This is a genomic window from Streptomyces sp. BPTC-684 (genome assembly GCF_030028635.1).
GTDB classification, from domain to species: Bacteria; Actinomycetota; Actinomycetes; order Streptomycetales; family Streptomycetaceae; genus Streptomyces; species Streptomyces noboritoensis.
In genome coordinates this window covers 4,482,302-4,539,405 of the sequence record NZ_CP124863.1, presented here as the reverse complement: position 1 = coordinate 4,539,405, position 57,104 = coordinate 4,482,302, and the positions used below count along the sequence as shown (strand labels likewise).

Annotated in this window: 42 protein-coding genes, 1 tRNA gene, 14 pseudogenes and 1 riboswitch (2 of these 58 running past the window's edge); of the genes and pseudogenes, 31 read left to right on the top strand and 26 right to left on the bottom strand. The window is 72.4% G+C overall.

Annotated elements, in window-relative coordinates; all coding sequences use genetic code 11:
* Positions 1-443: the end of an LLM class F420-dependent oxidoreductase gene (locus tag QIY60_RS20050; protein WP_283143651.1), read on the top strand. The gene continues 568 nt to the left of window position 1, outside the view; 443 of the gene's 1,011 nt are visible here — the last part of the coding sequence; the start codon falls outside the window, past its left edge; it ends in the stop codon at positions 441-443.
* Between the two features lie 18 nt (positions 444-461).
* Here QIY60_RS20050 and QIY60_RS20045 read toward each other — a convergent pair whose 3' ends face one another.
* The 4 genes from QIY60_RS20045 to QIY60_RS20030 form a co-directional block, all read right to left on the bottom strand.
* A complete protein-coding gene (locus tag QIY60_RS20045) occupies positions 462-1,034 on the bottom strand; it encodes a hypothetical protein (protein ID WP_283143650.1) in 573 nt (190 codons plus the stop codon).
* A 171-nt stretch (positions 1,035-1,205) separates the two neighbouring features.
* The gene (locus QIY60_RS20040) at positions 1,206-2,279 is read right to left on the bottom strand and encodes a prenyltransferase (RefSeq protein ID WP_283143649.1); all 1,074 of its coding nucleotides are present in this window, start codon (positions 2,277-2,279) and stop codon (positions 1,206-1,208) included.
* A complete protein-coding gene (locus tag QIY60_RS20035) occupies positions 2,276-3,019 on the bottom strand; it encodes a class I SAM-dependent methyltransferase (RefSeq protein WP_283143648.1) in 744 nt (247 codons plus the stop codon). The genes QIY60_RS20040 and QIY60_RS20035 overlap by 4 nt, the downstream gene beginning before the upstream one ends.
* Before the next feature lie 91 nt (positions 3,020-3,110).
* A complete protein-coding gene (locus tag QIY60_RS20030; protein WP_283143647.1) occupies positions 3,111-4,421 on the bottom strand; it encodes a glycosyltransferase family 4 protein in 1,311 nt (436 codons plus the stop codon).
* A gap of 274 nt (positions 4,422-4,695) precedes the next feature.
* Here QIY60_RS20030 and QIY60_RS20025 point away from each other — a divergent pair, with 274 nt between their 5' ends.
* Together QIY60_RS20025 and QIY60_RS20020 are read left to right on the top strand one after the other, a co-directional pair.
* Positions 4,696-5,313, top strand: a complete 618-nt coding sequence (locus QIY60_RS20025; RefSeq protein ID WP_283143646.1) for a TetR family transcriptional regulator — start codon at positions 4,696-4,698, stop codon at positions 5,311-5,313.
* A gap of 290 nt (positions 5,314-5,603) precedes the next feature.
* Positions 5,604-6,128, top strand: a pseudogene (locus QIY60_RS20020) (response regulator transcription factor); the annotation flags it as partial.
* Here QIY60_RS20020 and QIY60_RS20015 read toward each other — a convergent pair.
* From QIY60_RS20015 to QIY60_RS19990, 6 genes are all read right to left on the bottom strand, one after another.
* Positions 6,054-7,844 (bottom strand): ABC transporter ATP-binding protein, encoded by a 1,791-nt coding sequence (locus QIY60_RS20015; protein ID WP_283143645.1) that lies wholly within the window; start codon positions 7,842-7,844, stop codon positions 6,054-6,056. The pseudogene QIY60_RS20020 and the gene QIY60_RS20015 overlap by 75 nt on opposite strands.
* Before the next feature lie 32 nt (positions 7,845-7,876).
* Complete coding sequence (locus tag QIY60_RS20010; RefSeq protein ID WP_283143644.1) at positions 7,877-9,604, bottom strand: ABC transporter ATP-binding protein; 1,728 nt, start codon at positions 9,602-9,604, stop codon at positions 7,877-7,879.
* 66 nt (positions 9,605-9,670) lie between these two features.
* Positions 9,671-9,805, bottom strand: coding sequence for a SapB/AmfS family lanthipeptide (locus QIY60_RS20005; RefSeq protein WP_283143643.1), 135 nt, complete (start codon positions 9,803-9,805; stop codon positions 9,671-9,673).
* Positions 9,806-9,846: 41 nt separating this feature from the next.
* A complete protein-coding gene (gene lanKC, locus QIY60_RS20000; protein WP_283143642.1) occupies positions 9,847-12,492 on the bottom strand; it encodes a class III lanthionine synthetase LanKC in 2,646 nt (881 codons plus the stop codon).
* A gap of 317 nt (positions 12,493-12,809) precedes the next feature.
* Positions 12,810-13,043, bottom strand: a complete 234-nt coding sequence (locus QIY60_RS19995) for a ferredoxin (RefSeq protein ID WP_283143641.1) — start codon at positions 13,041-13,043, stop codon at positions 12,810-12,812.
* Positions 13,043-14,518, bottom strand: coding sequence for an aldehyde dehydrogenase (locus tag QIY60_RS19990; RefSeq protein WP_283143640.1), 1,476 nt, complete (start codon positions 14,516-14,518; stop codon positions 13,043-13,045). Before QIY60_RS19990 ends, QIY60_RS19995 begins: the two co-directional genes overlap by 1 nt.
* A gap of 175 nt (positions 14,519-14,693) precedes the next feature.
* Here QIY60_RS19990 and QIY60_RS19985 point away from each other — a divergent pair, with 175 nt between their 5' ends.
* The 11 genes and pseudogenes from QIY60_RS19985 (at position 14,694) to QIY60_RS19935 (ending at position 27,935) form a co-directional block, all read left to right on the top strand.
* A complete protein-coding gene (locus QIY60_RS19985) occupies positions 14,694-15,749 on the top strand; it encodes an MBL fold metallo-hydrolase (RefSeq protein WP_283143639.1) in 1,056 nt (351 codons plus the stop codon).
* A gap of 469 nt (positions 15,750-16,218) precedes the next feature.
* Entirely contained in the window at positions 16,219-19,248 is a 3,030-nt protein-coding gene (locus QIY60_RS19980) for an FG-GAP-like repeat-containing protein (protein WP_283143638.1), read from the top strand.
* Positions 19,249-19,626: 378 nt separating this feature from the next.
* The gene (locus tag QIY60_RS19975) at positions 19,627-20,334 is read left to right on the top strand and encodes a hyaluronoglucosaminidase (protein ID WP_283143637.1); all 708 of its coding nucleotides are present in this window, start codon (positions 19,627-19,629) and stop codon (positions 20,332-20,334) included.
* Positions 20,335-20,345: 11 nt separating this feature from the next.
* Positions 20,346-20,519, top strand: a complete 174-nt coding sequence (locus tag QIY60_RS19970; RefSeq protein WP_283143636.1) for a hypothetical protein — start codon at positions 20,346-20,348, stop codon at positions 20,517-20,519.
* Positions 20,519-20,962, top strand: coding sequence for an integrase core domain-containing protein (locus tag QIY60_RS19965; RefSeq protein ID WP_283143635.1), 444 nt, complete (start codon positions 20,519-20,521; stop codon positions 20,960-20,962). The genes QIY60_RS19970 and QIY60_RS19965 overlap by 1 nt, the downstream gene beginning before the upstream one ends.
* A 267-nt stretch (positions 20,963-21,229) precedes the next feature.
* Entirely contained in the window at positions 21,230-22,489 is a 1,260-nt protein-coding gene (locus QIY60_RS19960) for a prenyltransferase/squalene oxidase repeat-containing protein (protein WP_283143634.1), read from the top strand.
* The gene (locus QIY60_RS19955) at positions 22,489-23,145 is read left to right on the top strand and encodes an SCO2322 family protein (protein ID WP_283143633.1); all 657 of its coding nucleotides are present in this window, start codon (positions 22,489-22,491) and stop codon (positions 23,143-23,145) included. The genes QIY60_RS19960 and QIY60_RS19955 overlap by 1 nt, the downstream gene beginning before the upstream one ends.
* Positions 23,146-23,160: 15 nt before the next feature.
* Positions 23,161-24,477: an energy-coupling factor transporter transmembrane component T gene (locus QIY60_RS19950; protein ID WP_283143632.1), complete on the top strand. Its 1,317-nt coding sequence runs from the start codon at positions 23,161-23,163 to the stop codon at positions 24,475-24,477.
* A pseudogene (locus tag QIY60_RS19945) lies at positions 24,474-26,359 on the top strand (ABC transporter ATP-binding protein). The gene QIY60_RS19950 and the pseudogene QIY60_RS19945 overlap by 4 nt, the downstream one beginning before the upstream one ends.
* Positions 26,356-27,198, top strand: coding sequence for an ECF transporter S component (locus QIY60_RS19940; RefSeq protein WP_283143631.1), 843 nt, complete (start codon positions 26,356-26,358; stop codon positions 27,196-27,198). The pseudogene QIY60_RS19945 and the gene QIY60_RS19940 overlap by 4 nt, the downstream one beginning before the upstream one ends.
* Positions 27,199-27,533: 335 nt before the next feature.
* On the top strand, positions 27,534-27,935 hold the full coding sequence (locus tag QIY60_RS19935; RefSeq protein ID WP_283143630.1) for a transglycosylase SLT domain-containing protein: 402 nt from the start codon (positions 27,534-27,536) through the stop codon (positions 27,933-27,935).
* A gap of 105 nt (positions 27,936-28,040) precedes the next feature.
* On the opposite strand, the gene QIY60_RS19930 is transcribed toward QIY60_RS19935, so the two are convergent.
* On the bottom strand, positions 28,041-29,210 hold the full coding sequence (locus QIY60_RS19930; protein WP_283143629.1) for a steroid 3-ketoacyl-CoA thiolase: 1,170 nt from the start codon (positions 29,208-29,210) through the stop codon (positions 28,041-28,043).
* A 261-nt stretch (positions 29,211-29,471) separates the two neighbouring features.
* On the opposite strand from QIY60_RS19930, the gene QIY60_RS19925 reads away from it, so the two are divergent.
* The gene (locus QIY60_RS19925; protein WP_283143628.1) at positions 29,472-30,713 is read left to right on the top strand and encodes a cytochrome P450; all 1,242 of its coding nucleotides are present in this window, start codon (positions 29,472-29,474) and stop codon (positions 30,711-30,713) included.
* A gap of 12 nt (positions 30,714-30,725) precedes the next feature.
* On the opposite strand, the gene QIY60_RS19920 is transcribed toward QIY60_RS19925, so the two are convergent.
* Together QIY60_RS19920 and QIY60_RS19915 are read right to left on the bottom strand one after the other, a co-directional pair.
* Positions 30,726-30,989, bottom strand: a complete 264-nt coding sequence (locus QIY60_RS19920) for a DUF397 domain-containing protein (protein ID WP_283143627.1) — start codon at positions 30,987-30,989, stop codon at positions 30,726-30,728.
* The gene (locus tag QIY60_RS19915) at positions 30,949-31,797 is read right to left on the bottom strand and encodes a helix-turn-helix transcriptional regulator (protein WP_283143626.1); all 849 of its coding nucleotides are present in this window, start codon (positions 31,795-31,797) and stop codon (positions 30,949-30,951) included. The genes QIY60_RS19920 and QIY60_RS19915 overlap by 41 nt, the downstream gene beginning before the upstream one ends.
* Positions 31,798-31,915: 118 nt before the next feature.
* Between QIY60_RS19915 and QIY60_RS19910 the strand changes: the two genes are divergently transcribed.
* Together QIY60_RS19910 and QIY60_RS19905 are read left to right on the top strand one after the other, a co-directional pair.
* Entirely contained in the window at positions 31,916-32,326 is a 411-nt protein-coding gene (locus QIY60_RS19910; protein ID WP_283146007.1) for an ATP-binding protein, read from the top strand.
* Positions 32,327-32,369: 43 nt separating this feature from the next.
* Positions 32,370-33,059 (top strand): pyridoxamine 5'-phosphate oxidase family protein, encoded by a 690-nt coding sequence (locus QIY60_RS19905; RefSeq protein ID WP_283143625.1) that lies wholly within the window; start codon positions 32,370-32,372, stop codon positions 33,057-33,059.
* Here QIY60_RS19905 and QIY60_RS19900 read toward each other — a convergent pair.
* Positions 32,963-34,969: a bifunctional glycosyltransferase 87/phosphatase PAP2 family protein gene (locus QIY60_RS19900; protein WP_349253988.1), complete on the bottom strand. Its 2,007-nt coding sequence runs from the start codon at positions 34,967-34,969 to the stop codon at positions 32,963-32,965. The genes QIY60_RS19905 and QIY60_RS19900 overlap by 97 nt on opposite strands.
* Before the next feature lie 719 nt (positions 34,970-35,688).
* On the opposite strand from QIY60_RS19900, the gene QIY60_RS19895 reads away from it, so the two are divergent.
* Complete coding sequence (locus QIY60_RS19895) at positions 35,689-36,021, top strand: antibiotic biosynthesis monooxygenase (protein WP_283143623.1); 333 nt, start codon at positions 35,689-35,691, stop codon at positions 36,019-36,021.
* A 67-nt stretch (positions 36,022-36,088) separates the two neighbouring features.
* Here the strand turns inward: QIY60_RS19895 and QIY60_RS19890 are convergent, their stop codons facing one another.
* Both QIY60_RS19890 and QIY60_RS19885 read right to left on the bottom strand, forming a co-directional pair.
* Positions 36,089-36,517, bottom strand: a complete 429-nt coding sequence (locus QIY60_RS19890) for a hypothetical protein (RefSeq protein WP_283143622.1) — start codon at positions 36,515-36,517, stop codon at positions 36,089-36,091.
* Complete coding sequence (locus tag QIY60_RS19885) at positions 36,517-37,119, bottom strand: hypothetical protein (RefSeq protein WP_283143621.1); 603 nt, start codon at positions 37,117-37,119, stop codon at positions 36,517-36,519. Before QIY60_RS19885 ends, QIY60_RS19890 begins: the two co-directional genes overlap by 1 nt.
* Before the next feature lie 89 nt (positions 37,120-37,208).
* Between QIY60_RS19885 and QIY60_RS19880 the strand changes: the two genes are divergently transcribed.
* On the top strand, positions 37,209-37,712 hold the full coding sequence (locus tag QIY60_RS19880; RefSeq protein WP_283143620.1) for a GNAT family N-acetyltransferase: 504 nt from the start codon (positions 37,209-37,211) through the stop codon (positions 37,710-37,712).
* Between the two features lie 18 nt (positions 37,713-37,730).
* Here QIY60_RS19880 and QIY60_RS19875 read toward each other — a convergent pair whose 3' ends face one another.
* Positions 37,731-39,785 (bottom strand): MFS transporter, encoded by a 2,055-nt coding sequence (locus QIY60_RS19875; RefSeq protein ID WP_283143619.1) that lies wholly within the window; start codon positions 39,783-39,785, stop codon positions 37,731-37,733.
* A 549-nt stretch (positions 39,786-40,334) separates the two neighbouring features.
* Between QIY60_RS19875 and QIY60_RS19870 the strand changes: the two genes are divergently transcribed.
* Positions 40,335-40,880 carry a peptidoglycan-binding domain-containing protein gene (locus QIY60_RS19870; protein ID WP_283143618.1) on the top strand — a complete coding sequence of 182 codons (546 nt, stop codon included), beginning with the start codon at positions 40,335-40,337 and terminating at the stop codon, positions 40,878-40,880.
* A 154-nt stretch (positions 40,881-41,034) separates the two neighbouring features.
* Positions 41,035-41,700, top strand: a complete 666-nt coding sequence (locus QIY60_RS19865; protein ID WP_283143617.1) for an HAD-IA family hydrolase — start codon at positions 41,035-41,037, stop codon at positions 41,698-41,700.
* Positions 41,701-41,931: 231 nt separating this feature from the next.
* Here the strand turns inward: QIY60_RS19865 and QIY60_RS19860 are convergent, their stop codons facing one another.
* Positions 41,932-42,513 (bottom strand): TMEM165/GDT1 family protein, encoded by a 582-nt coding sequence (locus QIY60_RS19860; RefSeq protein ID WP_283143616.1) that lies wholly within the window; start codon positions 42,511-42,513, stop codon positions 41,932-41,934.
* Between the two features lie 309 nt (positions 42,514-42,822).
* Positions 42,823-43,567 (bottom strand): annotated as a pseudogene (locus tag QIY60_RS19855) (ABC transporter permease).
* A 233-nt stretch (positions 43,568-43,800) separates the two neighbouring features.
* Here QIY60_RS19855 and QIY60_RS19850 point away from each other — a divergent pair.
* From QIY60_RS19850 to QIY60_RS19835, 4 pseudogenes are all read left to right on the top strand, one after another.
* Positions 43,801-44,451: pseudogene (locus QIY60_RS19850) on the top strand (HNH endonuclease family protein).
* Positions 44,452-44,607: 156 nt separating this feature from the next.
* A pseudogene (locus tag QIY60_RS19845) lies at positions 44,608-46,316 on the top strand (alkaline phosphatase D family protein).
* Positions 46,317-46,505: 189 nt separating this feature from the next.
* Positions 46,506-47,032: pseudogene (locus QIY60_RS19840) on the top strand (DoxX family protein).
* Positions 47,033-47,142: 110 nt separating this feature from the next.
* Positions 47,143-47,760, top strand: a pseudogene (locus QIY60_RS19835) (VTT domain-containing protein); the annotation flags it as partial.
* A 59-nt stretch (positions 47,761-47,819) separates the two neighbouring features.
* Here QIY60_RS19835 and QIY60_RS19830 read toward each other — a convergent pair.
* A pseudogene (locus QIY60_RS19830) lies at positions 47,820-48,049 on the bottom strand (DUF2277 domain-containing protein).
* Positions 48,050-48,099: 50 nt separating this feature from the next.
* Here QIY60_RS19830 and QIY60_RS19825 point away from each other — a divergent pair.
* Entirely contained in the window at positions 48,100-48,525 is a 426-nt protein-coding gene (locus tag QIY60_RS19825) for an RNA-binding S4 domain-containing protein (RefSeq protein WP_283143615.1), read from the top strand.
* Between the two features lie 116 nt (positions 48,526-48,641).
* Positions 48,642-48,923 carry a hypothetical protein gene (locus QIY60_RS19820; RefSeq protein WP_283143614.1) on the top strand — a complete coding sequence of 94 codons (282 nt, stop codon included), beginning with the start codon at positions 48,642-48,644 and terminating at the stop codon, positions 48,921-48,923.
* Between the two features lie 149 nt (positions 48,924-49,072).
* Here QIY60_RS19820 and QIY60_RS19815 read toward each other — a convergent pair.
* Positions 49,073-49,779: pseudogene (locus QIY60_RS19815) on the bottom strand (CbtA family protein).
* A gap of 18 nt (positions 49,780-49,797) precedes the next feature.
* Positions 49,798-49,983 carry a CbtB-domain containing protein gene (locus tag QIY60_RS19810; protein ID WP_283143613.1) on the bottom strand — a complete coding sequence of 62 codons (186 nt, stop codon included), beginning with the start codon at positions 49,981-49,983 and terminating at the stop codon, positions 49,798-49,800.
* Positions 49,984-50,055: 72 nt separating this feature from the next.
* Positions 50,056-50,213: riboswitch (cobalamin riboswitch) on the bottom strand.
* Between the two features lie 67 nt (positions 50,214-50,280).
* Between QIY60_RS19810 and QIY60_RS19805 the strand changes: the two are divergent.
* Positions 50,281-50,865 (top strand): annotated as a pseudogene (locus QIY60_RS19805) (histidine phosphatase family protein).
* A gap of 23 nt (positions 50,866-50,888) precedes the next feature.
* Here QIY60_RS19805 and QIY60_RS19800 read toward each other — a convergent pair.
* A tRNA-Val gene (locus QIY60_RS19800) sits at positions 50,889-50,960 on the bottom strand.
* A gap of 293 nt (positions 50,961-51,253) precedes the next feature.
* Here QIY60_RS19800 and QIY60_RS19795 point away from each other — a divergent pair.
* From QIY60_RS19795 to QIY60_RS19785, 3 genes and pseudogenes are all read left to right on the top strand, one after another.
* Positions 51,254-52,535: pseudogene (locus tag QIY60_RS19795) on the top strand (hypothetical protein); the annotation flags it as partial.
* Between the two features lie 82 nt (positions 52,536-52,617).
* On the top strand, positions 52,618-53,175 hold the full coding sequence (locus QIY60_RS19790) for a DUF4383 domain-containing protein (protein ID WP_283143612.1): 558 nt from the start codon (positions 52,618-52,620) through the stop codon (positions 53,173-53,175).
* Between the two features lie 37 nt (positions 53,176-53,212).
* Positions 53,213-53,422 (top strand): zinc ribbon domain-containing protein, encoded by a 210-nt coding sequence (locus QIY60_RS19785; RefSeq protein ID WP_283146006.1) that lies wholly within the window; start codon positions 53,213-53,215, stop codon positions 53,420-53,422.
* A gap of 69 nt (positions 53,423-53,491) precedes the next feature.
* On the opposite strand, the pseudogene QIY60_RS19780 reads toward QIY60_RS19785, so the two are convergent.
* The 3 pseudogenes from QIY60_RS19780 to QIY60_RS19770 form a co-directional block, all read right to left on the bottom strand.
* Positions 53,492-54,147 (bottom strand): annotated as a pseudogene (locus QIY60_RS19780) (class I SAM-dependent methyltransferase); the annotation flags it as partial.
* Between the two features lie 20 nt (positions 54,148-54,167).
* Positions 54,168-55,003: pseudogene (locus tag QIY60_RS19775) on the bottom strand (HAD family hydrolase).
* Positions 55,000-57,104: pseudogene (locus QIY60_RS19770) on the bottom strand (phosphoribosyltransferase); it runs 753 nt beyond the window's last position. Before QIY60_RS19770 ends, QIY60_RS19775 begins: the two co-directional pseudogenes overlap by 4 nt.

Sequence of the window (57,104 nt, the reverse complement as noted above, 5' to 3'; positions counted from 1 at the left end):
GGCTGCCGTTGTACTGGTCGCCGACGCGGCTGGACGCGTACGAGGCGTCGCTTGCGGGGGCGCCCGAGGGCTTCACCGTCGCCCCCATGGTCCGGGCGCACGTCTGCGACGACGTGGCCGAGGGGCTGCTGCCGGTGAAGGCGATGCTCGGCTTCTACATCGGCGGGATGGGGCACGCGGCCCGCAACTTCCACGCGGATCTGATGGCGCGGATGGGGTACGAGGCCGAAGCCCGCCGGATCCAGGCGCTGTTCGGGGAGGGCCGCCGCGAGGAGGCGGTACGGGCCGTCCCGGACGCCTTCGCCGACGAGATCTCGCTGGTCGGGCCGCGCGAACGGATCGCGGAGCGGCTGGAGTCGTGGCGCGCGGGCCCGGTGACGGACCTGCTGGTCACGTCACCGGACCTGACGACGCTGCGGGTGCTGGCGGAGCTGAACGGCTGAGGTGGGTCGGCTGCCGGCTCAGCCGCCGCTGAGCTGCGAGGCGGACGGCACCTGGTCCTTGACCTCGGCGCCCGCGCTCTTCCCGGCGTCCTTGACCCCGTTGATGACGTTCTCGAACATCCCGACGTCGGCGTCGGTGGCGTCGCCCTTGCGGAGCTTGCCGCCGAGGTTCTTGAGGGAGTCGATGCCGGAGCTGAGGGGGGCGACGGCCTTGGAGAGGAGGGGGTCGCCCTTGGCGTTGTTCACGGCCGCCTTCAGCCGGTTGTACGTGAAGGCGCCGGCCAGACCGGCCTTGACCAGGGCGAACGTCCGGCCCTTGGTGCCCTTCTTGAACTTGCCCGCCTTGTAGGGCTTCACGATCCACTGGTAGGCGGCGCCCGCCGCGAGTCCCGCGTTGGCGACGAACCGCGTCTTGGCGAGCTTCTGCCGCTCGAAGGAGCCGGTGGGGGACGGGGAGGCGCTGGCCTCCGCCGCGGTCAGACTGTTGTGGGCGCTCTTGGTCTCGCCTCCGCAGGCGGTCGTCGACACCAGGACTGTGGTGGACAGGACGACCGCCACGAGTATGCGGCGGAAGTTGAGCGTACTGGGCACGGTGACCTCCGGGGATGTGTCGTCCTCCCCGGCAGCCTCACCCGCCCCTGCCGGTGCCGCCACTCGGGCGAGCCCATATGGGTGCCCGGGGTTCGTCTGCGGACCGGTGGGGGCTGGTCGCGCAGTTCCCCGCGCCCCTTGAATGCCGCTGCGCGGCATCCTCGGGTCGGGCTAGCCGCAACACTCGGGCGCGAGCCCGCGCGGCAAGCGCTCCCCCCCGAACACCGCCGTCGTCGCCTCGTCGCCCCCCAGCGCCGCCACCGCGAGCAGCAGCGAACCCGCCGTCCACGTCGTGAGCTCCTCCGGCCACACCGCCCGGTTGCCCTCGAAGACGTAACCCGTCCAGTACAGGCCGTCCCCGGCCCGCAGGTGCTGGATGGACTGGAGGATCTCCAGGGCGCGGTCCGACTCGCCCATCACCCACAGCGCGAGCGCGAGTTCGCAGCTCTCGCCCCCCGTCACCCACGGGTTCGGCAGCACGCACCGCACCCCGAGCCCGGGCACCACGAAGGCCTCCCACCGCGCCTCGATGCGCGCCTTCGCCTCGGCACCGGTCACCGCGCCGCCGAGGACGGGGTAGTACCAGTCCATGGAGTAGCGGGACTTGTCGAGGAAGCGCTCGGGGTGGTGGGCCACGGCGTGCGCGAGCGCGCCCGTCGCCAGCTCCCAGTCCGGCTGCGGCTCCTCCCGCTGCTCGGCGATCGCCAGGGCGCACCGCAGCGCCTGGTGGATCGAGGAGCTGCCGGTCAGCAGCGCGTCGGTGACGGGCGAGCCGTCCTCCTCGCGCTTCCAGCCGATCTGCCCGCCCGGCTGCTGCAGCCGCAGCACGAACTCGACGGCCGCGAACACCACCGGCCACATCCGGTCGAGGAAGGTGTCGTCGCCGGTGGCGAGGTAGTGGTGCCAGACACCGACCGCCACGTACGCGACGAAGTTGGTCTCCCGCCCCCGGTCGGTGACCTGGGTGAAGTCCCCGTCGTGGTACGCCGCGTACCAGGACCCGTCGTCGTTCTGGTGCCGCGCCAGCCACTCGTAGGCGCGCGCGGCGGCCTCGTGCTCACCCGCCGCGTCCAGCGCCATGGCGGCCTCGGTGTGGTCCCACGGGTCCAGGTGGTGCCCGCGGAACCACGGTATGGCGCCGTCCTCGCGCTGCACGGCGAGGATGCCGGCCACCGTCGCGGCGGCCTGCCCGGCGGTGAGCACCCCCGGCAGGATCAGGTGCTCGGTCCGCTCCGGTGAGGTCACTTGGCAGCGACCTTGTCGAAGCGCGCGAGGTGCGGCTTGGTCGCGTACGCCACGAAGCTCTTGCCGACTATGGGGTTGAGCGCCTGCTCCGCGAGCCGCGTGACCAGGGGCTTCTTCATGATGTCCCAGACCAGGAGCTTGTGGTACGCCTTCACCGGCAGCGCCTTGTCGTTGTCGACGCCGAAGGCGCACTTGAGCCACCAGTACGGCGAGTGCAGCGCGTGCGCGTGGTGCGTGCCGTACGGCTTGAGGCCCGCCTCCTTCATCTTGCCGAGGAGCTCGTCCGCCTTGTAGATGCGGATGTGGCCGCCCTCGACCTCGTGGTACGCGTCGGAGAGCGCCCAGCAGACCTTCTCCGGCCCGTAGCGGGGCACGGTGACCGCGATCCGGCCGCCCGGCTTGAGGACCCGGACCATCTCGGCGAGCACGCCCTTGTCGTCCGGGATGTGCTCCATGACCTCGGAGATGATCACGACGTCGAAGGACTCGTCGGGGAAGGGCAGGTTGAGCGCGTCGCCCTCCATCGCCGTGGCGGTCGCCCCCTCGGGCGCCTCACCGGCCTCCTTCATCGCCGCGAACCACTTGGCGACCTCGCGGATCTCCTCGCCGTTCTGGTCGAGCGCCACGACCTGCGCACCGCGCCGGTAGCACTCGAAGGCGTGCCGCCCCGCGCCGCAGCCCAGGTCGAGCACGCGGTCGCCCGGGGCGAGCGGGAAGCGGGAGAAGTCGACGGTCAGCACGGGGCCTGCCCTTTCGGATGGAGAACAGCTGCGGCCGCGGAGCGGCCGGGTGTCTGGGCCGCGGAGCGGCGGGTGCCGGCGCGGTGCCGGGTCACCTGGCGGGTGCCTTGTGGTGGGCGATCGCGGAGCGGTACAGCTCGGCGGTGCCCTCGGCCGCCCGGGCCCAGGTGAACCGGTCGAGGACCCGCTCCCGCCCGGCCGCGCCGAGCCGCGCGCGCAGCTCCGGGTCGGCCAGGAGGCGGTTCAGGGCCGCGGCGAGCGCGCCCGGCTCGCCCGGTGGCACCGCGAGGCAGGTCTCCCCGTCGGGCCCGGCGACCTCCGGGATGGCGCCGCCGGTCGTGGCGACCAGCGGCGTCCCCGTCGCCATCGCCTCCGCGGCCGGGAGCGAGAACCCCTCGTACAGCGAAGGCACACAGCTGACCTGCGCGGACCGTACGAGGTCGACCAGCTCGGCGTCGGTGATGCCCTTGACGAACCGGACCGCGTCGCCGAGCCCGTACTTCTCGATGGCCTGCGCGACCGGCCCGTCCTCGGCGCGCTTACCGACGACCACGAGGTGCGCCTCGGGGTGTTCGGCACGCACTTTGGCGAGCGCCTCGACGAGGAAGACGAGCCCCTTGAGCGGTACGTCCGCGCTGGAGGTGGTGACGATCCGGCCGGGCACCTCGGCCACCGACGGGTCCGGGGACCACAGGTCGGTGTCGGCGCCGATGTGCACCACGGAGATGCGGTCCTCGCGCACCCCGAGGTGCTCGACGATCTCGCGCTGCGAGGAGCCGGAGACGGTGAGCACGGACGGCAGCCTGCGGGCGACCCGCTTCTGCATCCGCGTGAACCCGTACCAGCGGCGTACGGAGGAGCGCCGCTTCCAGTCGGCGGCGGCGTCCAGCTCCAGCTGCCGGTCGACGGTGATGGGGTGGTGGATCGTGGTGACCAGGGGGGCGCCGAGGTCGGCGAGCAGGCCGTAGCCGAGCGTCTGGTTGTCGTGGATGACGTCGAACTCGCCCTTGCGGGCGGCGAGGTGGCGCCGGGCCCGCAGCGAGAAGGTCAGCGGCTCGGGGAAGCCGCCGGTCCACATGGTGGCGACTTCGAGGGCGTCGATCCAGTCCCGGTACTCGTCCTTCTTGGGCGTACGGAACGGGTCGGGCGAGCGGTACAGGTCCAGGCTGGCGAGCTCGGTGAGCGGCACGCCCTCGTCCAGGACGGGGTACGGCTGGGCGCCGATGACCTCCACGCTGTGCCCCAGGCGGGCGAGTTCGCGGGAGAGGTGGCGTACGTAGACGCCCTGGCCGCCGCAGAACGGATTGCCCTTGTACGTCAGGAGGGCGATCCGCAGGGGGCGGTCGCCCGCACGGGCCGGCTCCCCTGCGCGGGGGCTTGCCTCTACGGCCTCTGCGGTCACTCGCGGCCCCTTCATCGCTGCGTTTCGCCGGAGCGTAACCGCTCGCGCTAATCTAGAACAAGTTCCAGACTTGATCCTTCTTGATCTCTCCGAGGAGCCTCAAGAAGCTTCGAATCTACCGGCAGGTAGCGCGCGTGTGAGGGCCGGATCAGGTGATTCGCGCCACCACCGGGGCCCCTGCCATGCTGTGCCCCCGGAAACGGGCCGCCAGGGGCACGGGCCCGCACCGGGGAACACCGGAGCAATCGGACGACCGGATGACGGAACGGGACAGATGACAGCGGAAGTCAAAGCAGCCATTCCTGCGTCGCCCGCCCTGACCGAGCGCCAGGAGGCGCGCCGCCGCCGCATCCTGCACGCCAGCGCCCAGCTGGCCAGCCGGGGCGGCTTCGACGCGGTCCAGATGCGCGAGGTGGCCGAGGCCGCGGGGGTCGCGCTCGGCACGCTCTACCGCTACTTCCCGTCCAAGATCCATCTGCTGGTCGCCACCATGCAGGACCAGCTCCAGCATCTGCACTCCACGCTCCGCAAGCACCCGCCGTCCGGCGATTCGGCCGCGGAGCGGGTCGCCGAGACGCTGATGCGGGCGTTCCGCGCGCTCCAGCGCGAGCCGCACCTCGCCGACGCGATGGTGCGCGCGCTCACCTTCGCCGACCGCTCGGTCAGCCCCGAGGTGGACACGGTCTCCCGGCAGACCACCGCGATCATCCTGGACGCGATGGGCCTGGACCACCCCACCCCGCAGCAGCTCTCGGCGGTCCGGGTGATCGAGCACACCTGGCACTCGGCCCTGATCACCTGGCTGTCGGGGCGGGCCTCGATCGCCCAGGTGAAGATCGACATCGAGACGGTGTGCCGGCTGATCGACCTCACGGCCCCCGAATCCGACTGAGGGCCCGTCGGGCCGACGGCACCGGAAGACGACATCGGAAGACGGCACCGGAATCGGACAGGCCGCATCGCCGCCGGACCGCCGGCGGACCGGCCGCGCCCGCCCCCGCTCTGCGCCCGGCGCGCGGATGCGCTGGGCGCTCCGCATCCGCGCCGTGCTGTGCGCCGTGCGCGCCCCCGTGCCACCCCATGGCTGATAATCCGGGTTCCCCTCCCCCGGGGCGCCGATAGAAATGTTTCGCGTGCAAAAGGAAGGCAACCGGTAGGCGGGGAGCTGGAGGGGGCTGAAACGTGATCCGGGTACTTCTCGTGCACGATGCCTGTCTGATGCGGTCGGCGCTTGCCGACCGCCTTGCCCGTGAACCCGGTCTGGAGGTCCATCACGCGCCCTGGCGCAGTGCGCCCGCTCGCGCGCGGGTCCTGCGGCCGGATGTGTGCGCCGTGGACCTGGACTGTTCCGACTCGTACGGGATCGCGCCGCTGGGAGAGTTACAGAGCCGGCACAACGGGTCGCGGGGCACCCGGCTCGTCGTGCTGGCCAGCGCCAACCGGCCCGGGCCGCTGCGCCAGGCGGTGGAGGCGCACGCCCTAGGCTACGTCGACAAGGACGCCACTCCGGAGCGGCTCGTCACGGCGATAAGACGGGCCGCCGCGGGCCAGCGGTTCGTCGACGACTCGCTGGGCTGCGGGTTCCTGCGGGCGGCCGAAATGCCGCTGACCAGACGGGAGTTGAGCGTGCTCTCACTCGCCGCCGAGGGCGCCTCGATCGCGGACATCGCGCACAGCCTCCATCTGTCCAACGGGACCGTGCGGAACTACATGGCGGCGATCACCCGCAAGACCGGCGCCCGCAACCGCGTGGACGCCATCCGCATCTCCCAGGGCGAGGGATGGGTGTAATCCGGTCAACTCCCGGTAGAACGCGGACTGTTGGAGAAGTTCGTCGTGCGTACCGCGCTCCACCCCGTCGCCGCCCAGGACCAGCACCTGCCGGGCCCGTCCTGCCGAGCCGGTCCGGTGCGCCACGACCACCAGGGCCGTTCCGGGCCGCCGGGCGAACGCCCGCTCGGCCCGCGCCTCGGCCGCCGGGTCGAGATGGCAGGTCGCCTCGTCGAGCAGGACCAGCGGTGCGGGGGCCGCGTACGCCCGGGCCAGTGCGATCAACTGCCGCTCTCCGGCGGAGAGTTCGGACGGTGCCAGAGTGGCGTCGAGCCCGCCGAGCCGGTCGACCAGTTCGCGGGCGCCCACGGCCGTACAGGAGTCGAGCAGGTCTTCGTCGCCGGGCGGGTCGTCCGGGCACAGATAGGTGAGGTTGGCGCGGACGGTGTCGGTGAAGACGTACGCCTGCTGGGGCACCAGGACCCGCGCGCATCCGCGTAAAACCTCGCCGCTGTCCGGCGCCCGCACCCCCGCCATGAGCTCGGCCAGCGTGGACTTGCCGATTCCGCTGGGGCCGACGACCGCGAGGTGCCCGCCGTGCGGCACGGTCAGGTCCAGGTGGTCGACGACGGGCGCCGCGCCCGGCCCGTACGCGAAGGTGACGCCCCGCAGCCGCACGGCCTCGCCCGGACCGGGGGCGCCCAGGGGGTCCGCCTGCGCTTCCCCGCCCGCCCCGGGGTCCGCCGTCAGCCGCCGCAGCACCACGAACAGCCGCGCCCCCGAGGTGCCGAGCCCCTGCATCAGGGACTGGAGGGCCGGGATCAGGGACTGGGTGAGATAGGCGAGGGCGCCCACGAACGCGCCCGGGGTGACGCCGTGGTCGAGCAGCCAGGGGGCCGCCGCGAGCAGCAGCACCACGGTGAGGCGGCCGCCGATCCCGGCCGCGAGGGTGCGCAGCACGCCCCAGCGGGCCAGTGCGCGCGAGGCGTGGAACTCGGCGTCGATCCGCTCCCGTACGTCCCTCCCCACCCGGTCCTGCGCCCCGGCCGCCGTGATGTCCCGCAACCCGCCGACCGCGAGCCCGAGTTCGGCCGCCAGCGCCTCGTCGGCGGCGAGGAACACCTCCTGGCGGCGGGCGAGCGGGCGCAGGGTGGCGAGGAACAGGGCGAGCCCGGCGGCCAGCGGCAGCGCCACCACCGGCAGCAGCACCGGCGCCAGCGAGAAGAGGCCGATCAGCGCGCCCACCGCCGTGACGACGAAGGTCCGCGACACCATCACCAGACCGGCGAGCGTGTCGCGGGCGATCTCCACCTGGTGGGTGAGCCGGGAGACCGCCGCCCCGTCCGGCGCCCGCAGCGCCCGGCGCACCACCTTGCGTACGAGGTCGTCGCGGACGGGCTCGACGAGCGCGGCCACCGCCAGGTGCACCCGGCCGGTGCCGAACGACCCGGCCAGCACGCCGAGCGCCGCGAGCCCGAGCCAGCCGAGGCCGACGTCCGTGTGCCCCGCGAGGAAGCCCCGGTCGAGCGCCCGCGCCAGCGCGTAGCCGAGCAGGAACGTCTCCCCCGCCTCCAGCGCCGACCAGGCGGCGAGCCGGAGCAACGCCCGCCACCGGGGGCGCGCCAGGGCCTGTCCGGTGGGCCCGGTCGGCACGCGGGGGTCTGGCCCTCGCAGCAGGCGCCCCTTCACGCGGCCTCCCCCGCGAACACCGCGCGGTACTCGGGCAGTCGCCACAGCTCCGCGTGCGGGGCGAGCGCGCGCACCCCGCCGCCGTCCAGCCAGACCACCAGGTCGGCGCGGGCGGCCGTGGTCACCCGGTGGGCGACGATGAGCCGGGTGCCCGGGGTGAGCTCGTCGAGCAGGGCGCGGGAGACCTTCAGCTCGGTCGCGGAGTCCAGGCTGGAGGTGGCGTCGTCGAGGATCAGAAGGCGTCCGCAGTGCGCGAACGCCCTGGCCAGGCCGAGGCGTTGGGCCTCGCCGCCGGACATGGGGGCCTCGGCGCAGGGCGTGTCGTAGCCGAGCGGCAGTCTGCGGACGAACTCGTCGGCGCAGGCCGCCCGCGCGGCCGCCCGGACCTCGTCGGGGCCCGGTTCGCCGACGCCGAAGGCGATCGTGCCGCCGACGGTGGCGCCCAGGAGTGCGGGGCGGGCGAAGGCGTGGCCGACCTCGCGGCGCAGCGCGTCCCGGGAGAGTTCGGGCAGTGGGACGCCGTCGACCAGGACCGTGCCCCGGTCGGGGTCCGCGAGCCGGCCCGCGACCGCCGCCAGCGCCGTCTTGCCGCTGCCGGACCGCCCCACCACGGCGGCGACCGCCCCGCCGGGCACGTACAGGTCGACCTCGCGCAGCGGTCCGGCGGACACGCTCCGGAACTCCAACGACCCTGTTCCTTCGGGAAGTTGGCGTGTTCCGTACGTCATGGCGGGCGGGGCGAGTGCCTCGGCCAGGCGGTCGGTGGCGGCGCGGCCCCGCACCAGGGCGTTGAGCTGGCCGACCAGGACGCCGGTGCCGGTGGCGAGGACCGCGTACCGCCAGGCCGCGAGCATCCCGCCGACGCTCAGCGCGCCGTCGGCGAGCCGCAGCCCGGCGACCGCGAGCACGGTGAGCTGGAGCAGCGGCAGCAGGGCGGCGGCCTGGGCGGTGGAGCGGCCGGTGACGCGCCACATGCGGAAGCCCTGGTGGGAGAGTTCGGGCAGCGGGGCGAGGATGCGGGCCGCGTCCCGTTCGGCGGTTCCGGCGGCCGCGATGGTGCGGGCGCCCTCCACCGCCTCGGTGAGCCGCCCGGCGATCTCGCCCTGGGCGCGCAGATAGGCGGCGCCCGCATCGGCGGAGGCGCGCACGAACACCTTGAGCAGCAGGGCGAGTACGGGCATTCCGGCGAGCAGTGCGAGGGCCGTCCACCGGTCGGTTAGGGCGAGCGCGACCAGGCCGCCGACCGGGGTGATCACGGCGGCGAGCGTGGCGGCGAGCGTGGCGGGGACGGGTCCGGCCTGGGCCGCGTTGCCGACGAGCCGGGCCACCAGGTCGCCCTCGGGCAGGGCCGCGCGCGGCCCGGTCGCGAGGACGTGGCGCAGCACCCGGTCGCGTATCCACGCGGTGGTGCGGGCGTTGGCGGTGGCGGTGACCAGGCCGTCGAGGGCGCCGAGCAGGACGGTCGCGCCGGTGAGCGCCGCGCACAGCGCGAGCCAGGGGCCCGCGGCCGCCCGGTCGTCGCCGAGCAGCAGGTCGAGGGTGCGGCCGAGCGCCCACGGCAGGGCCAGGCCGGCCCCGGCGAGGGCCGTGGTCAGCAGCAGCACGAGGGCGGCGGGTGCCGCGCCGTACCGAACGGTCTCGCGGAGAAAGGGGCGCTGTGCCAAGGGGCCCTCCGGGGCGCGCACGCCCCGGGCGGAGAGCAGATCCGCCCGGGGCCGCGTCACACAGTTGATCAGTTTCGATCAAGGTTGATCAGGTGCAACAGGGTTTGATCAGGGTGGTGCGTGTGCTCAGAGGCAGAGCAGGAAGCTGTTCGAGCTGTGCTTGTCACACGCGAGCAGGCTGAGGCTGCTCTGGTCGCCGCCACCGCCGCCGCCACCGGTGGTCTCGGGAACGTCCAGCTTCTGCAGGTCGAGAAGTGTCATCGCCATCTCCTTCTGTCCAGAACTTCTTCGTGGGGACGGGTTCACCGTCCGGCCCCTCGCGGGGCCGTCTTGGGGGCCGCCGGAAGCGGCGGCAGGAAGGGCAGCCCCGCGGGGCGCCTTCGGGCGGACGCGGCACCGGGCAGCGAGCCCAGGGCGAGCAGAACGCCCGCCGTGCCGGTCGCGAGGTCCATGGAGAGCCGCATCATCTGGTCGCCGGGAAAGGCCAGATGGCCCTTGTACGGCACGGCGTACCAGGCGAGCGCCGCGCTCTGCGCGTCCAGGTCCGGGCGCGCGGCGCGGGTGCGGGCGAGGTGCAGGACCATGCCCGCGCGGCCGTTGAACAGGCCCGGCTGGGCGTAGTACCGCAGCCGCGCGGTGGGCTGGATCGCGGCCCTGGCCGTGGCGAACTCCTCGTCGTGGCGGTGCGCCAGATAGTCGTCGAGCACCATCGCGATGCCGACGCCGCCCGCGCCGAGGTAGGGCATGATCCGCGCGCCCTCGTCGACCTGGAGGGCGCCCGAGCGGTCGGTGACGCAGCGCGCGAGGTCGCGGCGGAGGAACTCGGCGGCGTGGTCGAGGAGCGCGGGCTCGCCGGTGTGCTCGTAGAGCCGCAGGAAGAGCAGGGCGGGGCCGCTGGCGCCGTGCAGCAGCCCGGCGCGCGGGCGCCCCGCGCCCGCGTCCGGCTCCGGCTGCCCGGCGATGATCCAGGCCGCTTCCAGCGCCCGGTCGCGCAGATCGGCCTCGCCGGTGGTGCGGCCGAGCGAGTCGAGGGCGAGCCCGAGTCCGGCGAGCCCGCCGTGCAGAGTGGGCGCGAGCCGCTGCCACTTCTCGTCGAGCACCCGGTCGACCAGGTCGAGGGCGCGCTCGGTGTGGCCGAGCCGGTCCAGGACGTACGCGACGCCGCTCAGCCCGTCGTAGAAGCCCAGCGGACAGCCGGCGGGCGGCTCCTCGGTGCGGCGCAGCAGCCACTCCTCGCCGTCCCGGTAGCGGCCGGCGCCGGTGGCGTCCAGGGCGTAGAGCACCCCGGCGGCGCCGTGCGCGACCCCGAGGCCGCCGCCGTTCGCGAACTGGGAGATGTCACCGGGGAAGAGCCGGTCCTCGCGCTCGGGCGTGGCGGAGGCGAGGATCGCGCGGACCATGGAGTCGCGCCCGGCGGGCCACTCGGCGGGGGCGACGGGCAGGTACGGCCGCTCCAGCGGCTCGTCCGTACCCCGGATGACCCGCACCGCCTCCTCGAAGAAACCTTCCGGCACGGCGGGGAACTGGCTCGCCGCGACCTCCGCCAGATGCGCCGCCTTGTCCTGGTCCACCACGAGCAGCGTCGTCATCGGCACGAACAGCGCCAGCCGCAGACAGGCCAGCGCGTACCGGTCGACCTCGAAGCCGGTGCGGTCGCGCGGGGCCATGAACCCGGGGTGCGCCATCATCTGCCCCTGGTGCTCCTCGACCGGCACCGCGGCCTCGAAGTCCAGCAGTTGCACGGAGACCTCACGGCCGCCGTCCGCCTCGTTGTTCGCCTCGCCCCCGTCCGGGGCGACCATCACGTTGAACATGTGCAGGTCGTTGCAGACCAGGCCGCGCGAGTGCACCGCCTCCACCGCCCGCTCCACCGCCCGGTGCACCGAGAGCGCCCAGGCCGTGTACGAGGCCACCGCGTCCGGGTCGGGGTCGACGGCGAGCAGCGGGTGGCGCTCGGCGAAGAACGCGTTCAGCGTGCGCCCCTCCAGGAAGTCCATGACCAGGAAGCGGTGGTCGCCCAGCTCGAACCAGTCGCGCACCTCGGGCGCCACACCGAGCCCCGAGATCCGCTCCAGGGCCACCTTCTCCCGCTCAAGGCGGGTGACCGCGTCGCAGCCGTCGCCGGCCAGCCCGGCGTGCGGCCGGGCCTCCTTGAGGACGACCTTGCTGCCGTCGCGCGCGTCGGTCCCGGCGTACACCCCGCCGCCGTTGGAGAAGTGCAGCGCCCGCTCGATGCGGTACGGCAGGTCGGCCACGGTCGTCGCGTTGCGCGCCTCCAACTGGGGCTCCAGGAACGGGGGCAGCGCCACCCACTCGGGCACCTGGAAGGCGGGGTCCCGGCGGTCGGGGACCAGCTCGCCCCGGGCGTTCTCGATCGCGGGGACCAGCGCCCCGCCCTCACCGACGCAGTGCCGCTCGACGAAGCCCCCGTAACGGACGTACAGGGGCCCGGAGTTCCAGCGCAGATCGGTGAGGATGTACGGGCCCGGCTCGCCCTCCAGGAGCTCGCCGAGCTCGTTCAGTATGCGCTCCAGCTCTTCCACGCCGGACGGGTAGATCGTGGCGAACTTCCCGCTGGAGCCGCGCCCGGCGTACTTGGAGTTGCGCAGGTGCAGCGGCTGGCGGCCCGGCACGAACTTGAACGGGATCGCTCTGGGGACGCAGTACTCCCACACCTGCGCCGCCATCTTCTCGGCGTTGTCCAGACACGCCGAGACGTGGATCTTCCAGCCCTGGCGGGGGCGGCCCGGGCGCGGTTCGCCGGCCGCGTCCACCGGGCTGAAGTGGAGCCAGTCCCCGGAGAGGGCCGTGTGCCACCCTTCGGGGACCGGGCGCTGGGCCGCCTCGAAGAGCGGAACGGACTCCCCGGTCCTGGTCGACAGCAACCGGTCCGGAGTCTCGTAGAAATGCCTGTCGGCCAGGCAGAAGACCTCGTACCGCTTGTCCATCGTTTCCCCCTCGGTGGCGTGGCAACGAAGGTGCCACGCCGGCCGGGGGCCGGACAGTCGCGGATGTCATGGGGTCACTGTGCGGTACGCATGCGTCAACCTGCGTTCGTAGGGGTTCGAACAGGCGGTGCTCGATTCGACTGCGGGCCGGTGGGGGGGCTGGTCGCGCAGTTCCCCGCGCCCCTAGGAGGTACGGGTCACCGCAGCCAGCGAAGGGCGGCCCGAAGGGGCGCTTTTAGGGGCGCGGGGCTGTGACATTTGCGGCTCCGCCGCGTGGGCGCGACGAGCCCACCACGGTCCGCAGCCGAATCGCCCACTCACTCCTCGGGAGGAAACACCGGCTCACCGGAGTCGAGCAGGGTGATGCTGATGGCCTCCACCGGACACCCCTCGGCCGCGGCGAGCACGCGCTCATTGGCGTCGATGTCGGCGGCCCGCGGCCGCGACTGCCGCGCCGTGTCCAGCCCGAAGCCCCCCGGCGCGGTGTTCACGCACATGCCAGACCCGATGCACACACCCCGGTCGACCTCGACATGCCAGCGGTCACCCATCACGCCTCACCCCCATACGCGGCGGGCAGGTGGATCATCTTGTGCTCCAGGTACTCGCTCAGCCCCTCGGGCCCGAACTCCCGCCCCAGACCGGAGTTCTTGTAGCCGCCGAACGGGCCGAACATGTCCAGGCTGAACGTGTTCACGTTGAACGTGCCCGTGCGCACCTGCCGGGCGAAGTCGATGCCGTGCTCGACGTCGCCGGTCCACACGCTGCCGCTGAGCCCGTACTCGGAGTCGTTCGCGATCCGAAGCGCCTCGGCCTCGTCCGCGTACGGCAGGAGGCAGATCACCGGCCCGAAGATCTCCTCGCGGGCGATCCGCATGGAGTTGTCGACGGAGCCGAAGAGCGTCGGCTCGACGTACCAGCCCCGGTCCCGCCCGGCCGGACGGCCGCCGCCCGCCAGGATCTTGGCGCCCTCCTCCTGGCCGATCCGGATGTAGTCGAGCGAGCGCCGCCGCTGCCGTTCGGCGACCAGCGGGCCGACCTGGGTCGCCGGGTCGAGCGGGTCGCCGACGACCAGCTGCCCGGCGGCGGCCGCGAACGCCTCCGCGAACTCGTCGTAACGGCTCGCGGGCGCCAGGATCCGGGTCTGGGCGACGCACGCCTGCCCGTTGTTCATCCACGCGGCCGGGACGACCCCGGCGACGGTCGACTCCAGGTCGGCGTCGGGCAGCACGACGGCGGCGGACTTGCCGCCCAGCTCCAGGGTGACCCGGGTGAGGTTGCGCGCGGCGACCTCCATCACGCGCCGCCCCGCCGCCACCGACCCGGTGAACGACACCTTGTCCACGTCCGGGTGCCCGACCAGGTACTCGCTGACCTCGCGGTCGGCGGGCAGGATCGAGAGCACGCCCTCCGGCAGCCCGGCCTCGCGGGCGATGTCGCCGAGTATGTACGCGTCGAGGGGCGTCTCCGGGGACGGCTTGAGCACCACCGGGCACCCCGCGAGCAGCGCGGGCGCGAGCTTGGCGGCGGCCACGAACTGCGGCACGTTCCACGGGACGACGGCCGCCACGACCCCGACCGGCTCGCGCCGCACCAGGATCGGCCCGAGGACGCCGGCGCGCCGCTCCTCGTACGGGAAGTCGCGCGCGACGGTGATCGCCGCGTCCCAGACCATCATCGCGCCGAGGGCCTGCGCGAGGACGCTCCAGGAGTACGGGGAGCCGTTCTGCGCGCTGATGGAGCGGGCGATCTCCTCGTGGCGCAGGGCGATCGCGTCCTTGATGCGGGAGACGACCTCGATGCGGTCGGCGAGCGGCAGCCGCGGCCAGGGCCCCTCGTCGAAGGCCCGGCGGGCGGTGGCGACGGCGTGGTCGACGTCGGCCCGGGAGGCGTGCGGCACGCGGCCGATGACCTGCTCGGTGTGGGGCGAGACGACGTCGATGACGTCGGTTCCGCGGGGGTCGGTGAGCTCCCCGCCGATGTAGAGCCGGGTGTGCTCGACGAGATCGCTGACGGCATCGGTCATGGCGTGGCGCCTCCCACTGCGGTCCATTTTCTGACGGCATTTCAGATCTGCCAGAACTGATACCAGTTCCCCTATCAGGAGTCCACGGACGGGAGACCCCTTGAGGGCCGGACTGAAACACGTTCTACTGTGACCTGCCAGGGCCCACTGTGGTGGTCGGAGACGAGGCTGATCCATGACGCAGGTGACACGGGGGACGCGGGTGGCCGACCACGGCGGGGGCGTCCACTCCATCGAGGTGCCCATCCCGGACAACCCTCTCGGCCACACGCTGGTGTACGTGGTCGACACCGACCGGGGCCCGGTCCTGGTCGACACGGGGTGGGACGACCCGGCGTCCTGGGACACGCTGACGGACGGCCTGCGGCGTCTCGGTACCGATGCCGCGGACATCCACGGGGTGGTGCTGACCCACCACCACCCCGACCACCACGGGCTCTCCGGCCGGGTGCGGGAGGCGTCCGGCGCGTGGCTGGCGATGCACCCGGCGGACACGGCGGTCGTACGGCGCACGCGGGAGGCGGAGCCCGGGGCCTGGCTGTCCTATCTGACGGAGAAGCTGACGGCGGTGGGAGCGCCGGAGGACCACCTCGCGCCGCTGCGGGCGGCACGGGCGCGGGGTTCCGGCCGGTCGCTGCCGGGCCTGCGGGCGGCGCTCCCCGACCGGGAGATCGTCCCCGGCGACCTGCTCCCGCTGCCGGGCCGCCGGCTGCGGGCGATCTGGACGCCCGGGCACACGCCGGGCCACGTCTGCCTCCACCTGGAGGAGCGGCACCCGTCCGGTCGCCCGGGCCACGGCCGCCTGTTCTCGGGGGACCACCTCCTCCCCGGGATCACTCCGCACATCGGGCTGTACGAGGATCCCGACGACGCGACGGTGACGGACCCTCTGGGCGACTACGTGTCGTCCCTTGAGCGCGTTGGCCATCTGGGGGTGGCGGAGGTGCTCCCCGCCCACCAGCACGCGTTCACGGACGCGGCATCGCGTGTACGCGCACTCCTGGCCCACCACGAGTCCCGCCTCGCGGACCTGCTCTCCCTGCTGGCGGAGGAGCCCCTGACCCCCTGGCAGCTGGCGGTCCGCATGGAGTGGAACCGCCCCTGGTCGGAGATCCCCTACGGCTCCCGCAACATCGCGGTGTCGGAGGCGGAGGCGCACGTACGGCGGCTGGTGAAACTGGGACGGGCGGAGGGGGTACCGGGCCCGCCGCTGACGTACCGAGCGGTGTGATCCCCCACCCCACCCCTTCCCTGAACCCTCCGGGGGTCCCCGTTCGGCTGCGGACCGTCTTGGGCTGGTCGCGCAGTTCCCCGCGCCCCTAGGTGGTCAGGCGCGCGGGGAACTGCGCGAGCAACCCACCACGGTCCGCAGCCGAAAGCACCCGGCCGCCCGCCGGAGGCCACGCGGCGGAGCCGCAAATGTCACAGCCGGGAAGGGGTGGGGTGGGGGCTCGGCCTTCCGGTCCACCCGCTGCGAGCTGCGCAGACCTGCCCGGTTTTGCGTGGGCCTGCGCTGTTACAGTCGGGGCATCTGCGCGGGGGTGTGGGGACAGGTGGGGGCCTGTAGTTCGAATTCATACGGTGGCATGTCGTGGACATGCCGCCGTGCCTTCCCATGCCTTCGCTTGGTTTACGGGAGGGACAAGACTTTGAGACGTAACACGTTTGTGCAGAGCGCGGTCGCTGTAGCGGCGGCACTCGTGACGACGGCGGGTGCCGTGCCCGCCACGGCGGCCCCGCACGCCGCCGCAGCCCAGGGGGACTCGCCCGAGGTGGTGCTGCCGGCGGAGACGAGCACCAAGCCGGGCAAGGACCAGATCCTGGAGGCCGGGCCGACCGGGTTCTTCCACCGGCCCGACGGCTCCAAGGACACGCTCTGGACCGACTACGGCTCGGGCGAGACCAAGTCGCTGCCCGACTACAGAGACACCGGCGGGAGCTACTACCCGGGCCTGTTCGCGACGGTGATCGGCACCTCCGACGCCCCGTCTGCGGTACGGATCTCCGATCGGGTCACCGGTGCCGCCACCACGGTGGACATCCCGGCTGGCTACCGCTGGGCCGGCGCGTACACCGCCGACTCCGTGGTCGCGTATCGCATGGCGGACGGCGTGATCGGCGGGATCAGCGTGTTCCGGACGGTCGGCGGGAAGATCGTCGAGCGGCCGTTGGACTTTGCCGCGGTGCCGGAGGGCAAGACACGCGTTTCCGCCATCCGGCAGGACGGCGACGGCGCGGTGCTGGATGTGACGTCCCCGAGCGACCACGGGCGCGCCCATCTGTACCTTCTCCAGTACAGCACCGGAACGCTCCGCGACCTCCACGGCGGCCTCTACGCGGGTGCCGTGCTCGGTAAGAAGTACGTTCTGGAAACCAGCGGCTCGCACGTGTTGCGCGTCATCCGCAGGGACAACGCGTCGTCCGTGAGCACGTCCCCCCTGGGTCAGCCGACGGGCAACGAGGACGAACAAGTGGACGGTGTGGCGGTGGTCGGCGACTGGATCGTCTACCGTCGCAGCATCCGCCTGGCCGTGGCCTCGCACTTCCCGGGAACCAAGCTGTGGGCCGTACCGGTCACCGGCGGCACGCCGCGCGAGCTCCTTCCGTACTCCGACGGTGAGATCAAGGCCGCGCCCGACGGCAGTGCGCTGGTCACCGGCGGCAGCGGTGCCAAGGACTGGGCGATCCGCCGGATCACGGCCGGTGCGGACGGAACGCCGCAGCTCGCCACCCTTCAGAAGGTGGCGCCTGCGACCGGGGCAGCCACGGTCAAGGGCATCGCGCTCGGCGCGGGCACACTGAACTACTTCAGCGACTCCGACAGGAACCCGTTCCAGGCCCTGTACGAGCGGAAGATCTCTCCTTCGGGCGAGGTCGGCGAGCCCGTGGTGCGCGCACGGGCCCGTGTGTCGAACCCATACGACGTGGCCGGCGTGGGCACCCCGGTCCAGGCGCTCGGCGACGGCCGCACGGCGTACCGGGACGATTTCACGCTCTACTCGCCGACCGACGCCGACAGCGGCCGGACCGTCCGGCTGCCGAGCTCCGCAGAACTCGTGGACGCCTTCGGCCGGTACATGGTCGGCCGGATCAACGCGCGCAACGAGCAGTACGTCGTCGACTTCGAGCGGGGCCGGGACGACAACGTCGTCCTGTCCGGCAAGAAGAGCGCCGCCGCGCTGTGGGGCACCACGCTGTGGCGGCCGGCCGGCGACGCGGGCAAGGTCGAGGCGTACGACCTGAAGACCAAGCAGACCTCCTCGGCCTTCGGCATCGACTGTGCCAACCCCGCCGAGCTGCAGGCCCTGGGCCGGTGGATCTACTGGAGCTGCGGTCCGGAGAAGGCGGGTGTCTACGACCGCGAGCTGCAGCGGAGTGTCGCGGTGCCCGGCGGGGACGTCCTGCTCGGCGACGGCTTCACGGTCCGCCACGACCACACCACCAACAAGCTGCAGCTCACCGACTTCAGCAAGGGCGCCGAGGCCGCGCCCGTGACCTCCGAGGTGGGCGAGCCGACGGCGAGTGGGGCCGACGACCGCCGACTGTCGTGGACGGTCGACAAGTTCGGCGGCGGCATCGCCTATGTGGACGCCGAGCAGCGCGTCCACATCAAGCCGGTGGGCATCCAGAAGTCGCCCCTGAGCATCGTCGACTCCCACGCCGACACCGAGATGCGACTGATCCGCGAGGCCACGCCCGCGGAGGAGTGGCACGGCTCCTGGCAGCTGTCGCGGCCCCCGGTCGCCTGGATGGTGACGGTGATGGACGCGCGAGGTCGTGCCGTCCGTACCTTCCGGGGCGGCGGCAAGGAGCGGGGTGCGCTGGTGTCGGCCGTCTGGGACGGCGGCGACGACAAGGGGAACAAGGTCCCCGGCGGGCGCTACACCTGGCAGCTGCAGGCGGACATCGGTGACGGCGCGGGCCCGCGCGAGCTGGCGGGCGGCGGCATCGGCGTCCAGTCGTACACCGACAGGTACCGGGACTTCGACGGCGACGGCCTCGGCGAGCTGGTGGGCATCACGCCGGCCGGTGCCGCCGACCTGCGGCTGGGTGACGGCCGGGGCGGTGTCGACGCCAAGCTCTCGGGTACGAGCTGGAAGAGCGCGACGGCGGTCGTCCCGTTCGGGGACGTGAACGGCGACCGCAGCAACGACGTCCTGGTACGGGTGTCGAGCGGTGAGCTGCGCGGCTACCGCATGATCCCGGGCACCGGGATGTGGTCGTCGAACTCGTACGGGACGATCGGTTCCGGCTGGAACATCTACGACGCGCTGACGTCTCCGGGCGATCTGACCGGAGACGGCCGGGCGGACCTGCTCGCACGGGAGGCGTCCACGGGCGACCTGTACCTCTACGCGGACAACGGTGCGCGGAACTTCAAGTCCCGGGTGAAGATCGGCCGGGGCTGGAAGGGCTACACCCTCACGGGCGCGAGTGACGTGAACGGCGACGGGAAGGCCGACCTGCTGGCCCGGGACGGTTCCGGGGTGCTGTGGCTGTACCCGGGGACGGGCAAGGGCACGCTGGCGAGCCGCGTGAGGGTCGGCGGCGGCTGGCAAGCCTACAACTCCCTTGTCGGGTCCGGTGACTTGAACGGCGACGGCCGACCGGACCTCCTCGCGCGAGACGGCTCCGGTGTGCTGTGGTCGTATGCCGGTGACGGCAGGGGCAACTTCGCCGGGCGCGTCCGGGTGGGCGGCGGCTGGCAGATGTACAAGTACCTGTTCTGATCCACGCGTTCCCGGACAGGGGGCGACCTTCAGGCCTCCGATTGGTGAACGTCATGCCCCCAGCCAGGGAATGGCTGGGGGCATGACACGTGACAGATCGACTTCGCCGTCACCCTCGGACGAGGAGCGGAATGCGAACCGCCGGGGACTGCCGCGGGAGGCCGGTGGCCTGAGCACTCTGGGGCAGCCTCGTTTCGGTGAGCAAGGCCGACGTTTCGGGCTGAATGGCGGGATCGTACGTGCACGGGTCGGTACTGGGTCGCACCAGAGTTCGTAGCTGGGCGTGATGATGGCTCTTGTTGACATAGATCTGGAAAGTAGGCGCGACGCATGACTGTCACGCGGAGGTTGTTCGTGGGCGGGTTTACGGCGGGAGCCGTGACCGTGGCCATCGGGGGGACCGCGACGGAAGCAGAGGCGGCGGGGGAGACGACGACGTTTCCCGGGCCCGTCGTCGTGCAGGGGATGGCGACCGCGCAGAAGTTCAACACGGACGCGACCGGTGAGGCCGCCTACCTCAAGACGACATCCACCGTCGACCACGCCGCGACCATCCGCCAGGCGGCCACCTCGGGTAGCGGGGCCGCGCTCAACGTCGTGTCGGACAATCCGGATTCATCGGCCATGTACCTGAAGGGCGTGGAGCGCAACAGCCGAGGCACGCTCAAGATCGCGCACGTCGGGCACGCAGACGGTTCCGACGCGGGGGCCTCCGCGCTCTCGATCGACCTGCAGACCAGCGGCACCGCCTCGCAGGGCATCTTCATGACCGCGACCGACGGCCCGACTTCCGGCGCCCTCCTCGTACTCCGCAACAACGCCGGCTTGGAGGATTTCGTCGTCAAGGGGAGCGGCCTGATCGGCGTGGGGATCGACCGAGGGGCGACCCCGCGCGCCCAGGTGCATGTGGTGCAGCGCACGAGCAAGCCGGGCCTGCTCGTCGACGGCGTACTGGAGATCGGCAACGCGCCTGCCGCGCCCACCAAGGTCGAGTCCGCAGCGGGTGGTGGCTCCCTCTTCGCCCAGGGCGGCGCGCTGTGGTGGCGAGGCTCCCAGGGCACCGTCACACGGATCGCCCCGGCGTAGGAGGAACGGACATGGTGCAGCTCACCCCCGAGGAGTTGGTCGGCGAATTCCAGGACGCCGTGGTCGAGCTCTACTTCGCGCGGAAGCGGATCCTCGCGCTGGAGGCCGAGAATGCTGTCCTGATCGCCCGCATCGCGGATGCGACCACGGAGACTGCGGCTAGCGGCGAGCTGGCCCAGGAGTAGTGCGAGGGCCGTACGCGAAGCGGCACACCGCGGAGGTCAAGCGGGACGCGATCGCGCTCGTGGCGTCTTCGGGCCGGTCGGTCACCGAGGTCGCCCGGGAACTGGGCATCAGCTCGGTGTCCCTGGGACGTGTGGGGTCCGCCCTGGACAACGCGGTCGCCGAGGCGACGAACTCGACCCTCAAGGTCGAGTACATCCACCGCCACCGCTTCCGGACACGCGCCGAGGCCCGCATCAAGATCGCCTCCTGGGTCACCGACTGGTACAACCCACGCCGCAGGCACTCCGCCTGCGACTGGCTGTCGCCCATCGACCGCGACCAGCCCCCACCGACCCGCAGACGGACGGGGGCCGCGGCGAAGTCCCGGAGCCGGGCCCCGGGCCCGCAAGCCGTTCCCTGCCAGGGGGACCCCCGGCCGGGAACGGGGCGGCCGGTACAGTGAACCCGTCGTCCATGCCCGTACGGGGGGAAGCCGGTGCGAATCCGGCGCTGACCCTTCCCCAAGCTCTCGACTCCGCTCGAGCAGGGGAGACCCCAATCCGTAAGTCGCCCGCCGCGACGAGCCGGATCACCCCTACGGACATGACCGGCTCAACGGTCACCGGCAAGCCGCCGATGACCGGCCCCGTCGAGGTACACGGAGCCACGAGCCGGCGTGCCCCCGCGCCCGCCGCGCCGCCCGGCCCCCGCAGGAGAGGCACCGCACGCCATGACCGTACGCCGCTGCGCCGCAGCGCTCGCCGCCGCCACCGTCGTCCTGGGCGGCGCCGCCCCGGCCGCCTTCGCCGACGGCACGGCGCCGTCCTCCCCCGCCAAGACCCTCCCGCAGGGGCTGTACGGGACGAAGGACCCCGCGTACGACGGCGTCTGGCGGCAGTCGCTCGCCCTGCTCGCCCAGAGCACGGTCGGTGTGAAGCCCGCCGCGCAGGCGGTGACCTGGCTGACGGGTCAGCAGTGCGACACCGGCGCGTTCCCCTCGTACCGCCCCGACGCCGCCAAGCCGTGCGACGCCAAGACGATGCTCGACACCAACGCCACCGCCGCCGCGATCCAGGCCCTCGTCGCCCTCGGCGACCACACCGACGCCGTGACGAAGGGCGTCTCCTGGCTGAAGACCGTGCAGAACGCCGACGGCGGCTGGGCCTACAACCCCGGCGGCAAGAGCGACGCCAACTCCACCTCGGTCGTGATCGGCGCCCTCGCCGCCGCCGGCGAGAAGCCCGCCGACGCCAAGTCCGCCGTCAAGGACGGCAAGGGCGGCAAGTCGCCGCTGGACGCGCTGCTCACGTTCGCGATGCCGTGCGACAGCACGCCCGGCTCGGGCGCGTTCGCGTACCAGCCGGACCTGAAGACCTCGAAGCTGTACGCGAACTCCGACGCCAGCGCCGCCGCCGTGACCGCCTCGTACGGCAAGGGCCTGGCCGCCACCGCCGGGCACCCCGACGCCAAGGGCACCACCTGCGAGAAGGCGACCACGCCGGAGCAGGCCGCGCACAACGGCGCCGCGTACCTGGTCCGCACCCTGGCCAAGTCGGGCCACCTCAACTCCGTGATGCCGGGCGCCGAGAACCAGCCCGACTACGGCAACACCGCCGACGCCGTCGTCGCCCTCGCCACCGACGGCCAGGAGGCCCAGGCCAAGGCGTCCCTGCAGTGGCTGGAGAAGAACGCGTCCGGCTGGGCCAAGGAGAACGGCCCGGCCGCCTACGCCCAGCTCGTCCTGGCCGCGAACGCCACCGGCGCCGACCCGAGGAAGTTCGGCGGTACGGACCTGGTGTCCCAGCTGAACGCGACGGGCCCGACCCCGGAGGGGGCGCAGGCGGCCGACCAGACCAAGTCCGCGACGAAGGAGTCCGAGAAGGACGACTCCTCCAGCAAGTCGGTGTGGTGGATCGTCGGCGTGTTCTTCGTGGCGAGCGTGGGCGTCGGCTTCCTGGTGAGCGCGCGCAAGAAGAACGCGCAGAAGTGATGCCCGGGCACCGCCTCACGGCCGTGACCGCCCTCGCCCTCGCGCTGACGCTCGGCGCGGGGGCGGGGTCCGCCGAGGCGGCGGGCTACCGGTACTGGTCGTTCTGGGACCGCCAGGGCACGACCTGGACGTACGCGACGCAGGGCCCGGCCACCGCGCACCCCTCGGACGGCGACGTCCAGGGCTTCCGCTTCGCGGTCAGCGCGGACTCCAAGGACGCGGCGACCCCGCGTTCGGCGCCGACGTTCGCGGAGGTGTGCGCGTCGACGCCCGCGAAGCCGGGCCGCAAGCGGGTCGCCCTGGCCCTCGACTTCGGCACCCCGCAGGACGCCCCGGGCGGCGAGACGCCCCCGGCGGCGCGTACGGCGTGCGCGCAGGTCCCCGAGGACGCGACGACGGCGGACGCCCTGGCGGCGGTGGCCAAGCCGCTCCGCTACAACAGCGCGGCCCTGCTCTGCGCGATCGCGGGCTACCCGCACACGGGCTGCGGCGAGCAGGTATCGGGCAAGACGGATACACGGCCCACCGCCGCTCCGAAGAAGTCCTCCGACTCCTCCTCGGACTCCGGCCCGTCCCTGGGCCTGATGGCAGGCATCGCGGCCATCGTGACGCTGGCAGCAGCAGCGATCTGGCAATCCCGCCGCCGCCGCGACTGACCGGGCGACGACGAGATGCCCACGAACGACGAAACCCCGCAGCCGGGGACGACGAACGCGCCCCACGAGAAGGCCCGCACCGGCGAACCCACCGAAACGGGCGGTGCGGGTGGGAACACCGGCCCGGCCGAAGGCCGGGTGCACCCACGACGGCCCGGGGCCGACAGACGACGCACCCCACGGCCCGCGGCCGACCGAAGCCGCACGCCAAAGCGGCGCACAGCCACCCGCACCCCCTACGCCACCCGCTCCAACGCCCTGCACCCCGGCGCCTGGTGGCTCTGGGCCATAGGGCTCGCCACGGCCGCGTCCCGCACCACCAACCCCCTCCTCCTCGCCCTGCTCGTCGCCGTCGCCGGCTACGTCGTCGCGGCCCGCAGGACGGACGCCCCGTGGGCCCGCTCGTACACCGCCTTCGTGAAGCTCGGCCTCGCCGTCGTCGCCATCCGCCTCGTCTTCAACGTGGCCCTCGGCTCGCCGATCCCCGGCACGCACACCCTCCTCACGCTCCCCGAGGCCCCCCTCCCCGACTGGGCGAAGGGCATCCGCATCGGCGGCCGCGTCACCGCCGAGGGCATGCTCTTCGCGCTCTACGACGGCGCCCGGCTCGCCACCCTCCTCATCTGCGTCGGCGCCGCGAACGCCCTCGCCAACCCGGCCCGCCTCCTCAAGTCCCTCCCGGGCGCCCTGTACGAGGCGGGCGTGGCCGTGGTCGTCGCGATGACGTTCGCGCCGAACATGGTCGCCGACGTCGCACGGCTGAGGACCGTCCGCCGCCTGCGCGGCCGCCCCACCGGCGGCATCAAGGCGATCCTCCAGATCGGCCTGCCGGTCCTGGAAGGCGCCCTGGAGCGCTCGGTCGCCGTCGCCGCCTCCATGGACGCCCGCGGCTACGGCCGCACCGCGCACGTACCGCCCGCCGTCCGCCACACCACCACCGTCCTCACCCTCGGCGGACTCCTCGGCGTCTGCGCCGGTACGTACGGACTCCTCGCCGCCGAAGGCGTCCGCTACGGCCTGCCCGTCCTGCTCACCGGCCTCGCCGCCGCCCTCGCGGGCCTGCGCCTGGGCGGCCGCCGCTCGGTCCGCACCCGCTACCGCCCCGACCGCTGGGGCGCCCGCGCCTGGCTGGTGGCCGGTTCCGGCGCGGCGGTGGCGGCCGCGATGATCTGGGCGGGTACGTACGCACCGGACGCCCTGCACCCGGGCGTCGTCCCGCTCACCGCCCCCGAGCTCCCCCTCTGGCCCGCCCTGGCCACCCTCCTGGGCCTGCTCCCGGCCTTCGTGACCCCCGCACCCCAGACCCGCCCGACACCCCAGGAGTCGAAATGATCCGCTTCGAAGAGGTGTCGGTCACGTACGAGGGCCACGCCGCCCCACCATCCAACACGTCCAACTCACCATCCCAGAGGGTGAGTTGGTGTTGCTCATCGGCCCCTCCGGAGTCGGCAAGTCGACACTCCTCGGTACGGTCTCGGGCCTGGTCCCCCACTTCACCGGCGGCACCCTGCGGGGCCGCGTGACGGTCGACGGCCGCGACACCCGTACCCACAAGCCGCGCGAACTCGCCGACCTGGTCGGCACGGTGGGCCAGGACCCGCTCGCCCACTTCGTCACCGACACGGTCGAGGACGAGCTGGCGTACGGCATGGAGTCCCTGGGCCTCGCCCCGCACGTGATGCGCCGCCGGGTCGAGGAGACCCTCGACCTGCTGGGCCTCGCGGACCTCCGCGACCGCCCGATCGCCACGCTCTCCGGCGGCCAGCAGCAGCGCGTGGCGATCGGCTCGGTCCTGACCCCGCACCCCAAGGTCCTGGTCCTGGACGAGCCGACGTCGGCGCTGGACCCGGCGGCGGCGGAGGAGGTCCTGTCCGTACTGCAACGCCTGGTCCACGACCTGGGCACGACGGTCCTGATGGCGGAGCACCGCCTGGAACGAGTAATCCAGTACGCGGACCGAGCCCTCCTGCTCCCGTCCCCGTCCGCCGCTCCGATCCTTGGCACCCCCGCAGAAATCATGGCGATCTCCCCGGTACACCCCCCGGTGGTAACCCTGGGCCGCCTGGCAGGCTGGGACCCCCTCCCCCTGTCGGTACGAGACGCCCGCCGCCGAGCACACGACCTCCGAGCCCACCTGGCAACAAGGTCTCCGCAGCCGCCGACGGCGAACGCCCCCCACAGGAAAACCCGCACCGGCGAACCGACCCTCACGGGCGGAGCGGGTGGGTACGACAACCCGGCCGGAGGCCGGGTGCCCACAGCGGACCGCCAGCCGCCGACGGCGAACGTGCCCCACGGGAAGACCCGCACCGGCGACCCCACCGAAACGGGCGGTGCGGGTGGGAGCACCGACCCGGCCGAAGGCCGGGTGCCCGCCCACCGCCCCGCACGGGAAAACACCGGCCTCCGCGCAGCACTGACCCGCCTCCGCCGAGGCACGAAGGCAACGCAACCCGCCGCGACGGCAACCGCAACCGTCACCGCACTCGGCGTACGCCGAGCCCGCATCGACGCTCTCCGCAACATCACGCTCACCCTCACCCCCGGCGAAACCACCGCACTCATGGGAAGGAACGGCGCCGGCAAATCCACCCTCCTCAACACCCTCGTCGGCATGATCGAACCCACCACCGGCACGGTGACCGTCAACGGCCGCACCCCCCACCGCACACCCCCGCGCGAACTGATCCGCGAGGTCGGCCTCGTACCGCAGGAGCCCCGAGACCTGCTGTACGCGGACACGGTCGCCGCCGAGTGCACGGCGGCGGACGCGGACGCCGAGGCACCCCCCGGCACCTGCCGCGACCTCGTCACCGCCCTCCTCCCCGGCGTCCCCGACGACACCCACCCCCGCGACCTCTCCGAGGGCCAGCGCCTCGCCCTCGCACTCGCGATCGTGCTGACCGGCCGCCCCCCGCTGCTCCTCCTGGACGAGCCGACCCGAGGCCTGGACTACGCCGCGAAGGCGCGCCTCGCGGACGTGCTGCGCGACCTCGCCGCCGAGGGCCACGCGATCGTCCTGGCCACGCACGACGTGGAGCTGGCGGCCGAGATCGCCCACCGGGTCGTGATCCTGGCCGACGGCGAGGTCGTCGCGGACGGTCCGACGGCCGACGTGGTCGTCTCCTCGCCCTCCTTCGCCCCCCAGGTCTCCAAGATCCTGGCCCCGGACCCGTGGCTCACGGTCACCCAGGTACGCGAGGCCCTGGCATGACGGCACCCCGGCAAAAGAGCGACCGCCAGGCCAAGGCCGTCCGCCTCGGCCCGCGCGGCATCGTCGCCCTCACCCTCATCACCCTCACCGGCATCGCCGCCTTCGGCTGGCCCCTCCTCGCCGACGAGAACTCCGGGCTCGCCCACTCCCAGGACGCCCCCTGGCTCTTCGCCGCGCTCCTGCCCCTCCTCGTCGGCGTGGTCGTCGCCACCATCGCGGACGAGGACGGCGGCATGGACGCCAAGGCCGTCGCCATGCTCGGCGTCCTCGCGGCGGTCGGCGCCGCCCTGCGCCCGCTGGGCGCGGGCACGGCCGGTCTGGAGCCGATGTTCTTCCTGATGGTGCTGAGCGGCCGCGTCCTCGGCCCGGGCTTCGGCTTCGTGCTCGGCGCGGTCACGATGTTCGCGTCCGCCCTGCTCACGGGCGGTGTCGGCCCCTGGATGCCGTTCCAGATGCTGTCGATGGGCTGGTTCACGATGGGCGCCGGGCTGCTCCCGGGCCCGCACCGCCTCCGGGGCCGGGGCGAGCTGGTGCTGCTCGCGCTGTACGGCTTCGCGGCGTCCTTCGCGTACGGCACGGTCATGAACCTTCAGGGCTGGACGTACATCGGCGGCATGTCGTCCGGGATCTCCTTCCACCCGGGCGACCCGCTGGGCGAGAACCTGCTGCGCTTCGCCGCGTACTGCGCGACCACCTCGCTCGGCTGGGACCTGGGCCGGGCGGTGCTCACGACGGTCCTGACGTTCGCGCTCGGCTCGACCGTACTGAAGGCACTACGCAGAGCCACCCGGCGCGCTTCCTTCGAGGCCCAGGTCACATTCGAGGGCTCCGGCGGGTGAGGCCCCCCACAGGACCCAGGTCACATACGACCCGGAATAGTAGCTCTATACGGCCTGGATAAAGCCACAAATAACCCCTCCGACCAGCCGTTTCTCCCCCACCCCCGACCCGGGTCGTTCCACCCCGGATGCGAGGACCACTAGTAACAGGGGTGTTTGCGGCCGCCTCTCGGGGTCGCTAAAACTGGTCCAGTCGCCGGGCACCGCCTGGCCCGATCACCGGGCCGCGGAAGCCCACGCAGGACGAAACCCCCGCTCCTCCCGGGAGCTCATGTGGCTCTCCGGAGCTGCCGCCTGCTCCGCGACAGCCCTTGTCCCCGAAGTTAGGTCTCTCTGTGTCGTTCGCCGCCCGTCTCGCCGCCCGCAAGAAGTCGATCGCCGCTGGTGCTGCCACGCTGCTCGCCGCCGCCGGTATCGCGGCGGCCGCCGTTCCCGCCCAGGCCGCCCCCATGGGCGCCCAGGACGTGGCGAAGAAGATGATCCCGAGCGCCGCCCAGTTCCAGTGCTTCAGCAACATCGTCAACCACGAGTCCGGCTGGAACATCCACGCCTCGAACCCGTCCAGCGGTGCGTACGGCCTGGTCCAGGCGCTCCCCGGCTCCAAGATGGCCACCAAGGGCGCCGACTGGCAGACCAACCCCGCCACCCAGATCGCGTGGGGCCTGGACTACATGAACTCGCGCTACGGCAGCCCGTGCGGCGCCTGGAACTTCTGGCAGCAGAACAGCTGGTACTGATCCCCAGCCGAGCACAAGCCGAGCACAAGCGAAGCGAAGCTCCCCGGTAGAAACACCTACCGAGGGAGCTTCTCCCGTTTCTCCGGGCGCCAGCCCTGCATCCGGCTACAACCGCTGCAAGATCGTCGCCGTAGCCAGCGCACCCCCCGCACACATAGTCACCAGCGCGAACTCCCGGTCGTGCCGTTCCAGCTCGTGCAGGGCCGTCGTGATCAGGCGGGCGCCCGTCGCGCCGACCGGGTGGCCCAGGGCTATCGCGCCCCCGTTCACGTTCACCTTGTCCAGGTCCTGGTCGAAGACCTGGGCCCAGCTCAGGACCACCGACGCGAACGCCTCGTTGATCTCGACCAGGTCGATGTCCCGCAGGGACATGCCCGCCTTGCCCAGGACCGCCCGCGTCGCGTCGATCGGGCCGTCGAGGTGGAAGTGCGGGTCCGCCCCCACCAGCGCCTGTGCCACGATCCGCGCCCGGGGCCGCAGCTTCAGCGCCCGCGCCATCCGCTTGGACGCCCACATGATCGCGGACGCGCCGTCGGAGATCTGGGAGGAGTTCCCGGCCGTGTGCACGGCGGTCGGCATGACCGGCTTCAGCCCGGCCAGCGCCTCCATCGACGTGTCCCGCAGGCCCTCGTCCCGGTCGACGAGCCGCCACATGCCCTGCCCGGCCGTCTGCTCCTCCTCGGTCGTGGGGACCTGTACGGCGAACGTCTCGCGCTTGAAGCGCTCCTCCCCCCACGCCACCGCCGCCCGCTCCTGCGAGAGCAGCCCCAGCGAGTCGACCCGCTCCCGCGTCAGCCCCCGGTGCCGCGCGATCCGCTCGGCCGCCTCGAACTGGTTGGGCAGGTCCACGTTCCACTCGTCCGGGAACGGCTTCCCGGGCCCGTGCTTGGACCCCGACCCCAGCGGCACCCGCGACATCGCCTCCACCCCGCAGCTGATGCCGATGTCCACGACCCCCGCCGCCACCATGTTGGCGACCATGTGGCTGGCCTGCTGGGACGAGCCGCACTGGCAGTCCACGGTGGTCGCCGCCGTCTCGTACGGCAGCCCCATCGCCAGCCACGCGGTGCGCGCCGGATTCATGGACTGCTCGCCGGCGTGCGTGACCGTGCCGCCGACGATCTGCTCCACGCAGTCCGCGTGGATCCCGGTCCGCCCGAGCAGCTCGCGGTAGGTCTCGCCGAGCAGATAGGCGGGGTGCAGATTGGCGAGCGCGCCTCCGCGCTTGCCGATCGGCGTACGTACGGCTTCGACGATGACGGGTTCCGCGGCCATGAGCTCGTCCTCTCCTTGGCACAGTCGCCGGGGCCTCCCGGAGCCGCCGCGACCGAACTAGTACGCGTTCTAGTTCCGTATGCAGTCTGGTGAGACTTACCCCCGGTACGCAAGGGTTGTGCACGCACCCGCCGCACCCCGGCGACCGCAACCGAGCACCCCGGAACCCTTGCCACTTGTAGAACCCGTTACTACCTTTCAGTCAAATTCTGATGGATCGTCAGACAAGCTCAGACAAGTGCCGTCGAGATGGAGTTGCCGATGCGCTGCCCCCACCTGCCCGAGGGGTTCGACTTCACCGACCCCGACCTGCTCCAGGACCGCGTCCCGCACCCGGAGTTCGCCGAGGCGCGGCAGACCGCCCCGGTCTTCTGGTGCCCCCAGCCGCACGGCATCGCCGGCTTCGGCGACGACGGCTACTGGGCGGTGACCCGGCACGCGGACGTCAAGTACGTCTCCACGCACCCGGAGCTGTTCTCCTCCACCACCAACACCGCCGTCATCCGCTTCAACCAGAACATCACCCGCGACCAGATCGAGGTCCAGCGGCTGATCATGCTCAACATGGATCCGCCGGAGCACACCCGGGTCCGCCAGATCGTCCAGCGCGGCTTCACCCCGCGCGCGATCCGCTCGCTCGAAGGCGCCCTGCGCGACCGGGCCCTGCGGATCGTGGACACCGCCCTCGCCTCCTCCAAGGGCCGCGACTCCTTCGACTTCGTCACCAACATCGCCGTCGAGCTGCCGCTCCAGGCGATCGCGGAGCTCATCGGCGTACCGCAGCAGGACCGCGCGAAGATCTTCGACTGGTCCAACAAGATGGCGGCGTACGACGATCCCGAGTACGCCATCACCGAGGAGATCGGCGCCGAGGCCGCCATGGAGATCGTCTCGTACGCGATGAACCTCGCGGCGGCGCGCAAGGAGTGCCCGGCGAAGGACATCGTGTCGCAGCTGGTCGCGGCGGAGGGCGAAGGCAACCTGTCCTCCGACGAGTTCGGCTTCTTCGTCATCCTGCTCGCGGTGGCGGGCAACGAGACGACCCGCAACGCGATCAGCCACGGCATGCACGCGTTCCTCACCCACCCCGACCAGTGGGAACTCTACAAACGCGAACGCCCCGAGACGGCGGCCGAGGAGATCGTGCGCTGGGCGACCCCGGTGGTGTCCTTCCAGCGTACGGCGGTGCAGGACACGGAACTCGGTGGCCAGAAGATCAAGGCGGGCGACCGGGTCGGCCTGTTCTATTCGTCGGCCAACAACGACCCCGAACTCTTCGACGCCCCCGAGAAGTTCGACATCCTCCGCGACCCGAACCCGCACCTCGGCTTCGGCGGCGGAGGTCCGCACTTCTGCCTCGGCAAGTCGCTGGCGGTCCTCGAAATCAACCTGATCTTCAACGCGATAGCGGACGCCCTGCCGAACCTGACGCTCGCGGGCGACCCGCGCCGCCTGCGCTCGGCATGGCTGAACGGGATCAAGGAGCTCCAGGTGAGCCCGTGAGGCTCGGGAGCTCTACAGGTTCCGTACGAAGTCGCTGAAAGCGGCCGGGTTGACGCGTATGGCGGGGCCGTGGGGGTTCTTGGAGTCGCGGACGGCGATGGTGGAAGGGAGGAGGGCGGCGACTTCTACGCATTCGCCGCCCTGATCACCGCTGTACGTGGACTTGCGCCAAGCGGCGTCGCCGAGCGGCACGCACTCGACGCAGGAGCCGCCCTGATCACCGCTGTAGCTGGACTTACGCCACTGGACGCGGGTCAGATCCAGGTTGCTCCCCATACCGTTCCTCCATCGCGTGCCGGATCAGCTTCGCCGAGTCCTGGATGGACAGGGCGGCGGCTTGGAGGTGATCGTAACGGAGTGAACAGTCCTTGACCGTGTCCGGGTTGGCAGTTGGATGACCAGCTCCGTAGCCCTCGGTGTAGACGATGGCCGGATCCCCGGTGAAGCGGAAGAGGTCGAACGAGCCTTGCAATCCGGCATGCGCCCCAACCCCGTACGGCAGGATCTGGATGTTCACCTTCGGGTTGCTCTCGAACGACAACAGCCGGTCCAGTTGCCCGCGCATGACCTCGGCGCCGCCGATCTCCTGATACAACGCGGCCTCACCGATGATCGCCCATAGGACCGGCGCACTCCCCTTCTCCAGGATGCGCTGCCGGGCCAGCCGGACCGCCGTACGGTCGTCCAAGTTGGTTTGATCCAGCGTGCCGAGCACGGCGCGCGCGTACGGCGCGGTCTGCAGGAGCCCGTGGATCAGGTGCGTATGGAACGTATAGATCTCAATCGCCCGCGCCTCCAGCTCAGCAACTTGCTGAAACCAAGCCGGAAGTTGACTTCGCAGCACCAGCGGCAGCAGGCGCGACAGCAGCCCGCCCGTGCCCAGCGCGATGTCCGCGCGTTCGCTGAAGTCGGCCGTCGGTAGTTTGCGGGCCGTCTCGATCTGACCGATCAGCGAACCCGTGTACGAGATGATCGCGCCCAGTTGCTTCTGGGTGAGCCCGCCCGCCTCGCGGTAGCGGCGCAGCTCGTAGCCGTAATAATCGAGCGGCGAGGCGCTCGGATCGAGGACGTTGATGTGGACCACGGCGGGTACCCCCTCGTGCTCAACTCCGCTTACTTCCAAGCGGGTTGCATTCGTGCCGTAGCCGAGAGTAGCCATCTCGCGCCACGCTCGTACCGTGAACGACAATTCCCAGTACGGCATGCGCTTCACGGTCGGCGTGCACTCCGCCCGCCATGTCCGCAGGATCGTCCGTACGCACCTCGACTTCTGGGCCATGTCCGAGCTAGTGGACGCGGCCGAACTCGCCGTGACGGAGCTGCTCGCCAACGTGGTACGGCATGTGCCGGACCGCTACTGCGAGTTGAGCATCCGCCGCCGGCCGCACGGCGTACGCATCGAGGTGTCGGACAGATTCCCGCAGCTTCCCCTGCCCCTCAACGCGTCGGAGGAGGACGAGTCCGGGCGCGGGCTCGTCATCCTGGACGCGGTGGTCGACAAGTGGGGCGTCTCCCCGGGCCCGGCCAGGACCGGGAAGACGGTGTGGTTCGAGTGCGGGACGCCCCCGCAGGGCATCACCGACATAGACCTTGATGAACTCCTCCACGACTGAAACAGTTGCGATCGAACGTGATCACAACCGGATCGGTGGGGGAATGAGCACACAGGAACAGAATCAGCAGCTCGTGGTCACCGAGCGGACACGTCATCGGCGGCTGCGGGAGCAGGGCAGTACCGAGGTCGCTGACCTCGACGCGATACTCCGGGGCGGGTTCGTCTGCCATCTCGGCGTCGTCGTCGACGGGACGCCCATGGTCGTGCCCACCGTGTACGGCGTGGACTTCGGCACCCGTACCCTCTACGTCCACGGATCCGTCGCCAGCCGCAGCCTCGTCCAGGCGCCCGAGCAGACCGTCTGCGTCACCGTGACGCACATCGACGGGCTCGTCCTCGCGCGGTCGGTCTTCGAGCACGGAGTGAACTACCGGAGTGCCATGGTCTACGGGGTGCCCCGGGCCGTCACGGACGGGGACGAGCTGCTGCACGGGCTGCGGGTCGTGACCGAGCAGTGCGCGCCGGGGCAGTGGGAGTACGCGCGGCGGCCCAGCCGCAAGGAGCTCGCCGCCACCTCGCTGCTCGCGCTGCCGCTCACCGAGGCGTCCGTGAAGACCGCGTCCGGCCCGCCCGAGGACGGGGACGGGCCGGACGGTGAGCTCGGGCTGTGGGCCGGGGTGGTGCCGGTGCGCAGCTACTTCGACGCGCCGGAGCCCGACCCCGTTCTGCCCGCCGGCATCGCCTTGCCGCCCCATGTCGCCGCTCTGGGCGCGGGCAGCTCCGGGAGCTGAACGCCGCGCGGGCCCGCGAGCACGTACACCAGGGCGAAGCCCGCGCCGACGACGGTGGCGCCGCCTATCGCGTCGAGCACCCAGTGGTTGGCGGTGGCGATGATCGCGCAGACCGTGAAGAGCGGGTGGAGCATGCCCAGCGCCTTCATCCACAGCTTGGGCGCCACCACCGCGATCACGATGCCGCACCACAGCGACCAGCCGAAGTGCAGACTCGGCATCGCCGCGTACTGGTTGGTGACCTGCGTCATCGCCCCGTAGTCCGGGTTGGCCAGGTCCTGCGGGCCGTGGACCGTGTCGATGAAGTCCATGCCCGGCATCAGGCGCGGCGGGGCGAGCGGGAAGAACCAGAAGCCGACCAGACCGAGCACCGTGGCGAAGCCCAGGGCCGCGCGCGCCCAGCGGTAGTCGGCCGGGCGGCGCACGTAGAGGACGCCCAGGACGGTGAGCGGCACCACGAAGTGGAACGACTCGTAGTAGAAGTTGAAGAACGACTCCAGCCACTTGGCGTGCTGGATCGAGTGGTTGGCCCAGCGCTCGATGTCGATGTGGAGGGCGCGCTCGATCGACGCGATCGTCCGGCCGTGCGCCTCGGCCGTCTCCCGCCCGGCGGTGGCCTCAAGGCGGATGTGGGAGTACGCGGAGTAGCCGACGCGTATGGCGAGCAGTTCCAGGAGCAGGTTCGGGCGGCTGAGCACCCGGCGCCAGAACGGCAGCAGCGGGACGCGGGCCCAGCGGGCCGGGACGGGCTCCGCGTATGTGGTGGGGAGCGGCGTGCGGAAGTGCTCGGAGGTGCGCGGCAGGAACGGGACCAGGCAGGCCGCGAGCAGCGCCGTCAGCAGGGGAACGTTGTCACGTAACGGGTAAAGCACCGGCATGTTCGGCAGCAGCACCGCGCCCGGGAGCGTCATCACCAGGATGACGAGCGCGGGCCACACCAGCCGGTCGCGGGCCTTGGTGCCGACCCGGCCGACCATCGCGAGCAGCACCCACAGGAGCTGGTGCTGCCAGGCCGTCGGCGAGACGGTGACCGCGACGCAGCCGGTGAGGGCGACGGCGAGGAGGAGCTGGCCGTCGCGCGCGTAGCGGACGGCGCGGCGCAGGCCGAGGACGATCACGGCGACGGCGAGCACCAGGAAGAGCGCGATCTCCAGCGGCCCTTCGAGGCCGATCCGGAGCAGGGCGCCGTGCAGGGACTGGTTGGCGAGGCCGTCGGGGCGCGCGCCGAGCCCGGCGCCCGCCACGTGGTGCACCCAGTACGTCCAGGAGTCGTGCGGCATGAGCGCCCAGGTCAGGGCGGTCGCGGCGGCGAAGGTGGCGGTGGTGGAGACGGCCGCGCGTCTGCGTCCGGTGAACCAGAGCAGCGGGACGAAGAGCAGCACGGTGGGCTGGAGGGCGGCGCCGACGCCGATGAGCACCCCGCAGGCGCGCTCTCCGCGTACGGCGAAGCAGCCGAGCAGGACGAGCAGGACCGGGATGATGCTGGTCTGGCCGGTGGTGAGGGCGTTGCGGACCGGCAGCGAGACCATCAGGAGGCTGATGGCGACGGGCGCGGCCACCAGCGAACTGCGGCGCGAGATCGGCCCCGGCAGCGCGCGGGCGGCGACGACGCCGAGCACCGCGACGAGCAGCAGGGTGGAGAACGTCCAGGCCACACCGAGCGCCTGCTCGGCGGAGTGGGTCAGCGGTTTGAGGACGAGCCCGGCGAAGGGGGTGCCGGTGAAGTGGTCCTGGTCGTACAGGGACCCTTTGACGTGCAGCACGCCGTTGACGCCGTCGGCACCGTTCGCGCCGGTCCAGGTCTCCAGGTCGGTGAGTCTCTCCCCTGGTGGAAGGCGCAGGACGTGGGCCATCTGCCGTATCGCGAGGACGGCGGCGACCAGCCACAGCACCACCCGGGCCGCGCCCATCCGGGGGTCCGCCGACCCCGAGTCCACCGCGCTGCCGCGTCCGCCGTGCTCCGCATTAGCCACGCCCCGCCAAGCCTCCCACCGTTCTCTAAAAGCCCGCTGTTCGCCCGTCGTACCGGCCCCCGAGTGCGGGGCGACTGCTCAAAACCCCACACCACCCCACTGAGGAGACTCAGACAACCCCCACTTCGCCTGACTGTCACCAGGGTTTTGACCGGAATCGCCTTGACCGGACTCCGCAACGTACGGGAACCGGACCTGCCGGAACGCCGTCGCGGATCGCGTCGGTCGGTGGTGCGTGGAGAGGCATCGGGCGGCGAACTGTGCTGGTCATGGGGGCATTGCCGACGCTCCGAATCGGCTCGACCGTGTCCCTCGGCACGGGGACGCGGCTGGCTGTGCGTCAGGAGACGTCGGCGGTGCGGTGGGAGGCCGAGGCGAGCAGATCGTGACGAGCCTCACGGTGCCCCACCCCGCCCCTTCCCTAGACCCTCCGGGGGTGTGGGTGGGTGGAGGTGGGTTTCCCGGGGGCTGCGCCCCCAGCCCCCCCGTTCGTCTGCGGACCGTGCTGGGTTGCTCGCGCAGTTCCCCGCGCCCCTTGAATGCCGCTGCGCGGCAATCCCCTGGGCGCCCCGCAGGGGCGCATTCAGGGGCGCGGGGAACTGCGCGACCAGCCCCCACCGGCCCGCAGACGAAACACCCGGCCGTAGGGTCGGGGCATGAGCATCGTGAAGATCAATGTCCTGAAGGTCCCGAGCGAGCAGCGCGAGGTGCTGGAGCAGCGGTTCGCCGCGCGCGCGGGGTCGGTGGAGAACTCCGACGGGTTCGAGTGGTTCGAGCTGCTGCGTCCGGTCGAGGGCACCGACGAATACCTCGTGTACACCCGCTGGCGCAGCGAAGAGGACTTCGAGAAGTGGATGGCCACGTCGATGCGCGGCGCGCACGGCGGGGGCGGCGCGGCGGAGGGCGAGGGCGAGCGCCCCAAGCCCGCCGCGACCGGCTCCACGCTGTGGTCGTTCGAGGTCGTGCAGCAGGCGGGACCGAAGGGCTGAACCGGCACCGCCGGTAGTACGGCCCGTACGCCTCGAAGCGTGCGGGCCGTACGTCCCGGCGCTCCCCCTAGAGCCCCAACATCCGCTCCGTCAGCTCCCGGTAGTCGCGCAGCGCGAGGCGGAGTTCCTCGGTGTCGCCCTTCGCGGGGACGGCCTGACGCCGTTCCTTGACCAGTTCCGCGACCCGCGCGGCCGTCTCGCCCAGTACCGCGTCGGCCTCCTCCACGGCCTGCCGGGGCTCGTCGACGAAGCCGCTCACCGCGCGGTGCAGCCGCAGCGCCCACTTGTCGCGCTCCTCGGTGGGGAGCAGGGGGGCGGGTGCCAGGTCGGCGGGCGGGGGTGGCACGGGCTGGTCGGCGGCGCTCGCCGCCGAACCGGCCGCACCCGCCGCGCCCGAGACCCGTACCGCCGGATCGGAGCCGCGTACCTCTGGAGCCACCGGTGCGGCCTCGGCTTCGGCCGGTCCCGTCCCCGTCCCGTCCTCATCGCGTCGCATCACACCGCACTCCCCTTCGCGTGCCGTCGCGGCAGGGCCGGGCGGCGGGTGGGCTGGGCGTGGCGCGGGCCCGCCGTGAGGAGTTCCTCGAACAGGGTGCGGGCCTCGATGACCGCCTCCCGGATCTCCTCCGTGTCGCCCGTGCCCCGCGCCGCGCGGTGCACCCTGCGGTAGCCGTCGAGCTGGCCCGCGTGGTGCACGGACAGCGCCGCGAGCTGGTCCTCGTACGCCTTCGCCGCCGGGAAGCCCCGTTCCTCGGCCAGCCGGGCCACCAGCTTGTCGGCCGCCTCGGCGGCCCCGCGCGGCGAGTCGACGAACTGTTCCTGGATGCCCGCCCAGCGCACGAGGTAGTGCTCGCGGACCTCGGGCGGCAGCGGGCGTTCGGTGAGCGAGCCGTGCCGCTTCAGCCGCTCGGCGAGCTCGCGCTCGGCGGCTCGGCGGTCCCCGTCGTGCAGGACGACCGCCCGTTCGTACTCGGGGCCGAAGCGCCGCCGCAGCCCGCGCCCGCCGGTCGCCGAGCCGCGCAGGGCGAACCGGACGGCGACGGCGAGGGCGGCGAGGGCGAGCACCGCGATCAGGACGACAATCACGATCGTGGACATGTCTGCCTTCCCGGTGAGTTGGTCCGTACCCGCCGGGTTGCCAGGAATTCGGTGGCCAAACGGCACCGGTCTCGGGTAGGCAGACGCCCATGAGTTGGATCATGAACCGCGAGCCCTACGACTCCCCCGACGCGGCCCTGCTCCGCCGCGAGTACTACGACGAGGTGGCGAGCCGCTGGTACGGCCGCCCGGCCACCGCCGAGGAGATCGAGGAGGGCCTCGCGGACGACGGCGCCGACCGGCTGCGCCCGCCGCTGGGCGACTTCGTGGTCGGCCGCCACGGCGGAGTGGCCGGCGCCTGCGGCGGCATCCTGCTCTGCGAGACCGCCCCGGTCATCGACGGTACGGCCCCGGCCACCGCCGAGCTGACCAGGGTCTACGTACGCCCCGGCCTGCGCGGTACCGGCGGCGGCGCCGCGCTCCTCACCACCCTGGAGACGGCCGCCCGCCGCCTCGGCGCCCGCCGCGTCGCGCTGGACACCCGGCACGACCTGGTGGAGGCGCGTGCGCTGTACGCGCGCAACGGCTATCGGGAGATCGAGCCGTACGCGCAACGACCGTACGCGGAACGGTGGTTCGCGAAGGAGCTGTGAGAGGGACTCGCTACGGACTCATCTCGCGTGGTCCCGGCGCAGCTCCGGTCCCCTCGGGCGCTCCTCGTCCGAGCCGGACATCTCGGCCGTGAGCTCCTCCACCAGCTTGGCCAGGTCGGTCGGGCGGTCCGGGCCCCACCAGTCGCCGAGCAGCTCGGACAGGGACTCCTCGCGGGCCCGGGCGAGCCGGACCGCCGTCGCGCGGCCCGCCTCGGTGGAAACCAGGGCGATCCCCTCGCGCACGGCGAGGCCGCGCTCCTCCAGTTGCCGGGCGCCCTCCGTGACCAGCCGCAGCGGTACGCGCGTGCGCTCGGCCACGAAGGCCGGTTCCGCCGAGCCGTAGTGGTGGATGCGCAGCAGGAGCCAGCTCGACGCGGGCAGCAGGTCCAGGCCCGCCCGGGCGGTGATCTTCTCGTAGACCGCGCGGCGGCCCTCCCGTGTGCCGAGCACCGACAGCGCCCGCGCGCACTCGTCGTACGACGAACGCTGGACCGGGTTGGAGGCCACGGTCTCGCTGACGTCGGGCGCGGTGACCGCGCCGCGCAGCTTGTCCTCGCGCAGGAACCAGGCGATCACGAAGGCGAGCAGCGTCACCGGCACCGCGTAGAGGAAGACGTCGGTGATCGACTGCGCGTACGCGTGCAGGACCGGGGGCCGCAGCGCCGGCGGCAGCTCGGCGATCCCGCGCGGGTCCGCGGCCAGTTGGGAAGGCCCGGTGCCCGCAGGGAGCTCGCGACCGGCCAGCGCGTCGGCGAGTTTGCCGTTCAGGCGGTTGGTGAAGATCGTGCCGAAGATCGCCACGCCGAAGGAGGCGCCGATCGAGCGGAAGAAGGTCGCCCCGGACGTGGCCACACCCAGGTCCGCGTACCCCACCGCGTTCTGGACGACCAGGACGAGCACCTGCATCACCAGGCCGAGCCCCGCGCCGAAGACGAAGAAGTACAGGCTCATCTCCCAGGTGGAGCTCGTCTCGCTGAGCCGGTGCAGCAGGAGCAGACCGACGGTGACGACGGCCGTGCCCGTGATCGGGAAGACCTTCCAGCGGCCGGTGCGCGACACGATCTGGCCGGACGCCGTCGACGTCAGCAGCAGGCCGAGCACCATCGGCAGCATGTGCACGCCGGACATCGTCGGGGTGATGCCCTGCACGACCTGCAAGAACGTCGGCAGGTACGTCATCGCCCCGAACATCGCGAAGCCGATGACGAAGCTGATGACGGCGACGAGGGAGAAGGTGCGGATACGGAACAGCTTCAGCGGAAGGACAGGTTCCGCCGCCTTTCGCTCGACCGCGACGAACGCGCCGAGCAGCACCGCGCCCAGCACCGCGAGCCCGACGATCTGCGCCGAGCCCCAGGCCCAGGTGGTCCCGCCGAGGGAAGCGACGAGGACCAGACAGGTGGCGACGGACGCGATCAGGAAGGTGCCGAGGTAGTCGATGGTGTGGCGGGTGCCGTGGACCGGGATGTGCAGCACGGCGGCGATCACGAGAAGCGCGACGACACCGATCGGGAGGTTGATGTAGAACACCCAGCGCCAGCTGAGGTGTTCGGTGAAGAGCCCGCCGAGCAGCGGGCCGAGCACGCTGGTCGCGCCGAACACGGCGCCGAACAGGCCCTGGTAGCGCCCGCGTTCGCGCGGGGAGACGAGATCGCCGACGATCGCCATCGACAGCACCATCAGCCCGCCGCCGCCCAGCCCCTGGACCGCACGGAAGGCGATCAGCTGCCCCATGTCCTGCGCGACGCCGCACAGCGCCGAGCCGACGAGGAAGATCACGATGGCGGCCTGGAACAGCTTCTTCCTGCCGTACTGGTCGCCGAGTTTGCCCCAGAGCGGGGTCGCGGCGGTGGAGGCGAGCATGTACGCGGTGACGACCCAGGACAGGTGCTCCATCCCGCCGAGGTCGCTGACGATCGTCGGCAGCGCCGTGGAGACGATGGTCTGGTCGAGCGCGGCCAGCAGCATGCCGAGCAGCAGCGCACCGATGGCGACGAGTACGGTCCGCCGCTCCTGCCCGACGCCGGGCCCGGCGCCCGGGGAGAGCGCGGTGGAGGCCGTTTCCTGGGCCATGGGCCGCCCCTCTCTGTCTCAGCCGCCCCCGCTGTCTCCGCCCCGCCTCTCTCCATCTTGATCGCAATATCCGGATATGGCCTGCCGGGCCCGCCCCGACCCCTCGGTCCACCCCCACGGGCCCTGCATAATCGCAGGCAGTTCAAGGGGAGGGGACCCACGATGACGGGACACGTATGTCCTGAATGCGGTACGGAACGCGAGCCCACCGGCAGACCGGCCTGCACCTGCGCGCTACGAGCGGACCGCTCGGCCGAGATAGCCGCGTCGGAGGACTTCGACCCGCTCCGGATCAGGCCGTATGTGACGTTGGAGAACTTGGAGGGCCGGGAGGACGCGGGGCACCCCGAGGGGGGCGACCCCAGGGTGACGATGCCGCTGCGGGCCGTACCGCCGGCGGCGGGGCCCGCCGCTAACGAGCGTGGGGCGACCATGCCATTCCGGGCCACCCCTCCAGGGGCGCGGGGAACTGCGCGACCAGCCACACACGACCCGCAGACGACCGACCGCCCCCGACGCCGCCCCCTCCTCCTCGCACTCGCAACCACCGTGGCGATCGCCACGCTCGGCACGGCCGCGTTCGCGGGCGGCCTCTTCGGCGGGGACTCCGACACGGACGCGACCGGCCCGGCCACAACCGTGAGCACCGCCCCGGACCCCGCCACCACCTCCAGCACCCCCTCCCCCACCGCACCGGAGCCCACCCGCACCACCCCGCACACCACCCCCTCCCCCCACAAGAGCTCACCCTCCCCGAGCCGTACGCCTAAGGCCTCCACCAGCCCCTCCCGCCGCCCCACCACGCCCTCACCCACCCCGTCGCAGGTCACCGGCTCCGTCGACACCCCGACCGCCCCGGTCGCACCGCCCGCCACGGCCCCCGCACTGCGCCGGGGCGACAACGGCCCCGAGGTCGCCGAACTCCAGGACCGACTCGCCCAGTTGACGATCTACAACGGAAGGATCGACGGCCACTTCGGCTCCAAGACGGAGAGCGCGGTGCGTACGTACCAGTCGTACATGGGCCTCGAAAGCGACCCGCCGGGCGTCTACGGCCCGGAGACCCGCAGCGCCCTGGAGGCGCAGACGTCCTAGGGGGGCGACGGGGACGATCAAGACCCAAGAGCGAGGCCGGTTGGACCATTCGGCCCTTTGTTTTGTATCGTGATGGAACAAAGTGGTTCCGCCCGTACTCCCTGACCGGCGGGCGGAGCCACTTGTCTCTGCTCCCGCACCCAGGAGTCCACCGATGACGGCCACGCCCACGACCCTGACCGCCCGCGCCCTCCTGCTGGACATGGACGGCACGATCGTCAACTCCGACGCCGTGGTCGAGCGGTGCTGGCGCCGCTGGGCCGTGGAGCACGGCCTCGACCCCGAGGAAGCGCTGAAGGTCGTCCACGGCCGCCAGGGCTACGCCACCATGGCCGTCCTGCTGCCGGACCGCCCGATGGAGCAGAACCTCGCGGACAACCGCGTGATGCTCGCCGAGGAGACGGCCGACACGGACGGCGTCGTCCCCGTCCCCGGCGCCCCCGCCTTCATGGCCTCCCTCGCCGGGCTCCCCCACGCCCTGGTCACCTCGGCGAACGAGCCGCTGGCCCGGGCCCGCATGGGCGCGGCCGACCTGCCTCTGCCGACCGTACGCGTCACGGCCGAACGCGTCGGCGCGAGCAAGCCGGACCCCGAGGGCTTCCTCAAGGGCGCCGCCGAACTGGGCTTCGCCCCGGCGGACTGCATAGTCTTCGAGGACTCGGAAGCAGGCATCCAGGCGGGCCTGGCAGCAGGAATGCGAGTCATAGGCATAGGCCCCCGAGCGGCCGCGCACGGCCCGACGACACACGTACCGGACCTGACGCACGTAACGGTGACGGAAGAGCGGGACGGCACCCTCACCCTGCTGATCGCCCCGTAGGGGCGTTCTCAGGGGCGCGGGGAACTGCGCGACCAGCGACAGACGACCCGCGCCCGACCGACAACCCGAGATCGCCCCGCAGGGGCGCCTTAGGGGCGCGGGGAACTGCGCGACCAGCCCAAGACGGCCCGCAGACAAAGCACACCGCACCCCCGGAGGGACGACGCGGGGAACTGCGCGACCAGCCCAAGACGGCCCGCAGACGAAAACCCGCGCCCCAAACCGCCGGCGTCAGCCGGCAATGGCCTCAACCAGGCTGAACCCAGCCAGCGCAACCATCAGGCACGCAGCCACCTTCGTGATCAACCGAAGCGGCACGTACTTCATCAACGTCCGCCCGCCCAGAATCCCCAGCCCCGCCACCGCCCACAGCGCCAGCACCGCCCCCACCCCCACCGACAGCGGGCTGTCGTACCGCGCGGCCAGATTCGCGGTCATGATCTGCGTCAGGTCCCCGAACTCGGCGACCAGGATCAGCATGAACCCGGCCCCGGACACCTTCCAGAACGACTGGTCGGCCGGGGCCTTCACCCCGTCCTCCTCCTCGTCCTTCTTGAACAGCAGCATCGCCGCGCCCGCGAGGAAGAGGACGCCCACGATCGCCTGGAGCAGCCGGTGCGGCAGCAGGGTGAGCACGCTTCCCGCCGCGATGGCGAGCGCGACGTGCAGCAGGAACGCCGCCGCGACACCGACGAACACGTACGACGCCTTGTAGCGGGTGCCGAGCATCAGGCCCGCGAGCGCGGTCTTGTCGGGGAGCTCGGCGAGGAAGACCACGCCGAAGGTGATCGCCAGGATGGTGAAGCTGAGCACGGAAGAGGTCCTCAATCGGTCGGGCGCGGCGCGGCCGTACCGAGAGCGTGTCACGAGAGAATCCGGGGTCGCTTCGGCACAGCAGCGGCGCCATGAAGCGGAAAGCGGTCATGGTTCACTGCGGCCGAAGGTCTCGCTGGCGAGCCCTCGCGGGCCTGCCTCCGGGCGCCGGCTGGGGTCGCTCCCGAAGGAGAGTCCAGCAGTATGTCGACGTTCCGGCGAAGAGCTACTCCCCTTCTGCTCCGTACAGAATACGGGACACCGCCCCGCACCCGTCAGGGACCAAAGTCCCCCGGGAGTCGGCCGACGTCAGAGCGGCACATCCCGGTGCACCCGCCCCCGCGCCACCAGCTCCAGCACCACCGACACCGCCACCGCCTGCACCGCCATCAGCGCGACCAGCACGAACAGCTGCACCGCCCCCGCCTGCACCGGTGACGCCCCGCCGAGCAGCATGCCCACGAACGCCCCGGGCAGCGTGACGAGCCCCACCGTCCGGGGTCTGGTCGAGGCCGGGCAGCAGCGCGTCGGACGCGGTCGGACGGGCCACCTCCAGGCGCGCGTCCCGGTCGGGCAGCCCGAGCGCCATCCCCGCCTCCACCTCGCCGCGCCGCCCGGTCAGCTCGTCCAGCGCCCGCCGCCCGCCGAGCACCGTCGCGGTGAGCGCGCCGCCGATGAGGATGCCGGTGACGGGGATGAGCGCGATGCCCTTGACCGGGACGAGCCCGGTCAGCAGCAACACCCCCACCACCGGGGTCACTCCCGCCGCGATCGGCAGCGCGGCCCACCACCAGGTGCCGTTGGGCGTCATCCGCCGCCCGGCCGTACGGACCGCCACCGTGAACATCAGCAGCAGGAAGCAGAGCAGCAGCGGCACCGAGCCGACCACCCAGTGGATGGCGCTCGCCACCACCGCGAGCTGAACGGCCGCACGCACCCCGGCGACCAGGATCTCCTTCGCCCGGCCGAGCCGCGCCACCGTCGCGACACCGGCCGCGACCAGGAGCAGTACGGCGAGAACGACCCCGAGCGTGACATTGACGGGCAGCAGCACGCGCCCACGGTACGCCGGGACCTGCCGCCGCACCCGGTGGTGCAACCGTGGCATACGGGGCGTCAGTTCCCTTGTGGGACAAGGAGGTCAAGAGCACCTCACCCCTTGATGTGACGTGCCCATGTCGCCACTCTGTTACCTGGCGCCCACCCTCAGGAAACCTGGTGCCGCCACGATGACCGGGCCGCGCACCCGCGCGCCCGGCCAAGTCCCCCCACACCAAGGGAGTTCGCATGTCAGGTGTCTACGCGCGTCGAATAGCCAGGCTCTCCGCGCTCACCGCCTCCGCCGCCCTCCTCGCCACCGCGAGCCTGCTCACCGCCCCCGGCGCCCAGGCCTCACCCCCACCCCGGTCAGCGCCGCCACCGCCCGCAGCTACCTCGCCGCCATGACCGCCACCCCGGAGGGCTCCTCCGACGGCTACAGCCGGTCCAAGTTCCCGCACTGGATCACCCAGTCCGGCACCTGCAACACCCGCGAGGTCGTCCTCAAGCGCGACGGCACCAACGTCGTCACGGACTCCAGCTGTGCGGCCACCAGCGGCAGTTGGTACTCCGAGTACGACGGCGCCACCTGGACGGCCGCCGCCGACCTCGACATCGACCACGTCGTCCCGCTCGAGAGCCTGGCGCTCGGGCGCCAGCTCCTGGACGACCGCGCAGCGCCAGGGCTTCGCCAACGACCTGACCCGGCCCCAGCTGATCGCGGTCACCGACAACGTCAACCAGGCCAAGGGCGACAAGGACCCGGCCGAGTGGCTGCCCTCGCGCACCGCGTACCGCTGCACGTACGCCCGGATGTGGGTGGACGTGAAGCACTACTACAACCTGACCGTGGACTCCGCCGAGAAGTCCGCGCTGCAGTCGGTACTCAACGCCTGCTGAGCGCTCCGCTGGTAGTGCGGCGATTCGCTGCGGGCCGTCTGTAGCTGGTCGCGCAGTTCCCCGCGCCCCTACGGGGCCCCGCCATAAGTCCGCCTAGCAGCTCACTATCTCGCCCCTCCGTCCTTCCGTACCGTACGGAGCGGCGGAGGGGACGACATGGCCGGACTGCGCCTGGGACCACTGCTGCGGTACGTGGACGGCGGGTCCGGCACGTCGGCCACGGTCTGGGTGGAGGCGGACCGGCCGTGCACGGCCGAGGTGCGCTGCCCCGACGGCGCCCGTGGCTCCTCCCGTACGTTCCAGATCGCCGGGCACCACTACGCGCTGATCCCGGTCACCGGCCTCGCCCCGGGCGCCGCCACCCTGTACGACGTGCTGCTCGACGGGCGGCGGGTGTGGCCGCCCGAGCGCTCCCCTTCCCCGTCCGTGATCCGCACGCCCGCGCCCGGCGCGGCCCGACTGCGCGTCGCCTTCGGGTCCTGCCGCTGGGCCGCCCCGCCCAGGGCGAGCGCGACCCCGCAGGGCCCGACGCCCTGGACACGCTCGCCACCGGCCTCGCCGCCCGTCTGACCGCCGACCCGGACGCCGAGCGGCCCGACGTCCTGCTGCTCCTGGGCGACCAGGTGTACGCCGACTCCGTCTCGCGGGCGACCCGCCGCTGGCTCGCCGCCCGGCGCGATCTGGCCGACCCGCCATGGGCGCAGGTCGGGGACTACGACGAATACACCCGGCTGTACGACGAGTCGTGGGGCGACCCCGAGGTGCGCTGGCTGCTCTCCACCGTGCCGAGCTGCATGATCTTCGACGACCACGACGTGATCGACGACTGGAACACCAGCGCCGCCTGGCTGGCCGAGATGCGCGCCACCCCGTGGTGGCCGGAGCGGCTGGTCGGCGGCCTGATGTCGTACTGGGTCTACCAGCACCTCGGCAACCTCCCGCCCGCCGAGCTCGCCACCGATCCGCTGTACGCGGCGGTGCGGAGCAGCCCCGACGGCACGGACGCGCTGCGCCGGTTCGCGGCGGAGGCGGGCGCCGATCCGCCCACCCGTCACCCGGCCGCCACCCCTCAACGACAGCGCTGCGCGCCGACCCTTTGGATCGCGCTGGAGCTACCGCCGCGACTTCGGGCGCGTACGGCTGCTGATGGTGGACAGCCGGGCGGCCCGGGTCCTGGACGAGCAGAAGCGCGCGATGCTCGACGAGGCGGAGGCCGACTGGGTGCGGGAGCAGGCGCTCGACGGGACCGGCCCGTACGACCACCTGCTGATCGGGACCTCGCTGCCGTGGCTGCTGCCGCCGCTCGTCCATGACGCGGAGGGCTGGAACGCGGCCCTGTGCCGGGGCGAACGCGGCCCGCGCTGGGCGCGGTTCGGCGAGAAGCTGCGCCGCCGGGCCGACCTGGAGCACTGGGCGGCCTTCCCTCCTCCTTCGCCCGGCTCGCGGAGCTGATCGCCCGCGCGGGCAGCGGGCCGCAGGCGCCCGCCACGGTCTGCGTGCTCTCCGGCGACGTGCACCACGCCTACCTCGCGGAGCCGGTCCGGCCCACCGGCGGCCCGGACGCGCGCGTGCTCCAGTTGACCTGCTCGCCCGTCCACAACTCCGTCCCCGCGACGCTCCGGGCCGCGTTCCGCTTCGGGTGGAGCCGGTGGGGGCGGCGGCTCGGCCGGGTACTGGCCCGGCACGGCCGCCTCGGCGCGCCACCGGTGCGCTGGCGCCGAACAGGCGGTCCCCGGTTCGGGAACCAGCTGATGACGCTGACGCTGACCGGGCGCGCGGCCCGGCTCCGGCTCGACCAGGCGCGGGCAGGGCACGGCGGGTCCGCCCGCCTGGTCACGGTCCTGGACGAGGACCTGACTCCGTAACCCTGCGTCTCGATGCATTTGCTTTACGTCCATGTATGCCCCCCGTAAAGATGAATTCCAGCCAACTTCGGTCGCGATCCAACCGGAATTGAGCCATCTACTTAAACTTGAACTTGCAAGCATTGGTCAGGTCTACCTAACGTGGAGGCTCCACCGGCCCCGTCCCCCACACCGAAGGAGCCCGTCCCCATGGCTTCCCCCACGTTCCCCTCCGCTCTGAACACCGAGCGCGCCAAGCCCTACGTCCTGGGCCTTTTCCGGATCGTCACCGGCTTCCTCTTCGCCTGCCACGGCGCCGCCTCGCTCTTCGGCTGGTTCGGCGGCGCGGCCGGGACCGGCGGCACCATCGAGACCGGCGCCTGGCCCAGCTGGTACGCGGCCGCCATCCAGCTCGTCGGCGGCCTGTTGATCATGGCCGGACTCTTCACCCGCTCCGCCGCCTTCCTCTCCTCCGGCTCCATGGCGTACGCCTACTTCGACGTCCACCAGTCCGGCGCGCTGCTCCCCTCCAGAACGGCGGCGAGAACGCCGCGATGTTCAGCTGGGTCTTCCTGCTGCTCGTCTTCACCGGCCCGGGCGCCCTCGCCCTCGACCAGCTGCTCGGCGGCCGCGCCACGCCGCCGCCCTGCCGGAGACCACCGCGGCCGCAACCCCGGCGGGCACGGCGCGCTGACGCACCGACACTCCCGAACGACCGTTCACCGGCTTGCCGGTGACATCCCACCCCGAACGGAAACCCCACGCGCCCCAGGCGTACGCTGTACGGCTGTACAGCGACCCGGCCGCGAACCAGCGGCAGCAGGACGCATTCCGTTCGGGGGTCGTAGTGCTGGAGAGTGTGGGGTCGCTGACCGGCAGCCCATGGATTTACGCCGTGGTGACTGTCTCCGTTCTCCTGGACGTGTTCCTCCCCGTCCTGCCCAGCAGGGTCCTGGTGATCACCGCCGCGACCTCGGCGGCGGCCGGGTCGACCACCGCGGCGGGCGCCCGCACGCCATCCGCGACGTGCCCGACCTGCTCCTCCTCGCCGCCTGCGCCGCCGCGGCCTCGGTGCTCGGCGACCTCGTCGCGTACCGCCTCGCCTGGCGCGGCGGGGCGCGGCTCGACAAGGCCATCGCCCGCTCCCGCCGGCTGACCCGCGCACAGGAACGTCTCGGCGCCGCGCTGAGCCGGGGCGGCGGCGCGCTCGTCGTCATCGCCCGGTTCGCCCCGGCGGGCCGGTCCGTCGTCTCGCTCGGCGCGGGTGCGGCGCACCGCACCCCAAGGAGTTCCTGCCGTGGTCCGCCCTCGCCGGGGTGGTCTGGGCGGGCTACAGCGTCGGCCTCGGCTACTTCGGCGGGCGCTGGCTCGGCGCGACCTGGCTCGGCACGGGCATCTCCGTCCTCGCCCTGTTCGCGGCGGGCTCCTCGCCGCCTACGTCATGCGCCGCCCGGCCCAGGCCGCGGCGGCCGGCCCCGGCCTGACGCACGGACCGCGCCGCCCGCGCCCTGCGGACGGGTGCGGCTACGCCGGTGTCCTGACCGGCACTCCCCGTATCTCCAGGCCTTCGAGCAGCTCGGCCGTGGCCCGCGCTATCTCGTCCACCGCCCGGTCGAAGACCTCACGGTTGTGCGCGGCGGGCGCCCGGAAGCCGGACACCTTGCGCACGTACTGGAGAGCCGCCGCGCGGGTCTCCTCGTCGATGGCCTCCTCGGGGAGGGCCGGCGGCCGAGCGTCTTGATGCTTCTGCACATGCCTCAAGTGTGACGGGTACCACTGACAACGGCCTCGGTAGAGTCGGGGCATGGCGGCAGCGGACGAGGCGAAGGCACAGGGGCCCAGGGGGCCGACGGCACCGGCAGGGCCCTCGGGGCCCGTGCGGCTCGACAGCTGGATCTGGTCCGTACGGCTCACCAAGACGCGTTCCATGGCGGCGACGGCGTGCCGCGCCGGACACGTCCAGCTCAACGGCGAGCGCGTCAAACCCGCGCACACCGTGAAGGTGGGCGACGAGGTGCGGCTGCGCCTGGAGGGGCGGGAGCGGATCGTCATCGTCGCGAAAGTCATCCGCAAGCGGGTGGGCGCGGCGATCGCCGCCGAGACCTATGTCGACAACAGCCCGCCGCCGCCCGCCCGCTCGGACGTGCTCGCGGCCGGGGTGCGCGACCGGGGCATGGGCCGGCCGACCAAGCGGGACCGCCGGGAGATGGAACGGCTGCGCGGACTGTAGGGGCTTGCGAGGCGTTGGCCGGTATGCAACTCGGAGGCCAACTCCCGCTGTACCGGAGTAACTTGGAGGGCCGGGGGCCAGGGGAGCCCCCGGAACCGTCCCTAGAGGAACACGCCATGATCCTGTTACTGCTCGTCCTGGCGCTGGTCCTGTACGGCTTCGGCTTCAGTCTCGGCGGCATAGTGTTCTGCGTCGCCGTGGTGGCCGTACTCTTCAGCGCCCCACGCCGTGGCCGCTCCACGGCACCGTCCGGCGGCTCGTCCGGAGCCGGCGGAGCCGGCCGTGGCACGGACACGGACTACCAGGCCTACCGCGCCCGCCGGGACCGGATGGACCGGTGGGAGCAGCGCTACCGCAGGGAGCGGCAGAGCCGTCTGTTCTCCCTGCGCCGCCCCTGACCGATCGAGCGCCACCGAAACAGCGCACCGAGCACGACCCACGCACGAGGGCCCCGGACCGACTTCGGTCCGGGGCCCTCGCGTGCTGCCGCCGTCGGTGGGCGGCCGCGGCGCTGTCGACGCCCACACCCGGGCCTCGGCCGCGGCGACTAGGGCACCAGGAGCCGTTCGGCGAGGTAGCCGAAGACCAGCCCGAAGCCGGCCCACAGCGTGACCTGGATGGCGAGGGCGGCCGGGCGGAACTTCCAGAGCAGCATCGCCGGGAAGTCCTTCGGCAACTCGTTGACGGCGGGCAGGAACGCGTACGCGAGCCCGACCGCGACCAGGAAGGCGGCGAGGCGGCGACGGTCGCGTTCCAGTTGCCGAGGCGGGGCGCGAGCCGCTTGCCGAGGATCACCGCGGCGACGGCGAGCAGCACGCTCAGCGCGATCATCAGGAAGTACAGGGCGGTGCGTTTGCCGATCGTGTCGGGGTCACCGACGGACGGCGGGTTCGCCGGGTACTTCAGGAACAGGACGACGTAGACGGTCAGGAGCGCGCCGAGCGAGACGAGCGCCGCCGTGGCGCGCGGCCCGAACCGGCCGATCCGGCCGAGCGCGACGCAGAACGCGAGCGCCGCGATGCCGCCGATGGCCACGCCGAACACGAGCACACCGGTGGCGAGGCCGCCGGTGGACTGCAGGGTGCGGCTGAACACCTCTTCGCCGTGTTCGTGCGCGTGCGCGTCCTCGAAGTCGATGGCCGCGTCCACCCGGGGCTCGCCCAGGACGTACGCCACGACGAGTGCCAGGAGGCCCGCGGCGAGGCCGGCGAGCATGCCCCGCACCAGCAGGGCTCTGACGGACAGGGAGTTCACGAGTCGGTACCCCTGGTCTCAGTGGCAGGGGAAGCCGAGCAGGTGGCGTCCGTCGTGGACCCACTCGTGGACGTCCTCGCCGGACAGGAGGCTGGTCGCGCCCTGCTCGGCGCCGACGAAGTACAGCAGGACGAGCATGAGGATGCCGAAGAAGAGCGCCCAGGGAGCGATCGCCTTGAGCGATATGGGAGTGATGGCCGGCATTGCTTCTGCGCTGGGCGCAGGGGCGGCGGAGATAGCCACGGCAGAACCTCCTGGGGAACACGCGTCCCGGTCATTGGTGCCTTTGTCGACGGTGGTGGGTCTGACTTCCCCGTCTTCGCTCCCTGTTGAGGGCGCTCGCCGGGTTCACAGTGGCGCGACCGTGCCGGAATCTCACCGGGCTTCCTTCACACCGTCTTTATGTCGACGAGACCGTACCGCGTGAGGGACCGCGCCGCTACGGCGTGCGGGTGCACAACCCCGCGCGAAGTGCGCGAACGGCCGTGCTCTGCTTGGCCCATGACCGTACGCGTGATGTTGATCTCACCCCCGGCCGACCGCTACGCGCGCGAGGCGAGAGTCGGCGACGACGCGACCGCCCGGACGAGGACGCGGTCCGCAGGGTCAAGGACGCGGCGGCGGCGCTTCCGGTACCGGCCCGCCGTCTGAAACCGCCCTCCTCGCTCTACGAGTTGGCGGACAGCCTGCCCACGTGCGACGAACCGGCCCTGGCCGACTGGGATCTGGGCCGGTGGCGGGGGCGGCGCCTGGACGAGCTGAGCACGGCGGATCCCTCGGGGGTACGGGCGTGGCTCACCGATCCCGGGGCGGCGCCGCACGGCGGGGAGAGCCTGCTCGCGCTCGTCGCGCGTGGGCGCGTGGCTGGACACGCTGCCCGCGGTGGGCGGCCGGATCCTCGCGGTCGCCTCCCCGGCGGTGGTCCGCGCGGCCGTGACCCACGCCCTGGCCCTGCCGCCCGCGTCCTTCTGGCGCCTGGACGTGGCCCCGCTGACCCTGACGGAACTCTCGGGCCGCGCGGGCCGCTGGAACCTGCGGTGCGGGCGCCCGGCGGAGGGGCGCGGTCGGACGAAGGCCCCCACCTGATCGGCGGGGGCCTTCACCACGTGTGGGCATGGACGGTTTCGAACCGCCGACATCTGCTTTGTAAGAGCAGCGCTCTACCCCTGAGCTACACGCCCGTGGCACATCCGTGGATGAGGGAACAGCGTACATGGCCCCCGGGGCAGGGCTGCAAACCCGTTCGCGGCGGCGGGCCGGGCGGGTCAGGTCGGCGGGGCGGTGCGAACTAATCGGCCGGTGTGTTCGTCACTACCTGGTGGGAGAATGAACCGGCAGGCGGACACGGCACGGGAGAGGATGTGACGGCGACACACGCGCGGCCGTACAGCAGAGCGGGTGCCATCGTCCCCGGTGTCGGAGTGCGGGCGGCCGGGGGCGGCGGGCCCTCGCGGACGCGCTCGCGCTCGTCGCGCTGCCGCTGGTGCTCGGGGCCGCGCTGCTGCCCGGGGCGTTCGCCGGAGGCGGGACGCGGCGCTGGTTCGGCGGGCGCGGCGAGAGCGTGCGGGCCGACGCGCAGGCGGCCAAGGACGCGGCGCCGCCGCCTTCTACGAGCTGGACACCGCCCAGCGGGACCTGCGGATCTCCATCGAGACGATCACCGCCGTGGACAGCTCGCCGCGCGCCGCAAGGCCGTGGACGACTTCGCGGCGCTCGGCCGGCGGATCGACGAGGTCAGCAACGACTACATCACCGCGGTCGACGCGCACGACCTGGACCGCGACGACCTGGACGCCTCGGTGGCCTCGCGGGCCCGGGGCGAGCTGACCAAGGCCAAGGACGACCTCGTACGGGTCAAGGGCGAGCTCGACCGGTTGAGCAGAGCCTGGGGCCGCTGCTGTCCACCGCCGAGACCCAGCTGGCGCGGCTCGCGCCGGCCGTGGAGCAGGCGCGACAGGCGCTCTGGCCGCGAGCACCGCTCTCGATGCGGTGCGGGCCTCCGGACCGAGAGCGGACGATCTCGCCGCCCGCCTCGCCGCGCTCGGCCCCGAGCTGACCAGGCTCAACCAGGGCGCCGGGCAGCACGGCGTGCCCGAGACCCTGGAGCGGGCCGACCGGGTGCTGCGGGAGGCCGAGGGCGTGCGCGCCGAGGCCGAGCGGCTGCCCGAGCGGGCCGCCGAGATCGACCGCCGCCTGGTCTCGCTGCGCACGCGCGCGCAGGCGCTGACCACCCGCGCCGGGACCGTCGACCCGGTCCTGAGCGAGCTGCGGCGCCGGTTCGCGGCCGCCTGCTGGCAGGACCTCCAGCAGGTCCCCGAGCAGGCGCTGGTGAACGTACGGCAGGCCGAGGAGAAGCTGAAGGAGGCGGCCACCGCGCGCGACGAGCAGCGCTGGGCCGACGCGACCTCCCGGCTGAGCACGGTCAGGGCGCTCCTCAACACCACCGACGAGGCGGTCTCGGCCGCCGGGGACCGGCTCCAGCGGCTCAACGCCGTGGCGAAGGACCCGCAGCAGGAGATCCAGCGGACCCGGTTCGCGATCCGGGACGCGCAGCGCCTGGCGATGTCCGGCCGCAGCACCCGGACCCGCGCCACGCCCGCCCGCTCGACGACGCCGTGGCGCGCCTGGAGCGCGCGACCGCCACGCTGGAGGGCCGCCACCCCGACTACTGGCACTTCCTCACCGAGACCGAGGCGGTCCGCCGAAGCGCCGCGCGCGTGGTGGCCCAGATCCGCGAGGAGCAGGGGCACGGCGCCCGACGGCCGTCACCGGGACGAGTTGACGCGGCCGCGCGACGGGCGGATCCTGGGAGGTACGGACGACACGAGGAGGCCGCCCATGGCCACCCAGCCGCTTCACACCCTGCGCCACCCCCGGCGCATCCCCCATGTGTCCCTCGACGAGCATCTTCCCGTCGACCACCGGCTGAGCCAGGTGTACCGCTTCGGCGCCGGGATCATGGGGCTCTTCCTTCTCGTCTTCGGCATCCTGGGGCTCACCCACAACATCGGGTTCTTCGACACCGGCGGCAAAGAGGTCGCCGGGCTGAGCACCAACGGCACGCTCAGCGTGATCTCGATCGTCGTCGGCGCGCTGCTCCTGTACGGCATGGTCAAGGGCGGCAACTTCGCGTCCTGGCTGAACATGTCGCTCGGGGTGCTCTTCCTGATCAGCGGGTTCGTGAACCTGGCCCTGCTGGACCGCGGCTCGCAGAATTTCCTCGCCTTCAAGATGCAGAACGTGATCTTCAGCTTCCTGGTGGGCCTGGCGCTGATGGTCTTCGGGATGTACGGGCGGGTCAGCAGCCATCTGCCGCACGACAACCCGTACTGGAAGGCGCGGCGCGAGGCGGAGGCGCAGGCGGAGCCGGGGGTCAGGGACCGGCCGCTGCGGTAAGCCGCACGGCGCCGCCGCCGGGCCGTTAGCCTGGGGCATGCCTCGCTATGACTACCGGTGCCGCTCGTGCGGCGACACGTTCGAGCTCAGTCGGCCTATGTCCGAGTCCGCCGCGCCCGCGACTTGCCCTGCCGGGCATGGGGACACGGTGAAGTTGCTGTCCACCGTGGCCGTGGGTGGGATGGCCAAGGGTGCGCCTGCGCCGTCCGGCGGGGGCGGGTGCTGTGGTGGGGGCTGCTGCGGCTAGCTCTTCGGGTGCGGGCCGGTGGGGGCTGAGCGCGCAGTTCCCCGCGCCCCTGACCTCCCAGGGGCGCTGGCGCTTCCTCGACAGCGTCAGGCCGTCCGCCACCGTCAGCATCACGCTGTCCATCCGGTCGTCCCGCCTCACGTGCTCGTTGAAGCGTTGGATCCCGGCGGCAGGACCGGTCGCCGCCGGGTCCACGACCTCGCCGTGGAAGAGCACGTTGTCCACCGCGATGAGGCCGTTCTGCCGCATCCTGGGCACCAATTCCTCCCAGTACGCGATGTAGTTGTCCTTGTCGGCGTCGAGGTAGGCGAAGTCGATGTGCGGCTCGGTGGGCATCGCCCGCAGGGTGTCGAGCGCCGGAGCGATCCGCAGGTCCACTTTGTGCGCCACGCCCGCCTTCGTCCAGGCCTCGCGCCCGTACGCGGTCCACTCCTCGGAGACGTCGCACGCGATCAGCCGTCCGTCGTCGGGCAGCGCCCGCGCCATGGCGAGCGCCGAGAACCCGGTGAAGGTGCCCACCTCCACCACGTGCCGGGCGCCCGCCAGCCGGACGAGGAAGGCCAGCAGCGGGCCTGCTCCTCGGCCGACTGCATGCCCGCGTAGTCGGGCAGCCGGGCGTACGTCGTCTCCACGAGCTCGCGCTGCACCGCTTCCAGGGGCGGGTTGTGCGCCAGCATGTACGCGTACAGCTCGTCGGTGATCTTCGTGGTGTTTCCCTTGGCCATACGGGCGAGTATGCGACCGGTCAGGGCACGGCGGGCGCATTGCAGGACGCCGTGGCGCGGCTCGCGAACCGGCGCACGATCTCCTCGCCCGCCAGCACGCCCGCTCGTCGAGGACGTCGACGTGCGGCGCGGTCCAGCCGGACTCCGCGAGCTCGCCGTGGCCCGGGCGCCAGCCCTCGTCGGCGGCGAGCAGCAGGTCCGCGTCGAGGAGCGAGTCCCCGGCGGCCAGGGTGAGTCCGGCGCCGGTGCGGCGGGCCACCTCGTGCACGGCCGCGCTCTTGGTCAGCGGCTTCGGCACCGCGTAGATCTTGCGGCCCTGGAGCGAGACCGTCCAGCCGCGCTCCTCGGCCCAGGCGCTCAGCTCCTTGACCCAGTCCTCGGGCAGCAGCGCGCGCTCGACCACAAGGTACGCGAACAGGTCCTCGGCGACCCGCTCCTTGCGCAGCCACGCCGGGTCGGCGGCGGCCGAGATGTGGGCGCGCACCTCGTCGAGCGTGGCGCACTCGGCGGCGATGCGGGCGTCCACCAGGCGCCGCCAGTCGCGGTCGGCCACCCCGTCGACGAGCAGTTGCCCGCCGTTGGCGCAGATCGCGAACTTCGCGGGCAGGCCGGGCAGTTGGATGCGCTGGTACTGCTTGCGGGTGCGGGTCGTGGTGGGCACGAAGACCGTGTCCGGGTCCGCCTTGAGCGCGGCGAGCAGGGTGGCGGCGTTCTCGGTCATGTACGAGAGCGGCTTGTGCTCGTGGATCTCGACGCAGAGCAGCCGAGGGGCCCGGGGGTCGGGCATGGTCAGGTCGAGGGCCGCCGCCGAGTAGATGAGCGTACGGTCCAGATCGCTGGCTATCCGGGTGCTCATCGGGAGGCCACCGCCTTGCCGTCGGCGCCGGTCGCCCCGCGCGTGTACTGGGGGTGGATCAGTCCGACACAGCTGTACGGCAGGTCGTCGACCCATTCCACCGGTACCCCGCGCTGCTCCGCAGGGAGGCGTACGTGGTCGAGGTCGGCCCCGGCGCCGCGGTGGGCCAGGATCTTCCAGGGGACGCGGCGCAGCAGGACGCGGGTGGTCTCGCCGACGCCGGGCTTGACGAGGTTGACGTCGTGGATGCCGTACTCCTCGCTGATCCGCTCGACGGCGGCCCAGCCCTCCCAGGTGGGGGTGCGGTCGGTGCCCTGGAGCGCCTTGGCCTCGCGGTCGACGTCGGCGGCGACCTCGTCGAAGCGGGCGGCGACGGCGTCCAGGAAGTCCACCGAGACGTCGGAGCCCGCCAGTTCGCGGTAGAACTTGGCGCCGTGGAAGTCGCCGGGACCGATCAGGTCCTTGCGCAGCACGGTCCGCGATATCAGCCCCGACACGGTCGAGTTGAGGCACGCGGACGGGATCAGGAAGTCCTCGCGGGTGCCGTACGTACGCACGCAGGAGCCGGGGTCGGCGAGAACGGCGATCTCCGGGTCGAACCGGTCGACCCCGAGGATTCGGCGAACTCCCGGATCGCGGCGGCCAGTTCGCGCGTGATGGCGCCCTTGCCGGTCCAGCCGTCGACGAAGACGACGTCGGCGGGGTCGTGGTGGGCGGCGAGCCAGCGAAGCGCGTTGGGGTCGATGCCGCGGCCGCGCACGATGGAGACGGCGTAGTGCGGCAGGTCGAGCCCGTGCCGCTGCCGGGCCCAGCGGCGCATCAGGACGCCCACGGGGGTGCCCGCGCGGGCCAGCGAGACGAGGACGGGCCTCGGTGACCGCTCGGCGAGGACGGTCTCGGTCACCGTGCCGACGGCCGCGCGATCCGGTCGGCCGAGGCCTCAAGGGCGGCGCGGAAGAGCTCCTGGTACTGGGGCGAGGGCTGGTACTCGACCGGCAGCGACTCCGCGTAGTGGGCGCCGCCGCTCTGGATCGCCTCCTCGCGCTCCTCGGTCGGCGCCTCCAGCTCGACCCCGGACAGGTCCTTGAGCAGCCAGCCGACCTCGTCGGGCGCGTACGAGGAGAAGGCGGGACCGCGCAGCGGCTCGGGCAGGGGCTCGGGCATGGGGGCACCTTTGGGTACGTACGAGGGGACGACGGCCAGCACGACGTGCGGGATGTGCGCGGCGAGCCTGGCCAGCAGGCCGTCGGGGGCGTGCAGTTCGGGGGTGTCGGCGGCGGAGTCGACGACGGCCACGCGGTGTCGTACCCGGCGCCGGCCACGTTGTACGCGTAGCGCTCGCCCGGGCCGTCGGCGGGGTTGTCGTGGGCGGGGAAGACGAGGCGGGTGCGGATGGCGTAGCCGGGGTCGTCCACGGCGAGCACGGGTGACCTGGTGGTGGTGGAGTAGCGGACGTCCGTCCCCGCCTCTTCCAGGGCGAGGGCGAGGCGCAGGGGTGCGTACATCAGCTCCTCGAACCCGAGGACGAGGGTACGGCCGGGGGTGTCCCCCAGGGCGCTGTGGATGGCGGCGGCCATTTCCGGAAGCGCGTCCTCCAAGACCACCCGGTGGTCCGGGTGAACCCATGACGCCCCCCGTCGGGGAGGCCGCTCGGCCAGGGGAGGTCGACTCGGGGCCGGCTCCCCGCCCCGCTGTGGGCGGACTGTCCCGCCCGTGTGGGCAATCGTCCCGCAGGGCGGGACGGGTGGGCACAGCGGGACCCCGTCGCCGGGCGACGCTCCCTCGCCTCCAGCCACGTCCGGCGCGTCCATACCTTGTTCGGCCCCCGGGACCGGGGTGCCGCTGTGCCCACCCTCCCCCAAGCTCTCGGCTTCGCTCGAGCAGGGGGACCCCCATCGCCCCTAGCGGCACGCATGCCCACAGCGGCGGCAGCGGGAGCAGGGACACCTGTGGCGACAGCAGCAGGGGCAGGCGCAGCCGCGCCGCAGGCGCCGCGGCCGCCCGGCCAGGGCTTTCGGGAAGGGGTGGGGTGGGGGAAACCTCGTGCTCGGCCACCAGCGGGGCCGGGCGCGGGTCCGACCGCGCCTTCGTGCTCGGCCAC

Excerpts from the sequence above, each read along its gene's own strand:
- QIY60_RS19925 (WP_283143628.1), top strand. The coding sequence starts at position 29,472 with ATGCGCTGCCCCCACCTGCCCGAGGGGTTCGACTTCACCGACCCCGAC.
- QIY60_RS19825 (WP_283143615.1), top strand. The coding sequence starts at position 48,100 with ATGGCGGCAGCGGACGAGGCGAAGGCACAGGGGCCCAGGGGGCCGACG.
- QIY60_RS19995 (WP_283143641.1), bottom strand. The coding sequence starts at position 13,043 with ATGGGTGACCGCTGGCATGTCGAGGTCGACCGGGGTGTGTGCATCGGG.
- QIY60_RS19985 (WP_283143639.1), top strand. The coding sequence starts at position 14,694 with ATGACGCAGGTGACACGGGGGACGCGGGTGGCCGACCACGGCGGGGGC.
- QIY60_RS19905 (WP_283143625.1), top strand. The coding sequence starts at position 32,370 with ATGAGCACACAGGAACAGAATCAGCAGCTCGTGGTCACCGAGCGGACA.
- QIY60_RS19785 (WP_283146006.1), top strand. The coding sequence starts at position 53,213 with ATGCCTCGCTATGACTACCGGTGCCGCTCGTGCGGCGACACGTTCGAG.
- lanKC (WP_283143642.1), bottom strand. The coding sequence starts at position 12,492 with ATGGACAAGCGGTACGAGGTCTTCTGCCTGGCCGACAGGCATTTCTAC.
- QIY60_RS19865 (WP_283143617.1), top strand. The coding sequence starts at position 41,035 with ATGACGGCCACGCCCACGACCCTGACCGCCCGCGCCCTCCTGCTGGAC.
- QIY60_RS19810 (WP_283143613.1), bottom strand. The coding sequence starts at position 49,983 with ATGCCGGCCATCACTCCCATATCGCTCAAGGCGATCGCTCCCTGGGCG.
- QIY60_RS19890 (WP_283143622.1), bottom strand. The coding sequence starts at position 36,517 with ATGCGACGCGATGAGGACGGGACGGGGACGGGACCGGCCGAAGCCGAG.
- QIY60_RS19820 (WP_283143614.1), top strand. The coding sequence starts at position 48,642 with ATGATCCTGTTACTGCTCGTCCTGGCGCTGGTCCTGTACGGCTTCGGC.
- QIY60_RS19930 (WP_283143629.1), bottom strand. The coding sequence starts at position 29,210 with ATGGCCGCGGAACCCGTCATCGTCGAAGCCGTACGTACGCCGATCGGC.
- QIY60_RS19990 (WP_283143640.1), bottom strand. The coding sequence starts at position 14,518 with ATGACCGATGCCGTCAGCGATCTCGTCGAGCACACCCGGCTCTACATC.
- QIY60_RS20005 (WP_283143643.1), bottom strand. The coding sequence starts at position 9,805 with ATGACACTTCTCGACCTGCAGAAGCTGGACGTTCCCGAGACCACCGGT.
- QIY60_RS19940 (WP_283143631.1), top strand. The coding sequence starts at position 26,356 with ATGACGGCACCCCGGCAAAAGAGCGACCGCCAGGCCAAGGCCGTCCGC.
- QIY60_RS19960 (WP_283143634.1), top strand. The coding sequence starts at position 21,230 with ATGACCGTACGCCGCTGCGCCGCAGCGCTCGCCGCCGCCACCGTCGTC.
- QIY60_RS19950 (WP_283143632.1), top strand. The coding sequence starts at position 23,161 with ATGCCCACGAACGACGAAACCCCGCAGCCGGGGACGACGAACGCGCCC.
- QIY60_RS19895 (WP_283143623.1), top strand. The coding sequence starts at position 35,689 with ATGAGCATCGTGAAGATCAATGTCCTGAAGGTCCCGAGCGAGCAGCGC.
- QIY60_RS19900 (WP_349253988.1), bottom strand. The coding sequence starts at position 34,969 with ATGGGCGCGGCCCGGGTGGTGCTGTGGCTGGTCGCCGCCGTCCTCGCG.
- QIY60_RS19790 (WP_283143612.1), top strand. The coding sequence starts at position 52,618 with ATGGCCACCCAGCCGCTTCACACCCTGCGCCACCCCCGGCGCATCCCC.
- QIY60_RS20025 (WP_283143646.1), top strand. The coding sequence starts at position 4,696 with ATGACAGCGGAAGTCAAAGCAGCCATTCCTGCGTCGCCCGCCCTGACC.
- QIY60_RS19970 (WP_283143636.1), top strand. The coding sequence starts at position 20,346 with ATGGTGCAGCTCACCCCCGAGGAGTTGGTCGGCGAATTCCAGGACGCC.
- QIY60_RS19920 (WP_283143627.1), bottom strand. The coding sequence starts at position 30,989 with ATGGGGAGCAACCTGGATCTGACCCGCGTCCAGTGGCGTAAGTCCAGC.
- QIY60_RS19910 (WP_283146007.1), top strand. The coding sequence starts at position 31,916 with ATGCGCTTCACGGTCGGCGTGCACTCCGCCCGCCATGTCCGCAGGATC.
- QIY60_RS19955 (WP_283143633.1), top strand. The coding sequence starts at position 22,489 with ATGCCCGGGCACCGCCTCACGGCCGTGACCGCCCTCGCCCTCGCGCTG.
- QIY60_RS19880 (WP_283143620.1), top strand. The coding sequence starts at position 37,209 with ATGAGTTGGATCATGAACCGCGAGCCCTACGACTCCCCCGACGCGGCC.
- QIY60_RS19875 (WP_283143619.1), bottom strand. The coding sequence starts at position 39,785 with ATGGCCCAGGAAACGGCCTCCACCGCGCTCTCCCCGGGCGCCGGGCCC.
- QIY60_RS19885 (WP_283143621.1), bottom strand. The coding sequence starts at position 37,119 with ATGTCCACGATCGTGATTGTCGTCCTGATCGCGGTGCTCGCCCTCGCC.